Origin of the sequence: Rhodococcus sp. 06-221-2 (assembly GCF_002258365.1) — a bacterium.
GTDB classification, from domain to species: domain Bacteria; phylum Actinomycetota; class Actinomycetes; order Mycobacteriales; family Mycobacteriaceae; genus Rhodococcoides; species Rhodococcoides fascians.
Map to the genome: position 1 here is coordinate 110,512 of NZ_NOYJ01000038.1, position 56,890 is coordinate 167,401.

Genomic DNA, 56,890 nt, shown 5'->3' on the forward strand with positions numbered 1-56,890 from the left:
GAGCTCCTGCCGGACGGACGGCCGGATGCGCTGGGAGCCAGCACGTTCGGGCTGGGGACTGTCATCGCGCATGCTCTCGGCGCCGGCTCTGTTTCAGGTGCGCGGCGTATCGTCGTCGGGCTCGGGGGCAGCGCATCCACCGACGGAGGGGCCGGAATGCTCACTGCACTCGGTGCGCGGATCCTCGATGCCGACGGCAATGACGTCGCGCTCGGCGGTGGTCCACTGCGCGGTGCAGTTCACCTCGATCTGAGCGGCTTGTTGCCTTCGGCTCGGAATGCAGTGTTCGAGTTGGCGTGCGATGTCGACAACCCGTTGCTCGGCCGGACCGGAGCGGCGGCGGTATACGGCCCGCAGAAGGGTGCCGGACCGCAGGAGTTGCTGTACCTCGAACACGGAATGCGGCAGTGGGCACATCTGGTGCGCAACGCAATCGGCCGGGATGTCAGTGGGCTCGCCGGCACCGGCGCAGCAGGTGGTACTGCGTTCGGTGCCATGGCTGTACTCGGTGCGGTTGCCAAGCCAGGGATTGAGACGGTGCTCGAGCTGATCGACTTCGGCAGCGCTCTGGCGTCGGCCGATCTGGTCGTCACCGGCGAGGGCTCGCTGGACGAGCAGAGCCTCTACGGCAAGGCACCCATCGGAGTCGCGCACGCGGCGCGCGAAGCGGGTGTTCCGGTGATCACCGTCGCCGGGCGCAGCGTCATCGACCTGGACCGGCTGCGCAGCCACGGGATCGTGGCCTCCTACGCATTGTCCGATCTCGAGCGGAACCCTCGAATCTCCATGCGCGACGCGGCCACGCTGCTCCACGAGGTAGGGAAAACGATAGCCACCACACACATTTCGGAAGGAATATCATGAGTACCACTCATTTTACCTCGCTGACCGATCTCGCGTCGCGCGCACTCGGCGGCAGCGTCTCGGCGGCGAACGACGAACTGTTCGCGCAGCGCGAGAACCTGATCAAGCCCGACGCCCCGCTGTTCGATCCGGCGGACTTCGGCCACAAGGGAAAGGTGTACGACGGGTGGGAAACTCGGCGTCGCCGTGACGAGGGCAGCCACGACTGGGCGATCGTACGGCTCGGTGCGCCGGGAATCGTCCACGGTGTAGTCGTAGACACCGCACACTTCACCGGAAACTACCCGCCGTTCGTCTCCGTCGAAGCCGCGTCGATCGAGGGTTACCCGTCCATCGACGATGTCCTGAAGACGGAGTGGCACACCATCGTCGACAAGTCTGCGGCAGTGGGGGACACAGCCAATACCTACGAGGTAGCCGATCGGCACCGGTGGACGCATGTGCGTCTGTCGATCTATCCCGACGGCGGTGTGGCCCGGTTCCGTGTGCACGGTGAGGTTGTGCAGGATCCGCGCTTCCTCGGCGGCACCATCGATCTGCTCGCCGCCGAGAACGGTGCCAGGCTCACCGACTGCTCCGATGCCTTCTACTCTTCCCCCGCCAACATCATCCTGCCCGGGCGGGCACGCAACATGGGTGAGGGCTGGGAGAACTCCCGCCGGCGTGGCGGCGGCAACGACTTCGCAGTGTTCGAGCTTGCGGCAGCTGGCGCTCCACGTTTCGTCGAGGTCGACACCAGCTACTACGTCGGCAACGCCCCGGGCTGGGTTCGGCTCAGCGCCATCGATTCTCGTCGCCGACACACCTCCGACCCGACGGCGTGGACCGAGATCCTTGCGCGCACCGCGGTCCAACCGGACACGCGTCACCGCTTCCTGCTCAACGCGACCGAGGCCTACACACACCTGCGGCTCGACGTGTATCCCGACGGCGGCTTGTCCCGATTGCGACTGTTCGGCGAACTGGACGCCGATGCCCTCGACGCGGCAGATGTCGCATGGAAATCCGCCGAGCTCCAGAGTGCCTCCAGTGCAGTCTGATCTGGTCATTCGGGCTGCCCGCGCGGTGATCGATGGGCGTGAGGTGGCGGCGACTGTGTCTGTCTCGAACGGCCGGATCGTCGCAATCGACTCCCTGGATGCCGGCGTATCTGCGACGACGGTGGTCGAGCTCGGACCGGACGAGGTGTTGCTGCCCGGGCTGGTCGACACCCATGTGCACGTCAACGATCCGGGTCGAACCGAATGGGAAGGCTTCGCCAGCGCAACTCGAGCTGCGGCCGCGGGAGGGATCACGACCATCGTCGACATGCCGCTCAACAGCATTCCGCCGACGGTCGACGTCGAGGCGTTGGAGATCAAGCGCCGGGTGGCGGTCGAGAAGTCGGTCGTCAACGTCGGATTCTGGGGTGGGGCAGTTCCCGGAAACGTCGAGCAGCTGCGACCGCTGCACGACGCAGGAGTCTTCGGTTTCAAGTGCTTCCTGTTGGCGTCGGGCGTGGACGAGTTTCCGCCGCTGACGCTGCCGGAACTGGAGAAGGCGCTGATCGAGATCGCGTCGTTCGACGGGCTGATGATCGTGCATGCCGAGAACGCCGAGGTGATAGCCGAGGCTCCGGCGGCAGTGGGCCGTGAGTACTCGGGATTCCTCGAATCGCGTCCTCGGGCGGCCGAGAACCGGGCCATCGAGCAGGTGATCGAGCTATCCCGTCAGACAGGGTGTCGGGTCCACATTCTGCACTTGTCGAGCGCGGATGCCCTGCCGATGATTGCGGCGGCGAAGCGGGACGGCGTGCGGGTGACCGTCGAAACTTGTCCGCACTACCTGTGTTTCGACGCCGAGGGCGTGCCGGCGGGCGCGACTCAGTTCAAGTGCTGCCCGCCGATCCGCGAGGCCGGTAATCGCGAGGCGTTGTGGCAGGGTCTGCACGACGGCACGATCGACACCATCGTCACCGACCACTCCCCCTGCACGCCCGACCTCAAGCGATTCGACACCGGTGACTTCGGCGATGCCTGGGGTGGGATTGCGTCGTTGCAGGTCTCGCTTGCTGCGGTGTGGACCGAGGCGCGTGCCCGTGGGTTCGCGCTGACCGACATCGTGCGGTGGATGGCCACGAACACCGCCGATCAGGTGGGCATGACTGATCGCGGACGCATCGAGGTCGGTTGCGCTGCAGACCTTGTGGTGTTCGCGCCCGACGAGACGTTCACCGTCGACGTGGATCGGCTGTACCACCGCAACCCGGTGAGTGCCTACGATCGGCTGGGATTGTCGGGTGTGGTGCGACGGTCGTGGATCGCAGGTTCGGAATTTTCGACGGGTAGATTGCTGTCGCGATAGACCTCTCTTCTTGGTGTGACCCGTTCAAAATGGTGGCGGACCTTCGCCATTTGGGTCCGGCACCGGCTCCGGCTCGAGATTGTCGGGTGGGTCGGGGTAGGCGATGATGCCGGATCGTCTGGGTTTGGTGGGGATACAGGGCCGGAGGTCGTTGCCGAGGATAGGTACGTCTGTTCCTTTGGCGGGCAGGGTGATTCGGGTGGTCTTCGATGTCGACGGTGATCATCGTCAACGGCACCTGACGATCCGGCAATACGGTCTCGGTCTCGGTCTTCGGGCAGCCTGGGCGTTGGCACAGGCATGTCAGCCTGGGTTCTCCGTGCATTCGCGCCATGAAGGCATCACACAGTCGTTCCTGCTTACCGCGCGGATCTTTCGGGCAGACCGTGTCGGCCATTTCCTCCAGGAGCTGCCATGCGGCTGCGGCTTCGGGGGCGGTCAATTCTGCTCGGATGCGGGCCAATTCGCCGGCGGGACTATAGGTGACGGTGCGGAATCGTTTGGCGAATTCGCGTAGTGCTGCTGCTTCCTCGGGTGCGACGCGCAGCAGGATGTCCCAGATCTCTTTCTCCAGTGGACCCGGTGACGACCGTCGGGCCGCTTCGACAATCTCGTCCTCGACGGACTTGACGATGTCGTCGGAGAAGTTGTCGAGGATCCGGCACACCGTGCGTACGCGGGCAAGGTCGATGTCGCCGGCTTCGAATGCTTTTTTCAGCAGAGGAAGCCGGGTGTGCAGTGCGACGCCGACGGACACGTACGCTTCGGCGACGGTGGCGGAGCAGCTCAACGCGAGTGCCATTTCGGTGCGTCCGTACCGGCTGTACTGCCGGTGCTTCGCATCCTGGGCGATGCAGGTGAGGTGGAAGTCGTAGCAGGCAGAGATCTTTCGGGCCGCATGCCGATTCTCTTCCCGCGCGGCGGCCGTCAACGCCTCCAGCGACACGGTCGGTACTGCACCCATTTTTCACCCCCCGGTGAGCAACAATTCAGAACATGCGTTCGAACTGGGGAAAGCGTATCTCGACCTACCGACAAGAAACGGATTTGCCCAACTCGAGCCTGTGAGCAGGCACTCTGTTCGGTCCGGGTGGAGTGCGTGGAGTGTGATGTGGGCCTAAGCGTATTTCGCAGTCTCGGCGTCGTGGTGGATCGGGCCGGCGGTGTGCGTCAATGGCAGCGCACTACCCCCGCGTCTGGCCGCGACGAATTCCGCCGCGATGGCCAGCGCAGTTTCCTCGGGCGTTCGGGCTCCCAGGTCCAAGCCGATCGGCGACTTCAAGCGTGCGAGCTCCTGCTCGGTCAATCCGACGTCACGCAATCGGGCCGCGCGATCGTCGTGAGTCCTGCGAGATCCCATAGCCCCTACGAATGCGACGGGCAGCCTCAAAGCCACCTCCAGCAACGGCACATCGAACTTGGCGTCGTGAGTGAGTACGCAGATCACCGTGCGGGCATCGACAGTCGTACGAGCCGAGTAGCTGTGCGGCCATTCGGTGACCACCTCGTCGGCATCGGGAAATCGTGCAGCAGTGGCGAATACGGGTCGAGCATCACAGACCGTGACGTGGTATCCGAGAAACTTTCCGACACGCGCCAGCGATGCGGCGTAATCGATGGCTCCGAAGATCAGCAGCCGCGGGGCGGTGGCGTAGGACTGCACGAACACGTCGAGATCCGGCCGGCACCGCACCGAGCGAATGCCGGTACCCCCGGAGTCCAGCATCGCCAACGCCTCGCCGACAACAACTGCATCGACGTCCGATAAACCGGTAGTGCCCATGGTTGCCGAGGACGAGACCGCAAGCGACTGCCCGGCCCCGGCGAGCATCGTCACCGTCGCCACTGCAGTGTCCGACGCAATGGCTGCCAACACTGCTCGAGGAGGCCCGAGGCGAACGAACACCTCGATCTCACCTCCACAAGTCAGCCCGACCGCAAAAGCGTCGACGTCGCTGTAGCCGAACGACTCTCGCTTGGACTCGCCGGTTTCGAGAACCTCTCGGCACAGCTCGTACACCGCGCCTTCGACGCAGCCACCGGAGACACTGCCGACTGCCTCGCCGTCGGCGCACACCGCCATCGCGGCACCCGGAAGCCGAGGGGCACTTCCGGATACCGAGATGACGGTCGCCACCGCGTAAGGAATACCTGCGTGGTCCCAGGCGGTCAGACGATCGACGATCTCTTTCACGTTACGAGATTCCCAACGCTTCTTCGATGGGGTGCAGGGCGAAGTAGATCAGGAAGATCCCCGACATCAGATACAGCAACCAATGCGTCTCGCGTGCTTTGCCTTTGGCGAGCCGGACGACGGTGTACGAGATGACGCCAGCGGCAACTCCCACGGTGATCGAGTACGTGAAGGGCATCAGCACGATCGTCAGGAAGGCAGGAATCGCGATATCGGTGTTCTGCCAATCGATCTTGCGGACGTGCGTCATCATCAGTGCACCGACCAGAACCAGAGCAGGAGCGGCTGCACCCACCGGTACGACCCCCGCCAGTGGCGTGAAGAAGATCAAGCTCGTCAACATGCCACCGGTCACGATACTGGCGAGACCGGTTCTCGCACCCTCGGTCACACCGGCCGCGGATTCCACCACGGCGGTGTTCGCCGAACCATTGATCGCACCGCCGACGATGGCTCCGATGCCGTCGACGGTCAGAATGCGGCTCAACCCTGGCATCTTGCCCTGCTTGTCGACCAGGCCCGCCTCTTCCCCGACTCCGAGGATCGTGCCCATGGCGTCGAAGAATCCGGAGAGTACGAGCGTGAACAGGACGACCGAGGCCGTCACGACACCTGCTCGGGCGAACCCGCCGAACAGGTCGACGTTGAACAACAGATCGAATTGTGGTGTGGCGACGATGGAATCGGGCACCTTGGGCACCACCGGCCCCCACGCCTTCGGATCGATGTCGAAGACGGCATTGAGTACGATCGCCAGATTGGTGGCGACGAAGATCCCGATCAGCATCGCACCGGGCACTCGGCGGACGAACAACATGATCATCAGGATCAGACCGACGCAGAACACGAACACGGGCCACCCGGCCAACTTGCCGAACGTGCCGAGAGTGACTGCAGTGGAGGCGGTTTCGTGATGACCGACGAAACCGGCGTCGACCAATCCGATAAGGGCGATGAACGCACCGATGCCGACCCCGATCGCCTGCTTGAGCACCAGGGGAATTGCGTCCATGATGAGCTGCCGGACCCCGGTGAGTGCGAAGACGACGATGACCACGCCTTCGAGCACGACGAGACCCATCGCCTGCGGCCACGTCATGTACGGCGCAGCCTGGAACACCACGATGGGTGTCACACCGAGTCCGGCCGCCATCGCGAGGGGCGCGTTACCGACAACTCCCATCAGGATCGTCGTCAGGCCGGCGGACAGAGCGACCATGGTCGACAGTTGTGCCGCATCGAGCGTCGCACCCGTGACGTCACGGGCATCGCCGATGATCAACGGAATGAGAACGATCAGGTACGCCATGGCCACGAATGTGGTCACCCCACCGCGGATCTCGCGCGAGATGGTGGAGCCACGACCCGTGATGTCGAAGAACTTGTCGATCTGGGATCGACCTCGTCCGCTCCGACGGGTGCTGGGTATGTGTACATCGGTCATGATCGGCCCTCCCAGGGCGTGATCAACCTTGCCGGGCGTCGGGCCGGGCCGACGTGCCGGGGGAGTTGGCGTCGGTGCGGTTGTGCCCTGGAAGGTTTCGTCGAATGAATCAGGGGTTGATGATGTGTTCGGGTCGAACAGGAACGCGCGTCAACGCGAGCCCGGTGGCGTTTCGGATGGCAGCGACGACGGCCGGCGTCGACGAGAGGGTGGGTGGCTCGCCCGCACCGCGAAGACCGTACGGTGCCAATGGATCCGGATTCTCGAGGATGTCCAGCTTCATGGGCGGCATGTCGAGAATCGTCGGGATGAGGTAGTCGGTGAACGACGGGTTCTTCACCAAACCGTCGACGACGACGATCTCCTCCATCACCGCAAGACCGAGCCCCTGGGCTGTGCCGCCGTGGATCTGGCCTTCGAGCGAGAGTCGGTTGAGGATCTTGCCGACGTCCTGGACGGCGGCCATCTCGACCACCTTCACGAGCCCGAGATCGACGTCGACGTCCACCACGGCGCGATGGACACACAGGGCGAGCTGGGTGTGGCTCGCGCCCTGCCCGGTCACCGGATCCATTCCGCTGGTGGGGCGATGGTGGAATTCGCGCGTCTGCTCGATGACGCGGTCGCCGAGTACATCCTCGATCGTCGCCAGCACGCCGTCGGTGGCCGAGACGATCTTTCCGCCGTCGAGGCTCAGGTCGGCCACTGCGCGCCCGAGGTACAGGCCGGCAAGGACGAACACCGCCTCGCGGACGGCCTCGCACGCGGTCTTGACGGCACCGCCGGTCATGTACGACTGGCGCGATGCCGAGGATGATCCCGCGTTGCCGACCTTGGTGTCGGCCGGGTGGATGACGACCTTCGTGACGCCGAGTTCGGTGCGCGCGATCTGCGCTTCCAGCGTCACGAGTCCCTGACCCACCTCCGCGGCAGCGGTGTGCACCAATGCTGTTGCCTCACCGCCGATCACCTCCAGTCGAACGCGGGCGGTGGAGTAGTCGTCGTAGTTCTCGGAGAAGCAGATGTTCTTGATCCCGACGCCGTATCCGATCCCGCGTACGACGCCTTCGCCGTGGGTGGTCTGCGATGCCCCACCCGGCAGATTACGGATGTCCGACGCGTCCAGTGGCTCGGGCAGTTCCATGGCCTCGGCTCGGGCGAGCATCTCGGCCAGCGGCGCGGGCGCTTCGATGACCTGACCGGTCGCCAGGATCGAGCCCTGGCTGACGGCGTTGATCTGGCGGATTGCGACCGGTCCGATGCCGCAGGCTTCGCCGAGCTTGTCCATCATCGACTCGTAGGCGAAACATGCTTGTACTGCGCCGAATCCACGCATCGCCCCGCACGGTGGATTGTTCGTGTACACCCCGTACGCGTCGATCTCGATGTTGGGGATGACGTACGGCCCGACGCCGAGCGAGGCCGCATTGCCGACGACGTTCAGGGTGGCCGAGGTGTACGCGCCGCCGTCGAGGATGATCTCGACGTCTGCGAACACCAGCTTGCCGTCGCTGGTCGCACCGTACTCGTAGTGCATCTGCGCCGGGTGGCGGTGCACGTGACCGAAGAACGACTCGTAGCGGTTGTAGACGATCTTGACGGGCTTGCCGGTGTGCATGGCGAGCATCGCCGCGTGGATCTGCATCGACAGGTCCTCGCGCCCGCCGAATGCTCCGCCGACACCGGCGAGCGTCATCCTGATCTTTTCCTCGGGCAGTCCGAGGCACGGGCCGATCTGGGCGAGGTCGTTGTGCATCCACTGGGTCGCGACGTACAGATCGATTCCGCCGTCCTCGGCCGGAACAGCCAGTCCCGATTCGGGTCCGAGGAAAGCCTGATCCTGGATCCCGACGGCGAAGTCGCTGCTGACGATCACATCCGCGCGGGCACGGGCGGCGGCGACGTTGCCGACGCGCACCGGCTGATGGCGCGCGACTCCGCCGCGTTCCTGCACCTTCGGGTAGTCCGGATCCAGAGCGGCGCGTCGAGCGTCGGTCAGGGGCTCGAGCACGTCGTAGACCACGACGATCTTTTCCATTGCGCGCCGGGCATTTTCGGGATGATCGGCCGCGATCAGAGCAATGGGCTCACCCTCGTGCCGTACCTCGTCGAAGGCCAGTACCGGCTGGTCCCACGTGTGGTCGAGTCCGAAGCACTTGCGTCCCGGTACGTCGTCGTGGGTGAGCACCGCCTCGACGCCGGGCGTTGCCAACGCCTTCGAGATGTCGACCGAAACGATCTTCGCACGCGGATGCGGGCTGCGAAGCGTTGCGCCCCAGAGCATGCCGTCGATGAACAGATCCGAGGAATATGCGAACTCGCCCTTGACCTTCAACGTTCCGTCGGGCCGGAGCGGGCTGTCGCCTACACGACCGCGGCCCGGGGCGGGGATATCGGCGGGTACATGCCGGGGTGTAGTGGTCGGGGCGCTCACAGCACGTCCTCCGCGAGTTTCATGAGGCGACGGTGCGCATCGGCTCCGGCACGGCCAATTTCGTCCTGCGGGGCGCTGGTCAGGACGTCGTTCTCGACGATCGTTCGACCGCCCACCATCAAGCGAGCCAGCGGTGGTGTCTGCCCGTAGGCGAACGCGACGACAGGGTCGTCCACGGCCGAGTAGAAACCATCGGTGCGCCAGATCGCGATGTCGGCCAGCTTGCCGACCTCGAGCGAACCGATCTCGCTCTGCCGTCCCAGTACCGTTGCGCCGCCCAGGGTTCCGATCTCGAGTGCCTGACGCGCGGTCAGTGCTGTCGGACCGTACTTGGCTCGCTGCATGTACATCGCCTGGCGGACCTCGCCGGCAAGCGGCACCATCTCGGCCGAAGCGGAACCGTCGACACCGAGGCCGACGGGTGCGCCGGCCGCGAGCAGGTCCGAGGTCCGCGCGATGCCTGCGCCCAGACGTGCATTGGAACTTGGGCAGTGCGCAGTGCCGGTGCCGGTGGCCGCCATCTTCGCGATGTCGGAGTCGTGCAGGTGCACCGCGTGGGCGAACCACACGTCGTCACCGAGCCAGCCGACCTGCTCCATGTATTCGACCGGGGTGCAGTTCATCTGGGCCAGGCAGTGCTCCTCCTCGTCGAGGGTCTCGGCCAAGTGAGTATGCAGCCGAACACCTTTCGCGCGAGCGAGCCCGGCGGACTCGACAAGTAGCTCTTTGCTGATGGAGAACGGCGAACACGGGGCGACCGCGATGCGAAGCATCGAACCGAAGGAGGCATCGTGATAGGTGTCGATGGCGTCGGAGGTAGCGGTGAGGATGTCGTCGAGCGACTCGACCACCTCGTCCGGCGGCAATCCGCCGTCGGACACACCCCGGTCCATCGAGCCGCGGCACGGTTGGAACCGCACACCGATGCGCTGGGCCGCGTCGATCTCGGCGGCGAACAGGTCGCCTCGTCCCTTGGGGAAGATGTAGTGATGATCGGTACTGGTGGTGCACCCCGATTTCGCGAGCCATCCCAGCCCGGCGGCGGCAGCACCACCGACCACCTCGGCGTCCATCTTGGACCATGGCTTGTAGAGTGCGACAAGCCATTCGAAGAGTGTGTTGTCCTTGGCCAGGCCCTGGGACGCCCACTGGTAGAGATGGTGGTGAGTGTTCACCAGGCCGGGGGTGACGAGGCAGCCGGAGGCGTCGATCGTCTCGGCCCCGGGGATGATCGGTGCAGCGCCCGATCCGATGGCGCTGATCGTGGTGCCCTCGACGACGAGGTAGCCGTTCGGGATTTCGTCACCGACGATGGGTGCGATGTACGCACCCGAGATGACAGTGGTCATTTTGCCTCGGCCTTTCGTGTCGCAGCGAGCCGAACTGCATCCAGAATCTTCTCGTATCCCGTACAGCGGCAGAGGTTTCCGGCGAGAGACTCACGAATCTCGACGTCCGACGGGTTGGGAACACGCTCGATGAGATCGTGCGCCTGGACTATGAGTCCGGGGGTGCAGAAGCCGCACTGGACGGCTCCGCACTCGACGAACGCCTCCTGCATCGGGTCCAGCTTGTCGCCGTCGGCGAGGCCTTCGACGGTACGGATCTCGCGGCCGTCGACCTGTCCGGCGGCCACCAGGCAGGCGCACGCCGGGATACCGTCGAGATAGACCGTGCACGAACCGCATTCCCCTTGTTCGCACGCGTTCTTCGATCCGGGCAGTCCCATGCGCTCGCGCAGTAGGTACAGCAGACTTTCGCCCTCCCAGACGTCGTCGGCTTCCATGTCTTTTCCGTTGATGGTGCAGTTGACTCGCATGTTCAGGCCACCTTCCGTGCGGCTGTCAGGTCTCGCCATGCCCAGCCCAGCGTTCGCCGGGCCATCACGGACAGGGCGTGCTTGCGGTAATCGGCTGTGCCACGTACGTCGTCGATGGGACTTGCTGCCGCACTGACCAACCGACCGAACTCCTCCGATACCCGAGGATCGAGGGCACCGTCCCACTCGAGTTCGGCCGCGAGGTAGTTCTCGGCATCGTAAGCCCGCCGCGGCGTCGGCGCAGCGGAGCCGAGACCGGTGCCGACGCGGCCGTCCTGTGGAAACAGTGCGATGGAGAACGAGCACACGGCGATGACCATCGCGTTACGGGTGCCGATCTTCGAGAAGTATTGCGGCCCAGCGGCCGGCGCAACGTGAAAGGCTCGGATCAACTCGTCCGGCTCGCACGAATTGCGCTTGACGCCGACGTAGAACTCGGTGGCAGGGATCATCCGCACCCCGCGCTCGGCCGATTCCACTTCCACGGTCGCGCCGGCAGCGAGCAGGGGCGCGTGCAGATCGCCTGCCGGTGACGCGCCCCCGAGATTGCCGCCCACAGTGCCGCGATTGCGGATCTGCGGCGAACCGACGGTGCGGGAGGCCTGGGCGATGCCGGGAAGCCGGTCGCCGAGCTCGGCGATGATGCGGACGTAGGGCACGCCTGCCCCGACGCGCAGGGTGCCGTCGGCGAGCTCTTCCCATTCGGTGAGTTCGGTGATCGGGTTCAGGTCGAGCAATCCGCCCGGCCGGTGCAGGTCGAAGTTCATCTCGACCATGACGTCGGTGCCGCCCTGAATAGGGACGACGTCGACGTCGTCGGCTTTGGCGGCCAACGCGTCGCTCCAGGTCTGTGGTCGTAGAAATTCCATCGTGCTGCTCTCCGCTCACGTGTCTTTCGGTCGTGTTCACCCAGTACAGCCGCCGGAGGTGCTGCGAACGAGGGACAGGAACGACGAAGTATGACGACGATCACAGTGCTACTTTTGGAGGATCCTACGAAGAGCGAGGTCGATGTCACCGTGCGGTTGCGTGATCTGGCCGACTTGCCCGACCTGATGCTCCAGCCGATCGTCACACCGGATCATTTCGACCCGACGATCCGGTGGGTCGTCACCACCGACATGCTCGATCCGAGTCGGTACCTCAACGGCGGAGAACTGGTGCTGACCGGGTTGATGTGGCGGACCGGGCCCGCGGATTCGCAGACCTTCGTCCGGGCGGTCTCCAAGGCGGGTGTGTCGGCACTGGCGGCCTCCGACGGCGGTGTCGTTCCCGACGACTTGGTCGCCGCATGCCGCGAGCACGGACTGCCGCTGTTCCGGGTCCCGGCCGACATCGCGTTCGCGACGGTCACCGAGAGCGTTGTCCGGCAGCTGTCCACGGCACGAGCATCGGATCTGAGCCTCGTGCTGGATCGACATCGTCGCCTGGTGGCGAGCGCCGGGCCCGGCGGAGGCCTCGGTCCGCTGCTGGACATGGTGAGTTCGGATCTGGGCATGAAGTGCTGGGTCGTCACGTCGTCGGGACGCGTCCTCGCCGGATCGGACGGCCCACCCGACACCGAGGCGCTCGCGCAGGAGTTCATGACTGCCGCTCGGCTACCGAAATTCAGCCGAGAGCATCGTGTGTCGATCTTTCCGGTCGACGGGGAGGCGTCACCTCGGGTGGTGGACTGGTTCGTCGCCTTCGAAAGTGATTGGCAGACATGGGATGCGCCGAGAATTTCGCTGGCCGGGCAGCTGGCGTCGATCGTCGCGGTCGAACGCAGCCGGGCCGACGACCGCCGCACCGGTTCGGCCATCCTGGCGCAGGAGTTCGTCAAATCGATCGTCGGTGGCGCGTTGCCCACCGACATCGTGGCACAGATGGGCGTCATCGGTCTCGACGTCGAATCTCGTTATGCTGCAATCGCTGCCGCAACATCGGGAGAGACGGTTCGGCTGGGTGAGCTGCGACCGCTGCTCGGCGAAATCGTGGCTCCGCTCGACATCACCGTCGCCACTGTCGACGGTGAGGCGATCGCGCTGATCGACGCCGCAGCCGACCGGACCGAAGCGGTCAGGGCGGCGGTCCGTGCTCTGATGCCAGGGTTGGCTGGAAGCGGAATCTCGATCGGGGTCAGTGCTCCCGCCGCGCCCGGTGATCTGCGGAGCGCGATCGAAGAGGCGCGCTACGGCCGCCGCCTCGCCGAGCGTCGGGGCGGCGACTGCGCCGTCGTCGGGCACGACGAACTCGCTACGCTGACAATACTTCTCGCCAACGTCCCCGACGATGTTCGACGCATGTTCACCGCTCGGCTGCTCGCCCCGCTCACCGAGTACGACGCCCAACACCACACCGATCTCATCGCCACGCTGTCGGTGTATCTCGACACCAACGGTGCGTGGACACGGTGCGCCGAGCACCTGCACATGCACGTCAACTCGGTCCGTTACAGAATTGCGCGCATCGAGGAACTCACCGGACGGGACCTGTCGCGCCTCGAGGACCGGATCGAGTTCTATCTGGCACTGCGATTGAGATGAGTCTGCGACGCGCTCGCGGAGCGGGTCTAGGGTGACGGTATGGCTCTCATTGCACAGTTGGATCTGACGTTCAAGCCCGAATCCCTTGCCGAAGCACGGGCGCTGCTGCGGACCGTTCTCGCGGACACCCGCGCCTTCGAGGGGTGCCTCGGCGTCGAGGTGTGGGTCGACGAAGAGAACGAAGCGCACGTCGTCGCGCACGAGACGTGGGAATCGGCGGAGGCCGACGCGAAGTACCGCGAGTTCCGCGCCGGACCGGGCAAGATCGTCGAATTGCCGCCGCTGCTCGCCGCAGCACCGTCGTTGACTAAATTCACCGTCGATTCCTCGGTGTAGCGGATTCGTCGATCCGGCCACCGGCCACGGTGGCCGGTTGTGGTCGACCGGTGAGGAACCCCTGCACCATGTCGGCACCGAGATCGACCGCCACCCGCAATTCCGCGTCGGTCTCGACACCCTCCATGATCACGCCGGCACCGATCTGTCGGGCGAAGTCGATGATCGCCGTGGCCGCGGCGCGACGGAACGAGTCCCGGTCGATTCCGTGCACGAGTGCGTAATCGATTTTGAGGGTGTCGGGCCTGAGCTCGACGATGTGGCGCATACCGGCGAATCCGGCTCCGACGTCGTCGATGGAGATTTGAACCCCCGCGTCGCGCAGCTTCTCGATGGCGCGGGTCACCGCACGGTAGTCGTCGACACGTTCGTGCTCGGTGATCTCGAGGTGGAAGGTTCGGGTTGCCAGATGCGGACGCAACCGGTCGAGTAGGTCGGTCGTGCGGATGGTGTCGGCCGACGCATTGAGCGACACGAACGGCCCCGGTGGCAGCAGATGAACATCCGCTAGTGCCCGTTCCAGTGCGGCGCGTTCGAGCCGTGGACCGACGCCGGCCTCGGCTGCGTCGCGGTACCACGACAGGGGCGATCCGTGGCCGAACGGGAACCGCGACAGTGCCTCGTAGCCGACGGTCGAACCGGTGACCGTGTCGCAGATGGGCTGAAAAAAGATGTCGGGACCGCCGGATTCGATGAGCGCATCGATTCTCTGCCTGGCCTGTTCGCGGGCGTCCGCTGCGGACAGTCCCGTCTCCGGAAACTTTCCCGAGGTCCGTGCTTTGAAGCGATACATCTCGATGTCGGCGAGAGCGATCAACCGTCGGACCAGTACGTGTAGGCCGGTGTCGGCGGGTGGCGTCTCCACGGCCGAGCCCACACTGGTGGTGAACGGCGGGCCGTCGAACGATTCCTCCAGCGATGCGCGAATCCTGTTGTCCGATTCGGCGATCGACTCTCTGGTTCCGACGCTGACGACCACGAACTCGTCGCCGCCGAGTCGTGCGACCGCGGACTTGTCTCCCACCGCACAGGACAGGCGACGGGCGACCTCGACGAGCACTGCGTCACCGGAGGGATGGCCGAACCTGTCGTTGATGTGCTTGAACCGATCGATGTCGAGGACGGTCACTCCGACCGCTTGCTGTGCGCGATCCTCTGCCGGGGACAGGCGCAACGAGTCGACGGTATCGAGTAGCCCACGTCGGTTCCACAGGCCGGTCAACGGATCTCGCAATGCCCTCGCCGCGCTCGTTCGCAGCTGACCGATGTACGACTTGATCATGAAGGGTGCGGCGTAGAGGGACCCGATGGTGACCATCCGAGAAGTGGTGGACCATGGATCGGCGCCCTCCGAGACAGCCAGAGCGGCGAGGCCAGCGAGGGTGAGTGCGCCGATTGCCAAGTGAATCAACATGACACGGTGCGAGCTCGCGACGACGATGAACGCTGCGACGATCGAGAACATCGCGCAGCCGGGCATCGCGTCGAAGTGGGTTTGGAAGGCGAACAGAACGGTCACGATGCCGACGTCGGCGTAGAGGATGTAGACGATCGCCATCCTCGGGGACGCCCACGGCCGGAGGTACCAGGCAATCGCCACCGGCACCGTGGTGACGGACGCCAGGAGCACGGCGATCGACATGGGGTCGGAGAACTGACCGGCGGGGACCATCAGGGCCCCGGCGAGGCCGAATGTGAGCGTCATTCCGCTGATGAACAGCCGCACCCATCGTTCCTCCGCGGTGGGTGCGAAGTCTCCCGGTTCGGAAATGGTGACGCCCTCCGTAGAACCAGCCACTAACCTGCGTGAACGCTAGCACCCACAACTGGTGCCGTAGTGGGGATGCAGCCGTTCAGACCATGTCGTGCTTGGTGAGCCAGCGCAACGTCGGCCAGCCGAGAAACACCGGTAACCAGCAGGTCAGTACGCGGTAGAGCAGCACGGACGGGACTGCGATGGAGGCGGGGAGACCGAACGCGGCAAGCCCACCGATGAGGGCTGCTTCCACGGCCCCCACACCGCCCGGCGTCGGGGCGGCCGAGGCCAATGTTCCACCGATCATTGTCACCACTGTCACCGTCACGAACGTCGTTCCGCCGCCGAACGCCTCGACACTCGCCCACAGGGCGAGCGCAGCACCCAAAGTGGTTGCGGCGCAACCCAAGATGATGATCGAGAACCGTTTCGGGTCGCGGGCGAGTTCGCCGAGCTCGGTGAGCACTTCGGCAACCTGGGGCCGGACGGCCACTTTCAGCCACAGTCGCAGCTTGGGCACGAACATGAAGGTCCCGACGACTCCGAATGCGACGCCGGCGATGAGGTACAGCACGGTGTTGCCCGGCACCATGTTGGACAGCCCCGACGACGTTCCGGCGACGACGCTGAAGAAGATCAACAGGCTGACATGGGTGATCACCTGAACCGACTGTTGCAGTGCCACAGCGGCCGTCGCGCGGACGGTACCCAATCCACCCTTCTGCAGAAAGCGAACGCTCAGGGCCAGGCCACCGACGCCCGCAGGTGTCGTGGTCGCGGCAAAAGTATTCGCTACCTGCATGATCGTCAGATTCCTGAAGCTGACCTTGCCGAATGCGCAGGCCCACAAGGCGGCGCCCGCACCGATGTAGGTCAGTGCGGAAACGGCTAGACCGAGCAGTGCCCACCACCAGTCGACCGAGCCCAATTCGACGACGAACGCGGGAACTGCACTGATGAACGGGTATGCGACGTAGACCAATCCGATCAGCAACACGAGCGAGATGATCTGGTTGCGGCTGAATCGAGTCACCTGCTCGGCCTCGATCCTCGCGGCACCGGTCTGATCGAGGACTTCGAGCCGGACGGACTTCATCGTCTTTCCTGCATCGGCAACCGACTGACGCACCCGAAGGGGGATGGCGGACTTGGTCAATCGACCGGACGCCGCGATCACGACGTCGATTCCCAGTACCTCGACGGCCGTAGCCACGGCGCGATGGGAGCCGAAAAGGTCTGCGGTGGTGAGTAACAGCTGTGCGACGTCGGATTGCATCTGGGCGTCCGACGCGCCGAGTTCTGCGTGCCCGAACCCGCAGAACAGTGCCGCGCCGTTGTGGAGCCGCAGTTCACCCCGATGCAGGTCACCGTGCGAGATCTGGTTCTCGTGCAACGTGTTCAGAGCCGACCAGAGAGCTCTGAGCGCGGCATCGTCGAGCTCGGCCTCGATGGGGTCGCCGATGGGCTGGCTGTGCGCGTACAACGTCCAGCCGCGGTCGAGTGCTGCTACCGCCAACGGGTCGCTGCCTGCGGCGTTCATACTCTTGATGGCCAGGCCCATCAATGCGCGATGCTCGACGGCGCGGCGCATGGACGCGTGCAACGGCGCTGTCTCGCTGCCGCGCCGGGTGATCCATCGCCAGAACTGGCGCAGCGCACCGCCACTGCGCTGGTTCTGCCCGTAGAGCTCGACCACCACATCGGCGTCCGGGGTGTGTGCGTTCAACACCAACGGGCCCGGGCCCGCAGGGCGCACGACGGTGAAGCTGCGGACGTCGACGCCCCGGCTGCGGAACAGGCGCACGGCCGCGTCGAGTGGAACCTCCAGTGCCGGGGTGCCGACCAGCAGCACGATGATCGCACCGACGAGCCAACCGACGGCCAGCCCGAGCAGCGAACGGGCCGGGACCACCGTGGACACCACCAGGTGTATCGGTACGAAGGCGAGCAACAGTGCCCACCATGCTCGACGCCACCGCGCGGGCAGGCCCGGGCCCGACACCGTGAGCGCCGCGGCGAGCATGGCGATCCAGCGTGAATCGTCGAGGAATTGCGACAGGAACGTGTCGAGTCGCTCGGGCACGTCCAGGTCCCACGTCGGAGTCGAGATGCCGGTACCGGTGATGGACAGAGCCAGCGCGGCGATCAGAGCTGCTGCGGCATACCCGGCCAACAGTTTCCATTTGCGCCCGGCGATCAGCCCGATCAACACTCCGAACGGGAGGGCGAGGATCGCGACGCCGTAGACGATGTAGACGGCGTTGGACTGATCGGGGCTGAGCACGCCGACGATGTTGGACACCGATTGTTCGAGTGCGTCCCACTGATTTCGGGTGATGAGCGAGCCGGCGATGACCAAGCTCAAGAACACCGAGGCGGCAACGACCCGAATGATGTCACTGGTTCTTCTCACCAGCGGCTGCAGCAGGTTTCCCGCTACGGGAACGTCCCGCCCATCCACGCGCATGGGCTCAACTTACCGTGCGGTACGCCGACGGAGTTCGTTGCGCACGGCGGGCCATTCGGATTCGATGATCGAGAACACGACGGTGTCGCGCAGTGAACCGTCGGCCATGCGTTGGTGATTGCGCAGAATGCCGTCCTGCTTGGCTCCGAGTTTCGCGATGGCTGTCCGCGATTGGAGGTTCATCCAGTGGGTGCGGAATTCCACCGCGATACAACCGAGTTCCTCGAAAGCGTGCGTCAGCAACAGCAGTTTGCTCGACGCGTTGGTACCGGTTCCGTGGGCGGAGCGCGCATTCCAGGTGTACCCGATCTCGACGCGACGGTTGTTCGCATCGACGTTGCAGAAGGTCGTCGCGCCGAGAATCTGCCCGGTATCGTTGCGCCGCAAAGTGAATGGAAGCATGGTTCCCGCGTCGAGCAGTCCGAGCCGGCGATCGATCTCTGCGGCCATGTCTTCCGGTTTCGGAACGCTCGTGTACCAGAGATTCCAGAGCTCGCCGTCGCGGGCGGCATCGCACAGCCCCTCGAGGTGATCGCGGCTCAGCGGCTCGAGGGTCACGAGGTCGTCAGTGAGGGTCACCGGTTGCAGAAAGGACATTGGCCGACGATACGTCCCGGCGTGGTGTTCGCAACAGCGAGAAGATCACCGCCGCGGTCACGACGAGAGCTACGACGACGATCGACACGACCTCGGTGTAGGCGTGCGCGTAGGCGTCGGCAAACCCGGGGCGTCCGGCTGCCGCGGCATCGGCGTCCGCTCGGTCGGGTAGCTCGCCGCGGACCAGGACGGTCAACAACCAGGCATATCCGGCCACCATCAGGGCCTCGCTGCCGATGCGAAACAGGTTCAGCACGCCCGCCGCGGTACCGCTGCTGTGCGGCGGCACCGCAGCCAGTGCCTCGCCGTCCACCAAGCCGATCGGGAGTCCGAATCCGAGCCCCAACGCGATCATCGGGACCACGACGGCACCGAGCGGGACACCTGGTTGCAGCGCCAACATGCCCAGATTGCCGAGGACGAGGCAGCCGAGGCTGACCAGCACGACCCGAGTGGGGGTGATGGCGTCGAACATGCGGCTCAGGCGGGCAACGGTCAGCGGAGCGAGTAGAACGGGGACGGTCATGGCCAGCATGAACACTCCGGCAAGCCCCGGCGTCAGCGACGCGACAGCGCTCAGCGCAGCGGGCAGATACGTGAGCAGCGTGACGAATCCGATGGCCCCGGCCACCGGAACGAGGCACAGGGCCAGGAATCTCCGGTTGCGCAGTAGCGAGAAATCGAGCAGGCGGTGCGCCGTCGATTCGGTTCGCAGCGCCGGCAGAGCGACAGTTCCGATGGCCGCCGCAGCCAGGACGATCGCCTGGGCGGCGAACACGCCCCGCCAGTCGAACGCCGCGACGAGCAGCCCGGAGATGGTGGGCCCGAGTGCCAGACCGAGACCGTTCACGGTGCCGAACAGTGCGAACGCGGTTGCTCTGGCCGCGCCGTGGAAGTGAAGCGAGAGAATGGAAGTGGAGCCCACCAGAACCGCTGCGGCTCCGATGCCCGCGAACACCCGCGCGACATCGAGTAGGTACAACGACGGCGCGACGGCGCTGACCGCACTCGCGACGGCCGTCAACACCACCCCGATGCGGAACGACGTGCGGTGACCGATTCGATCCGACACCGCGCCCCAGACGACGGTGAACAGCGCGAACGCGATGTTGAAGCCGTTGACGACCCACTGCAGAGGCGTCGGGTCGGTGCCGAGGTCGCCGGCGATGACCGGAAGGGCGAGTGCAGTACCCGAGATGGACATCGGTACGACGAATTGAGCCGCGAGTACGACCGGTAGCACTGCCTTCATGTGTCCCCCTGAAACGTAGGTACGATGGTTGTCGTACTAGACCAGGTTTCAAGGTACGGCGCAAGTCGTACCTTGTAGGAGGAGCGCATGGCGGACAAGGACGGGCATCCCGAGCCCGAGGAAATGCAACTGGGTGCGGTGATGTCCGCGTTGGCCGATCCGTTGCGTCGCCAGGTGGTCACCGAACTCGTCGGCGACGACGACGGAGCCGAGCGGACGTGTATGTCGTTCGAGCTCGGTGTCACCAAATCGACTCTGACGCACCATTTTCGAGTGCTACGCGAGGCAGGCCTGGTGTTTCAGGTCGATCGCGGAAACAGTCGCAAAGTGACGCTGCGTCGCCACGAGCTCGAAGAGCGATTCCCCGGTCTGCTCGATCTGATCGCCAACGAAAACCGGTAGCCCCGCGCCCTCTTCGCGTCCTACGGTGAGCGGCATGCACTTCGCGATGATCGGCACGACGGCACCGAGTCACATCTACCCCTCGCTCGCCGTCGTCGCCGAATTGGTCCGACGCGGGCATCGCGTCACCTATGCCGTCGGCGAGTCGTTGCGGCACCTGGTCGAACCCGCTGGAGTGGAGGTGGTGGCGTTCCCGTCGATACTTCCCGACGGGGAGGGCTCCTGGCCGGACGACCCGGCGTCGGCGATGCAGGTGTTCCTCGACGAAGCGATCGCGTCCTTTCCGGTGCTCACCGCGTTCTACGACGACGATCAGCCGGATGTGATCCTCTACGACATCGGCGGCCTGACCGCCCCGATCCTCGGCGCCCGGTACGGCGTGACGGCCGTGCAGCTCTCCCCCACGTACGTCGCCTGGGACGGCTACGTCGAGGATCTCGGTGACGGGATGACCTCTGTCCGCGAGTCGACAACCGGCGTTGCGTATCGCGATACCTATGCGACCTGGTTGCGAGAGAACGACATCGACGCCGACCCGTGGGACTGGATCACGTACCCGGAGCACTGCCTGTCGTTGATCCCGAAAGTGATGCAGCCGAACGCCGATCGAGTCCCCAGCTCGGTGCAGTTCGTCGGCCCGTGTCTCGATCCGGTGCGACTGCACGACCGATCGTGGTCCGCGCCCGAGGGGCCCGTTCTCTACGTATCGTTCGGCACCGGGTACAACGAACGCCCCGACTTCTACCGGCTGTGCATCGAGACGTTCGCGAACACGGACTGGCACGTGGTGATCTCCATCGGCCGTCGCGTCGACCCCGCCGTACTTGGGGATCTATCCGCGAATGTCGAGGTCCACGAACATGTTCCGCAGCTCGCGGTGCTCGACGCCGCCACCGTGTTCGTCACCCACGCCGGAATGGGTGGGTGCACCGAAGCCCTGTGGTTCGGCGTACCGACAGTTGCCCTACCGCAGGCGGTCGACCAATTCGGCAACGCGGCGATGCTCACCGAACTCGGGGTGGGAGTGCACGTCGACTTCGACGGGGTGACGGCGACAGGACTGCGCCACGCCGTCGAACAAGCCCGGGGACTCGCGCCGCGCGCACGCGAGATCAGCGCCGAGGTACGTGCGCACGGCGGCGTCGACCAGGCCGCGAATGCGATCGAAGCATTCGGCGTCGATGCCGGCGGAGCGGCTACGTAGCCAGCGTCGCCAATTCCTCGAACGTCTCGGCGTACGTGTCGCGGACCTGATCCCAGGAAGCCGTCATGTCCACACTCTCCGGACCGGCGATCGGCAGCGCATAGCCGTACTGCGAGCGCGGCACCGGGCTACCGGGCAGAACGAGTACCTGCGTGAATGCCGCAGAATCGGGGTTGAACGTCAGAGTGTGCGAGGCGACGTTGCGTCCCCAATCCTCCGACGGCCACGACAGGAAGATCACGTGCCGAGGACTCTCGGCGGGGTCGGTGTACGAGACGTAGCTGCCGTAATGGTCTTCTCCCGGAGACATGATCTTGTACGCGCCGTTGTCGGTGTAGATCAACAACGCCTCGGCGAACGGCTTCTGATCGAACAGTGCGGTGTACCTCAGCGCCTGAACGAACACGGGCCGGCCCAACGGAATCGAGATTGCATCCTGCTGTGTAGTCACGAGAATCAAAGGTACCGATTCAGTCCTCGAGAACGCTGACGCTCACGCCGTAGGGCAGGAAACGAACCCGTCGACGCGGGTCGGTGTTGTCCTTGTGTGCCCGCAACGCATCGAGTTCGGTGGCGTAGAGCTGATCGATCTGCGCCGAGCCGGCATCGTCGACGCTGTAGATCGCCCAGACGCCATCACCCTTCTGGCCTGTGGTTTCCGGCTCCGGCGGGGCTTTGGGTGCTCCCGTGTTGGCGAACAGCGAACCGACGACCTCGCGCAGGCCCTCGGTTGCTTCACGCGCGAACTTGTCGAAGTCGTCGGATCCGAATCCGAAGGGTCCCTGGTTGGCCATGGCGCTACCTCCTGAGTGAAACTCCAGTATGCGCGTTTTCTCCGAATGGGCGAGCAGCTACTGCTGCAGTCGGGCCCCGATGGTGTTGTGCAGAGCCCGCAGTGAGTTCTGGCCGAGCGAGACCGTCTGAGATTCGATGTGTCGCAACAGGTGGGTGTCGTTCAAAACCTTCTCGCTCGATTGGATCAGCACCGTGCCGGCACCGGTGAAATCGAACTGCCGCTCTTCGCCGCTATTGGCCCCGAGGAATCCGCGCGCGGCGCCGAGGAAGTTCTGCATCCAGGCGGCATCGAAGTGATGCGAGGGTGACGGGCAATCTGCCCATCCGACAAGCGCTTCCGGGTCGATGCGTAGTGGCGGCTCGGCGAACATGACCGTGCCGTTGGACGAGGCGAGGAACTTGCCGGTACCGAGCAGGGTCAGGAAGCCGGGCACGATGGACTGCTTGAGGTCCAGAGTCGGCTCGAAGGCCAGCAGATTCGCGGCTCGGATCGTCAGGTTGCCGTCGTCGAGGTCGTAGCTGTTGATGTTGAAGCCGCGATCCCCGAGGATCAGCTTGCCCTGCCCCTGCGCCAGCACCCAGTCGTTCGAGTACAGCGGCGACGAGAACCGCGCCGCCACGATGGCGGGCATGGACGTCTGCCCGAGCGGTTCGAAGCGAACATTGCCGTAGTACGCGATCATCGCGCCCTTCGACGTGAACCACGGCTGACCTGCGAGTTCGACGCAGAACGCGTAATCGTTGCCGGGCACGTTGTCGTTGACCGGCAGGGTGTACGGGGTGTGAATCTCCAAACTCATTGCCGCTCCCTAGAACTTCTGCTCGGACGCCTGCACCCACACGGTGCCCATACCGGTCATCTTCAACTGAATCGCCTCGCCGGTGCCCTTGCCGACGGCGTCACGCCAACCGACGTTGGCGGAGATGTCGACGTTGATGTTGCCGATGTGGCATACGTACGCCTGCGGATCGACCACGACCATGGGGTTGTTGGGCCCGACCTGCAGCGGAGTCGCGCCGCCGTGCGACAGGACCGCGACGCTGCCCTGCCCGGTGAGTTGCGTCGTGAACAGACCCTGCCCGGTCATGGCACCGCGCACTGCTCCGCGGACGCCGCCCTGGGAGGTGAGGGCAACGATGGAACTCTGCAGGTAGCCGTCGTGCACCAGGAGTCGGTCGGCCTCCACGGTGAGCATGGACGAGCCGTCGAGGTGAATCACTTCGACGTACAGCCCGGCGTGGCCGTAGAAGACCTCGCCCTGACCCTCGGCGGCCATCATCGCCACGTGCTCGCCTGCCATCATGCGGCCGGCCATCCCCGCGACGCCGCTCATGCCGGGCATGGCACCCGCGCCGCCGCCCATGGAATGCGGGACGAACCGGACGTCGCCGGTGTAGTAGAGCATCGATCCGCGCCGAGCCAGCACACTCTGATTCGGTGCCAGAACGGATTTGACGACTTTGCTGTTGACGAGTTCGAGTGGCACGTCAGCGCTCCTCGGGTTGAATGTAGACGACGCCCTGGCCGTCGAAGCGGAGGGAGAACGCCTCGCCGCTGCCGCCGCCGATGGCGGAGCGCCACGTGACGTCGGTGACGAAGCTCTGGTTGAGCTGTCCGCGATGGGCGACGAAGGCGTCGGGGTCGACGACGAGCGGATACTGCGGATCGACGGCGAGTGCGATGATCGGCCCACCCTTCGACAGCAGCGCCACCGTCCCGGAGCCGCTCACGACGGTGGTGAACAGTCCCTGCCCCGACGTCGCACCACGAAGGCCGGAGAACTTCACGTCCGTCTTCAATTGACCTGTGAGAGCAAGCAATTGAGACGATTCGACGTGCAGGTTGTCGCCTTGCACCTCGACGAGAGTGATGTCCTGGGCGTCGACCGCGAAGTACACGGTGCCTTTGCCGGACACGTCCATAAGGGACAACGACTCGCCGGTCACTTTCTGTTTGAGCGCGGCGCGAAAACCGCCGCCACCGCCCATGCCTGCGCTCTTGAAGGCGACATCGCCTTCGTAGGCAACCATCGAACCCGAGATCGCGCGCAGAGAGTCACCGGTCAGGTCTGCGACCAAGACACGGTGCCCGTTCATCCTCAGCTGAGCCACGGGGGAACTATGCCACCGCTCGCACCCCCGCGGCTACTGCTGGAGAAAATCTAGACGAGCGGCTTCAGAGCCTTGCCCGCCAATTCGACGGCACCGGGCTGGTGTCCGTTGGTGATCAGGTTGATGATGACGCCGTCGATGCCTTGATCGAGGACGCGCTTCTGCACCTGCTCGGCGACATCGTCGGGCGTTCCGCAGAAGTGGCGGTCGGTGGCCTTCGCTGCGTCCTCCTCGGAGAGATTCGTCAGATCGAGGCCCTGCTTCAGCACGAACTCCCGCTGCAACTCCTTGGCCTTGTCACCGTCCTCGTCGATGATGACGAAGGCGAGGAAGCTCGTCTCGAGATCCTTCGGATCGCGGTCGACTTCCTCGCAACGGGCCTGAACGGCTGCCATCTTGCGGGGCAGTTCGTTTGCGTCGCAGATGATGTTGAGGTGATCGGCGAACTGTGCGGCCAGGCCGAAGGTCTTCTTCTCGCCGCCACCGCCCAACATGATCGGCAGATCATCGCGGATGCGGGGCTCGTTCATCGCGTTCTCGACCTGGTACCACAGGCCGTCGAACGTGGGACGCTGACCGCGCAGCATGGGTTCGATGATCTGCAGGGCCTCGTCGAGGCGCTCGAATCGGTCGGTGAACGTACCGAATTCGAGTCCGAAGCTCTGGTGCTCGAGTTCGTACCAGCCGGCACCGATACCGAGAATGGCCCGGCCGCCGCTGACGACGTCGAGGGTGGTGACGGTCTTGGCCAGGATCGCCGGGTTGCGATACGTGTTGCCGGTGACCAAGGCGGAGAGTTGGATGGTGTCGGTGGCCGTCGCGAGCGCCGACAGGGCGGAGTAGGCCTCGAGCATCGGCTCGTCGGGCTTTCCGATTCCGGGGAGTTGGTAGAAGTGATCCATCACGAACGCAGTGTCGAACCCGGCCGCTTCGGCCTCGCGCGCCTGCGCGATGACCTGGGGAAAGAGTTCCGCGACCGAACCGTCGTAGCTGAAGTTGGGCATCTGGTAACCGAGGCGAATAGTCACGGCTGCCACGCTACTCGGATATCGGCCCGCAGCACGTGGGACAGCGCGATAATTCGTCCATGACCACCATCGATCTGGCCCGATCGCCGTTCTCCGGATTCGCCGTCGACGACCTGCCGGCAGCTCGCACGTTCTACGCGGACACCCTCGGTCTCGAGGTGACCGAGAACGAGATGGGGATGCTCGAACTCCACCTCGGAGCGGCGACGGTACTCATCTATCCTCGTCCCGGTCACGTGCCGGCGCAGTACACCATCCTCAATTTCCCGGTGACCGACATCGAGGCCGCAGTCGATGCATTGATCGCCAAAGGGGTGGTGTTCCAACAGTATCCGGACATGGGCACCGACGAGAAGGGGATCTTTCGGCACGGCGGACCGCTCATCGCCTGGTTCACCGATCCGGCGGGCAACGTGTTGTCGGTGCTGCAGGACTGAACTCGACCGCTCAGGCAGCCGGGGTTCCTTCCGCCAAAGCCGTTGTCGCGGAACGTCGTACGCCCTGAGGATCGACCCACTCGACGACGGCGACATCACCGGGGTGACGTCCGATGAGGGCCTGGGCAAGATCCGACGACGAACCGACACCGGCACCGTCGAAGGCGACGATCACATCGTCGCCGGACAGTCCGATTGCCGAGGCCGGAGAATCGGTAGCCACCGTCACCACCTCGGCACCCATCGCCGGCTTGTTGTCGAACACGGACACATCTCGCACCGACACCCCGAAATACGGAGTCGGGCCCACATGAACCGTCCCGCCGGACTGCCCCGCGACGACCTGGTCGAGCACGGCAGCAGCCTCCGAGATGGGAACCGCATACGCCTCGGGTGCCTGCGGAGGCCTGCTCTCGGAGCCGGTGCGCGCCTCGTCCGACAGCCCCGCTGTATTGACGCCCACCACGCGACCCCAGGCATCGAACAGTGGGCCACCCGAATCACCCGCTCGCACATCGGCATCGACTCGAATCATCCGATCCAGAGTGTTCCGCGAACCGTCCACCGAACTACGGGTACGCACCTGCTGATCCAGAGCCGTCACCGCACCCGGGGCAGGCACCAGAACACCTGCGCCAGCAGCATTCCCGACGGCAGTGACCGCATCCCCCACCTCGGGAGGTGAGTCCGGAGCGAACTCGACCACCGGCAGGTCGGCCGCGGAAAGCAACTGCATGACCGCCAGGTCACGAGATTTGTCGTAACCGAGCACGGTGGCGTCGTAGATCAGTCCGTTGCCCATGTGCACGGCGCTGATCTCGGTCGCGTTTTCGACGACGTGGAAGTTGGTGAGCACCAGGCCGTCCGGGGCGACGACGAAGCCGGTACCTGCGACGCCGGAGTAGCCGGCCGTGGCGGAGATCGTGACGACGGTGGGGTTCACTCGCGCCGAGAGGTCCTCGAGAGTGAGCGGTGGCGGCTCGACGACGGGGACGGACGTGACCGCGGGGGCCTGCAGCTGGACGTCGGTGCCGACAATCCCGGGACTCAGCATTCCGGGACTCAGCACTCCGGGACTCAGCGGCGTGGCGAGGAACCAGACACCGGCGGCGACCAGCGTCAGTACCCACGCTCGCCCACCCGACTGCATGAAGATCGATTATGGTCCGATGCCGAGCACCGTGCCAGTCAGTCTGCGATCACGGCTCGGGGAACGTCGGCGCGCAGTGTGAAGTCGGTGACGAATTCGCCGTCCTCGGGGCCGTATCGATTCTTGATGTCGTAGCTCTCGACGTCGAACGCGTCGAGTGACGGCGAATGGGTGGTGACGGCCATCGAGCCACCGTCGACGTCGAACTGGAGCAGGCGTTGGAAGCCGGTGCTGCGTTCGCCGTCGACCTCGAAGTACTGATAATCGGCCAGCAGCTGCACGACGGAGCGGTCGGTCTCTCCCACGTGCTCGTCCACGACCGCGACCTGGCCGTCGACGTGCCCGGACAGGACGAGGAAGACGGTCTCGTGTGGAACGACCAGTCGATTCCAGATCTGCTGGCCGGAGCTCGACCCGATGTCGCCGAACCCCATCAGTTTCTTCTCGCCGAGTTCGTCGAGGTAGTAGTGCGTGCCGATGACGACATTGCGGTCGGGGTTCTCGTCGAGAACTCGTTCGGCCCACTGCATGACCTTTTCCGGCGGGTTGTAGCCGATGTACAGCATCAAGAATTTGGCACCCGCGATGTCGACAAGGTCGTAGTGCGCCGAATTGTCCTCGTCGGTGAACGAACCGCCCCAATAGGGTTGATCCCGATAACGCTGAGGGCCGAAGTACTCGTTGTAGAGCGCGTGGTTCTTCTCGTGCTCCCCAGGGACCAATTTGCCCGCGACGTTCCAGATGTTGTCGTGGTTACCGGGCAGAACGCCGTGGGCGATGCCGGCATCCTCGAGGATCTGCATCGATTCGCTGGCGGCCTCGAACTCCTTGCGCGCCTGAGTATCCGGCCGCCCCGGGCTGATCCAGCTCTGAATCAGGTCGCCGGTGTGCATGCTGTAGTCGATCTTCAGCTCGTCGGCGTTGTCGGCGGTCCACTGCGTCATCTCCGAATACACACCGGGATCGTCGCGGGCTATGTACTGCGTGTCCGTGATGTGCTGGAGCGCGAAATCGTACGTGCTCGGATCGGCGAAGCTGCTGTCGGGGCGCGCGTTGGTTTCGGCGAAAGAACGATCTGCACGCGGGTTGTCGATGACCAGTACTTCGACAGAGCCTCTGTCGGTGGAGATCTCGGCACTCAATTCCACCGAACCGCCGGGCGCAACCGGGTCGGCCGTGGCAATGGCCGGACCCCACGTGTTGCCCGACTCGTCCCACACATGCAACGCCAGATCGTTGGTGTTCACCGATCTGCCGGACCACGTCAGCGTCGCCGTGTCCGTACCCGGCGCGAACGTCGCGGTGTAGCGGAGGTAGGGATATTCGTCCCACCCCGAGGTTCGCATCTCCGTCGTCGACGACTCGACCCCGACCTCGCGAGTCGGCGGATCCGGCGCGTCTGCGACACCCGCGACCATGGACGTGGTGATCGCCGCGGGCACCGTCGTCAAACCGATCCCCGGTACCGCAGCCGCCTGACGAGGCGTCGGCTGGTCGCGGCGCTCGGCAGCCGCATCGGCACCGGTGAGGGCGAGCAGCACACAGGTCAGCGCCAGGGAGCCGAATGCCGATGGGCGCTTCATGCCATCGAGGTTACCGATACCAGCGCCAGAGCCGCGGAAACCGCAGGGCTGCCCGGCTACAGTCGGCTCATGTCCGCGCAGCATCGCCCTCGGGTTCTGATCGGTATCTCCGGCTGGACGTACGCGCCGTGGCGAGGGGATTTCTATCCGAGCGGTCTCGCGCATCGCAAGGAGCTCGGGTACGCGTCCGAGCACCTGACGTCGATCGAGATCAACGGCACGTTCTATGCGATGCAGAAGCCGTCGAGCTTCACCAAGTGGCATGACGAAACTCCGGATGACTTCGTGTTCTCCATCAAGGGTGGGCGGTACGTCACGCACATCAAGCGGCTCGTCGGCGTCGAGTCGGCATTGGCGAACTTCTTCGCCACCGGGGTCCTCACCCTCGGTGACAAGCTGGGGCCATTCTTGTGGCAGCTCCCGCCCAATCTCGAGTTCGACGCGCAGAAGATGACGGACTTCTGCGCCCTGTTGCCCAGAACTGTTTCTGCTGCAGTGACTCTGGCGGAGTCGCGGGACGACAAACTGGCCGAGGATCGAGTGCTGTTGCCGGCTGCGTCGTCTCGGCCACTGCGGCACTGTATCGAAGCCAGGCATGCAAGCTTCGCCTCCGACGAGGCAGTGGAACTGTTGCGCGAGAACGATATTGCGATCGTGGTTGCCGACACCGCCGGAAAGTACCCGTACATCGACACCCCCACAGCGGATTTCATGTATGCCCGACTGCACGGAGACGAAGAGTTGTACGCCAGCGGCTACACCGACGACGCTCTCGATCGATGGGCCACCAAGATCTCCGAGTGGACGTCGGCGGGCCGGGACGTCTTCGTGTACTTCGACAACGACATCAAGGGCTACGCACCCTTCGACGCCATGAAACTCATCGAGCGCGTCGGTAGCTGAGTATTCGTCTCTCTAGGATCGAAGCTAGAGGAGCGAATACTCGTGTAGCTACTGACTCGATGCAGGTAGAGCCTCTGCGACACGTGAAAGGCTGCGCGCCGCCGCGAGAATCGTCTCCACCTTGTCCGTCAAGGCGTCGCCCTCGAATGTCTCCACGCGGCCACCGACGCTGATCGACGCGACGACCACCCCGTCGCGTCCGAGAATCGGTGCGCCCACCGCCGCGACGCCGGCCAGGTAGTCGGAGTTGCTCAGCGCGTATCCCTGCGTTCGGATCCGGTCGAGATGATCCATCAACTGGCCGGGTGACGTCAGTGTTCGGCTCGTGTATGCAGCAAGCTCTCCGCCGAGCCAGCGGTCGCGAATGCGAGCGGAGAACGCGAGCATCGCCATCGGCCCGGCCGTGGCGTGATACGGAAGAACGGATCCAATCGAAATGCCAGCTACCACAAGGGGATTGCTGCCCTCGTGGCGGTCGATGCACACCGCGCCCTCGTCAGCGGGAACCATCAGATAGGCGGTGTCGCCGAACTTTTGGGCGATGTCCGACAGATACGGCTGGGCGGCACCGCGGATGTCGAGCTGTGTCAACGCGGACGATCCGATCTCGAACACCGGCATGGCGATCCGGTACGAACCCTCCGCTGTTCTGTCCACCCAGCCGGCATGGATCAACGTCGTCATCAGGCGATGCACGGTCGTCTTGTTCATTCGACTCGCCGTCGTCAGGTCGTTGAGCGTCCACACAGGATGCGTCGTGTCGAAATGGTCGAGCAGAGCGCATGCCTTCACGACGGCACCGACGATGTCGCGGCCGGCCTGGGCGTCGGACTCGGTGGGAACTGCCACGAGTTGTTCCTTCCGGTCGGGTGGAGCGTCGTCGCCATCCTACGAACCGACGCGCGATGCGCTATCGATCCACGGGTATTGACTTGTGATCCGAGCCACTCTAAATTCGGAAGGCGTTCCGCAATACGAAACGGAGAGTGCTCGTGACGATGACTTTGAGAGGCCTGACCGAACAAGGCCTGGTGTATGCGCCCGGCGTCTGGGACGGGTTGACGGCCAAGCTGGCCGAGCAGGCGGGCTTCTCGGCGCTGTGCGCGTCCGGCTTCGCCGTATCGGCTGCGCTCGGACTGCCCGACGCCGAGCTGTACACCATGACCGAGAACCTGCAGGCCGTCCGGACCATTCGCGAGGCATCGTCTCTGCCCCTCGTCGCGGACATCGACACGGGCTACGGAAACGCCGTCAACGCCGCGCGCACCGCGACGCGGTTCGCCGAGGCCGGCGTCCAGGGTGTGTTCATGGAGGACCAGCTGTCGCCGAAGAAATGCCCGATCTGCGTCGGCGAGCCGGTGGACTTGATCTCCGTCGAGGAGGCGTCGGGCAAGGTTCGGGCGGTGCGTGATTCCATGCCGGACGACGTTCTGCTCATCGCACGCACCGACGCACGTGGCGACGAGGCGATCATGCGCGCACAGGCCTACGTCGACGCCGGAGCCGACATGATCATGCCGGTGACGAAGACGTTCGAGACCGTCGAGCAGTGGGAGAACTGTCACCGAGCGGTCGGGGTTCCGCTGATGGCCACGCTCACCGCGTCGACCTGGACCGAGCGGGAGTTCACTCCGGAGGTTCTGGCACAGATCGGAGTGCGGCTGGCCCTGCTGCCCACTCAGGTGCTGATGGCCGCAACCGGTGCCGCACGCGAGACTCTGCGTCGCCTGGCCGCAGGCGAAGCTCCCGCCGACGTCAGTGCCGACGCGCTGCAGCACCACGAGTTCGTGGACCTCATCGGTTTTCCCGAAGTCGAAGCGCAGCAGCGTAAGTACCTTCCTGCAGAGGCGAACCGATGACATCGGCCGCGTTCACGATGGTCGAGAAGATCCTCGGTCGGACCTGTGGCGGTGACCCAGTGCGTGCCGGTGAGAACCATGCGGTACGACCGGCGCGGATGATCGCGTACGACTTTCCCGGGTACACCGATGTGATGTTCCGGCAGATGCGCGACGACTTCGGTATCACCTCACTCGAGGACCCGTCTCGGTACGTCGTCTTCATCGATCACATGTTGACCAAGCGCAACGACCGGGAACAAGAAGTACACCAGGTCACCCGAGAGTGGTGCGAGTACTACGGAATCGAGCTGCACGAGGGCCGCGGCATCGGGCACCAACTCACCGCCGAACTCGGCCTGGCCATCCCCGGTGACTTCCTCGTCCACTTCGACGGCCACATCAGCGGAATCGGGGCGTTCGGTGCGTTGGGCTGGGGTATCCGCCGAGATCTGATCGAGGCATGGGTGACCGGCCAACTCTACGTGGATATCCCAGCGACGACGCGGTTCGACCTGTACGGAGAATTCGCGCCGGGAGTGGACAGTCGCGATCTGGTGCACACCATCATCGACCTCGTCGGGGCCGACGGGTGCGCACACCAGGTGATGGAATTCGGTGGCCCCGGTGCCCGGTCGATGAAAATCGATCACCGGCAGGGATTGTGCGGCATGGCGATGTTCACCGGAGCCGTGTCCGCGATATTCGAACCGGACGAAACCTCACTCGCCTACGCCAACGATGTTGCGCGACAGTCGTTCACGCCGGTCCACCCAGACTCCGATGCGACCTACGCAGCTCGGCACACCATCGACCTCGCCCAGATCGTGCCGCAGGTCGTGCAGCCCGGCTCGGCGCGTGCAGCCAACACCCACACTGCAGCCGAACTCGCCGGCACTCCGATCACCAAGGCGTTCATCGGATCATGTGCCAGTGGACGAATCGAGGATCTGCGGGCCGCGGCACTCGTGCTCGACGGACGCACCGTGGCTCCCGGTGTGGAGCTCAATGTCGTGCCCACGTCGCAGAAGGTGCACGATCAGGCAGAGCGAGAGGGGCTGCTCGACGTACTGCGCGCGGCTGGTGCGCACATTGCAGTGTCGAGCTGCGACTTCTGTTTCGGCTATCAGAAGCCGTTGGCGGCGGGCGAGAATTGCATATCGACCGGCGTGCTCAACATCTCCGGCCGGATGGGTAGCTCGGACGCCAACATCTACATGGGTTCTCCGTACACCGTCGCCGCCAGCGCGCTGGCCGGCACGATCCAGCAGGTGGGCTCGTGAGCGCCTACCCACCCCCGCCCGACGTCATCTCCGGCCGAGTCGCCTGGGTCTTCGGCGACGACTTCGACATCGATCTCGTTGTCGGCGTTGCGAATATCAAGTCGTACGATCCCGAGCATCTGAGGTCGGTCTGCATGACCGCATACGATCCGGGTTTCGTCGATCGCGTTCGGCCGGGCGACATCATCGTCGGCGGCCGGAACTTCGGCTACGGCCACCCGCACTATCCGCCGATGGTGGCTCTGCGCAACGCCGGTATCCAGGCCATCGTGGCCGAGTCGTTCTCGCCGGGATTCTGGCGCGGAGAGACATTCAACGGAGTACCCCTCATCACCATTCCGGATGTCTCCGGCGCGGTCGTCACCGGTGATGCCGTCGAACTCGATTGGCGACGAGCAGCATTGACCACTGCCGATGGGCGATCCCTGGTAGGTAGTGCGCCCAGCCCTCGTACTGTCGCAGTCATCGAGGCCGGCGGATCGTACGAACTACTTCTGGCCGAACACCGAAGCAAGCAACCACTCACAGGACAGGGAACAGCGCGATGACGAACGTCGACCAGCCTTCTACGGTCACCAGCGCACCGAAAGCCGACACCACCACCGCGCGCCGTGCCGCGCTCGCCGGTGGCGTCGGCACGCTCATCGAGTACTACGACTTCGCCGTCTACGGATTTCTCGCCGTAGTCATTGCGCCACTGTTCTTTCCGTCCACCAGCCCCGGCGTGTCCATCCTCGCGACCCTGGCGGTATTCGGAGTCGCATACGTCGCACGTCCGCTCGGCGGAATCTTCTTCGGACGCCTCGGCGACAGAAAGGGTCGTCGACAGGCTCTGGTCGTGACGGTGGTCTGCATGGGCATCGCGTGCGGAGTTCTGGGAATGCTGCCCACACATTCGAGTGTGGGCGTATTGGCACCGATTCTGCTCGTCATCATCCGACTGGCCCAAGGATTTTCCGCGGGAGGTGAAATCGGCGGTGCAGCAACCTATATCGCAGAGTCGGCACCGCCGAACCGTCGCGGCTTCTTCGGATCGTTCACGCCGATCGGTTCCACCCTCGGATTCGCGGTCGCCGCAGCCGTGGTCGGTGTGGTCGCCCTCGTCACCACCGACGACCAGATGTCGTCGTGGGGCTGGCGCATTCCGTTCCTGCTTGCACTTCCCCTCGCTCTGGTCTGTCTGCGAGTGCGGCTGAAGCTCGAAGACAGCCCGGAGTTCGAGGAAATGGCGGCGAAGAACGAGGTTGCGAAGAGCCCGTTGAGCGATGTCGTGAAGAAGCAGCCGTGGTCGGTGCTACGTGTCGTCGGAATTGCGATCGCGATGAACGGATCCGGTTACATCGGTCTGACGTACTTCAGCGTGTACCTGATCAACGACCTCGGATTCTCCAAGGACTCGGTCTACTGGACATCGGCGATCGCAATTGCGTTGGCCTGTGCCACCTTCCCGCTGAGCGGCATGCTCACCGACAGATTCGGGCGTAAACCGGTACTGCTCAGCGGCTACGCTGCGTATGTCGTCATTGCGTTGCCGGTGTTCATGATCCTCGGCGCGACGTCGTCGATCATCGTGGTGGGCTGTGTGTACTTCGTCTACATGGTTCTCAACGGAGTCGTGCAGGTACCCGCGTTCCCACTGTTCACCGAGCTTTTTCCGCGGGCGGTTCGATACACCGGAGTGTCGTTGGGCTTCAACATCGGGACCATCGCCGCAGGCGGAACTGCACCGTACGTCGCCGCTCAACTGGTGGAGTCGACCGGCAACGCCATGTCACCCGCCTACTGGGTCATGGGTGTCTGCGTGATCGGCGTACTCACGGTGCTGACCATCAAGGAAACCGGACGCGAGAAACTCCCGGTGTAGTGCGTCGTAGATGCCGGCCGTAGTTCGAGACTCGTCCCACCACGTGCACTCGGCGTGGTGGGGCGTCCCGCGTGTGTGCGGTCGAGGACGCAGCCGACCGGGGTGACAAACGCGAGCGCACTTGCCAGATGCGCGCAGAATAGCGACGTGATCGGTGTCTAATTTGTGCGCGTTTGGCAAACGCGCGCGCGTTTGCGGAAATGGGGGCCGCTACCCCAGTATTCCGCACTCTTGCATCGAAGCTAGATATCGATAGAGAGCGCTACGGAGCGCAGAGTCGACGCACGGCGGCTTCGATTTTCGACGCCCGACGCTGAATTTCGGCGTCGTCGGCAGGCTCGCAGTGCAGGCTCGGCGCGGTCATCCACGCCGAGGTGATGCCGAACATCATGGTGATCAGATCCTCGACGGTGAAGGCGTCGGAGATCAGTCCGTCTCGCTGGGCGTCGGCCATGGCCCTGTGGCGCTCGGCGATGACCGAGTGGATGTCGTCGGTGCCCGAGGTCGCCATACCGCCCTGCAGCTGGGTCCACAGCAGGAGTCGGTGCTCCTCGGGATGCGCAGCGAGGTGCAGGTATTCGCGCGCTGCGTACCCGCCGAGGTCGTCGACGGCGAAGGGTACTTCGTCGATGAACCGCGCGAACCCGTCCTCGACGACGGCCCGGAACAGGGCTTCTTTGTCGCCGAAGTAGGCGTACAGACGTTCCTTGCTGGCCTTGGCCGCGGCCGCGATCCGATCGACGCGGGCCCCGGCCAGCCCGTGTACCGAGAACTCGTCCCGGGCGGCGACGACGATGCGGGCGCGGGTCGCACTGGCGTCAGGTTTCATGGCGGTCACCATACCCCCAACCAACTAGTTCGTTTGACTATTGGTTCTGGGTCGCCTACCTTTTTGCTCGGGACATTTTTCGTGCCCAGAATCAACGAGTACGAGTGGGGTAGAAACATGTCGCAGCTCTCCGAGCGCGAAGCGCCGGATCTGAATCCGAACTACGAGCGCCGATGGCTGGTGCTGTGCATCGTCGCCATCACGCAGCTCACGATCGTGCTCGACGGCACGATCGTCAACATTGCGCTGCCGCAGGCTCAGCTGGACCTGGGCATCAGCGACAGCAGCCGCGCCTGGGTCATCACCGCCTACGCGTTGTCGTTCGGCGCACTGCTGCTGCTCGGCGGACGCATCGCCGACTACTGGGGACGCAAGCGCTCGTTCATCGTCGGCATGGCAGGCTTCGCCGTTGCCTCCGCTATCGGCGGACTCGCTCAGGAAGGCTGGCAGCTGTTCATCGCGCGCGCCGGCCAGGGTGTGTTCGCTGCACTGCTCGCCCCGGCAGCACTGGCCATCCTGACGGTGACGTTCACCGACACCAAGGAACGCGCCAAAGCGTTCGGCGTCTTCGGTGCCATTGCCGGTGGCGGCGCAGCGGTCGGCCTACTCCTCGGCGGAGTGCTCACCGAATACGCGAACTGGCGCTGGTGCCTGCTGGTCAACATCCCGGTCGCAGTGTTCGCCATCGCCGCAGCGGTGCCGCTGGTGAAGGAGAGCAAGGCTCACGGAGACACCCGCTACGACCTGCCCGGCGCGATCCTCGTCGCTCTCGGTCTGGCATCGCTGGTCTACGGCTTCACCGAGGCCGAAGACGGCTGGGCGACGGTACCCACCATCTCGTTCATCGCGCTCGGCCTCGCTCTGCTGGCCGCGTTCGTCGTCGTCGAGTCCAAGTCCGCCAACCCACTGCTGCCGTTGAGTGTGTTGCTCGACCGTGACCGCGGTGCCGCGTACATCGGCTCGGCCGTCATCGGCGCTGCCCTGCTCGGTGGCACGTTGTACCTCACGTTCTACTTCCAGATCGTGCTGGAGATGAGCCCGGTGATCGCCGGCGTCGCGTCGCTCCCGATGACCGGCGGCATTTTGATCACGGCCGCGCTCGCTTCTGCACTCGTGCCGAAGATCGGACCCAAGCCGCTGATGGCCGTAGGTCCGGTCGTCTCCGCAGTCGGCCTGCTGCTGCTGACCCAGATCGGCGTCGACACCTCGTACTTCACGCACGTCCTGCCGGGCGTCGTACTTCTCGGCCTCGGCCTCGGTCTGCTGATGGTTCCGATGCAGAACGTCGCACTGATCGGCGTTCCCGATCACGACGCAGGTGCCGCATCGGCGCTGATCAACGCCACCCTGCAGGTCGGTGGTGCACTCGGTGCTGCGGTGTTCACCACCGTCTACACCTCGTCCAAGACCTCGTACCTGGCCGAGAATCCGGCACCGACTCCGCCCGCGGGAGTTCCCGCGGAAGCTCTCGCCGGCCAGGAAGTGCCCAGCGACGAGATGTTGGCCGCGCTGCCGGAGCCGATCCGCAACTTCGTGCTCGCGACCATCGACCACGCGTTCTCGGCCGAGGTCTCCGGCTACGCCTGGGCATTCGGTACCGCCGCGATCCTCGTAGCGCTGGTGAGCCCGGTCGTGTTGCTGCTCGTCCGCGCGAAGAAAGACGACCTGCCCGTCGGCGACACCCCGGTACATATCGGATAACGCAGGCACGAACCGACAACCCCGCTGCTCAGCCGTCGAGCAGCGGGGTTGACGTTCTTCGAAGGCATCGTCAGTCCGGGTCGATTGCTTCGGCCTGCGCGGTGAGCAACATGTGCAGCAGCTCGGGAGGCAATGCCATCGGAGGCATCGCGCCGAGAGTGATGGAGTTGTCGGAATCGCCGTTCAGTTCCTCCACCTCGTCGTGCAGGCTTTCCATCTTCTCGTCCAGCGTGTTGGCCGTCTCGGCGGCCTCGGTCAATTCCGCCAACAGGGTGGGCGGAATCTGGCCGCGGTACTTGTAGAAGATCTTGTGCTCGAGGCTCGCCCAGAAATCCATGGCAATCGTGCGGATCTGGAGTTCGACCAAGACCGGTTGGACGCGATCGGACATGAACACCGGAATTTCGACGATGAGGTGCAAACTCTTGTAGCCGTTGGCTTTCGGGTTCGCGATGTAATCCTTGACCTCGACGACTCGAACGTCGGTCTGACTACTGAGCATGTCCGCGATGCGGTAGGTGTCGGAGATGAAGCTGCACGTGATGCGGACACCTGCGACGTCGAAGATGTTCTCGCGAATGGCGTCGAGCGTCAGTGCGCACTTCTTGCGCTGAGCCTTGTCGACGATGCTCTCGGGCGTCTTGAGTCGCGACGAGACATGCTCGATGGGGCTGTAGCGGTGGATGTGAGTGAATTCCTGCTTCAGGATGTTGATCTTGGTGATCAGTTCGTCGATTCCGAACTTGTAACTCATCATGAAGCGGGTGAAATCGTGCCTCAGCTGCACCAGGTCGACGACGGCGTCACTGTTGCTCATGCCCCCGATTGTCCACGATCGCCGGACGTGACCGCGCCGCGCGAGAATCGAAGCTGGCGTCGCTGCACGTGGCACCGAGTTCTGGGGTGAACCGCACGAGATTGCACCTCTGGCACTGATGGGTACGGTGATGCCCCCGCTCACACGAGCAAGCACGCGAACCCACCAGTACCGAACCGGCGACAAGCGGATGGCCGTTGGTGCAGTGAGTAGGTGCTCGTTCTGCCCACCGATCGCCGACGCGGTAGAGCGAGCCGGCAACCGGGTCGGTGTCGCGCTCGTCGGATGCCACCGCGCGCAACCGCCTTCGACACTGTCTACCGCCCGATATGGACCGCCCGAAGTGGCTCCGCTGGCCGCATCGCCAACTCCGGGGGCCCGCTCAGACTAACAGAAATCGAACGTATGTTCTAACGTGGATGTCAAAACCACGTCTTGCGGCCACCGACTGCGCGCCCCATCGAACCGAGCAACGTCAGAACCGCGCCGACGACCACCAGAATGATGCCGATAGTCGTCAAAATTGAAATGCCGGCGAAATAGCCGATGAGGGCGAGGATGATTCCGAGAACGATCATGACTACTCCTGGTGCCAAAGTGAGCCCACTATCGACGAATTGTCGATGGGACCGAACCTACTCGGGCGCGTGGACGATTGCTCACAATTGTCGCTATTTTCCGGCATCCACTTTCGCCGCGAGGAAAGCCTCCGGATCGATCAGATCCGCCTGCCCCACGATCGATCCCAGATCCGCGATGCGCTCGATCCCGGTGAGCACCATCTCCTCCTCGACGGTGCCCTCGGCGTAGCCGTAGTAGCAGGTCGACGTGGTGTGGTTGTGGTCCTTGTCGATGCGGTTGGCGCGGCCCTCGATCTGCCTGATGTCGATGGGTGTCCACCGAGGATCGTGAATCAGCGTCACGCGCGGTGCGAGTGTGGAGACCGTCCCCTCCGGGAGCAGTAACTCGTTGGTGTGCAGGTTGATCGCGCTCGTGGTGGTCGAGACGATGACCGACGCGTCGCCGGTCTGAAAACTGCGGATCGACGCCTCCTGCTCGGGACTGCTCATGCTCCCGTCGACCACGGCGACCTCGAGCCCCTCGTCTCGAAGTGTCTGGGCCAGAGCAGCGACCGACTCGCGGTAGAACATCGAGACGAACACCTGATTGCCTGCCTTGACCCACGTCCGGACTTGATCCGCAGACGCGGGAATGCGCAGGTACGAGCACTTCTGGCGAAAACGCAGCGTCGCCGCACGAGTACTCGGATTCTTCTGCAGCACTCGCTTTCCGCCGACGGCCTTCCAGATCGGCAGGCCGACTTCCTTGCGGTAGTCCACCCACGCCGAGTTGTACAGCCGCTTCTGCGCGGCCGTGAGTTCCTGGCCGAGGGGCTCCCTCGGAGTCGGTGGGGACGGCCGCGAAATAGACCACGGCACAGCGCCTCCCGACAACCAGCCGTGCACCGACGCGATGTCGCGGGCTCGCGTCGTCGCGTCCTCGGGCTCCCACCGCCACGTGGTCAACCCCGTCGTCGCCTTCCCTGCCTTGACGGCGAACCCGGACTCGATGAGGAACTCCGCCCACTTCATCGTCACGGCATACCCGAGATACTCGTCGTCGCCGAGGATCTCGACGCCGCGGCTGCGTTCGACGGCGCGGGCCATGTACGCGAAATGCAGCGGCTGATAGCCGGGAGTGGCAGACATCCACACCACGGATCGAGCCGCCTCCTGATACCGCCAGAGGATCTGCGACTGCTGCGACTCGATGTTCATCAACGCATGCGACTCGTCGGCGATCACCACGTCGATGTCGAACCGCAGCTCTCCCAGCGAGATGGTCCGCTTGTTCTGCGTCCGTTTACGTTTGCCCAGATCGGTCTCGGGGGGAACCGACAGCAGTTTCTTGGTGGACTGATAGGTGATCAGCAACCAACGCTTGCGGTCGGACGGTTCGATATCGGCCTCGCTGTCTGCAATGGTGCGACGCCACCCCGGCAGCGCACCCTTGGGTGCCACCACCAGAACCGTGCCGATCTCGGCGGCCGACATCTGCCGCACGGCCTCGCACACGGCCAACGTCTTACCCAGACCTGTCGAATCCATCTGCGCGAAGTATGGGAAGCCGGCGTCGAGCGCGGCCAGATGGCGTCGGACCGATTCGAGTTGGGTGTCGCGAGGCTGCATCGCCCGTTCGCGCACCTCTTCGTCGCGCCAACTGTCGTTCGCGTCGTCCTCGAGCCACCGCTGCAGGCTGTACGGCATCGATTCGTACGGCTGCAGGTACTCGGGCAGTTCGGTTCCGTAATACGCGAACACGCGCGGTCCGGGGTACCAGCGCGCTCCCGCTGCGCCCGCCGCGGACCGATCCTCGAACGGCACGTCCAACACCCACACGCGCTCGCCGGGATCGGGCACCCGAAGATCGGGGGCGGCGGACTTGCGGGGCGAGGTCTTGCGCGGGGCTGCTCTCTTGCGAGGTGCGGCCTTCTTCGGGGCAGCTTTCTTCGCCGCAGGCTCACCGTTTCTCGCAGCCGCGAACTTTCGCGCAGCGCTGCTCTGCCCGGCCTTGACGGTGCGGGCAGTGGTGGATCGGGCAGTGCGTTTACGAGGTGGCATCGGATCCAGTCTGTCGTACGGTGTGCACGAACACCGTAAAGGAGCCCTGTGACATACCCGAACGACCCGCGCGCCGTAGTTCTCGTCCACGACCGGGACCCGTCCCTGGCGCGTCGCGATATCGGCACCCTCGCCGCCGAATTGCGTACCAGGGGTTTCCTGTTGGACGTGCACTCCTTCGACCACAGTCCCGACGTCGCACCACCGGCCCTGTCCGACGCGCAGTTGGTCGTGGTCATGGGCTCACCCGACGCCGCGTACGACGACACGCTGACATGGCTCGCGCCGGAGATCGCGTACGTGCAGCAGGCGATCGATGCGCAGGTCCCGGTTCTGGGTGTGTGCTTCGGCGGCCAGTTGCTTGCTCGCGTGCTCGGCGGATCCGTCCGCAAGTCCGAGTACCCCGAGTACGGATTCGTCGACGTCGAGACGTCCGATCCCGAGCTCGTCGCCTCGGGCCCGTGGATGGAATTCCACGGCGACACGTTCGTCGCGCCGCCGGAGGCCACGGTCATCGCCCGCAACGCGGCTGCGCAGCAGGCCTTCGTCTGCGGCCCGCACCTCGGGTTGCAGTTCCACCCCGAGATCGACCTCGATACCTACGATGCATGGGCGGCCGCGTGGGAGCGCGACGGCGTCGAACATGCGGTGGACGTGCACCAGATCAGGCAAGACATTGCCGACTCCGAAGCTGCAGCTCGCAAGCGGTGCTCGGCGCTGCTGGACGCATTTCTCGCCCGATCCTCGGCGGTGCCCCGGTAGGGTCGAACGATGACCGAGGCCAGGCCCAGCAACTTCAGCGATCACCAACTCGGCATCTACACCGCCGGAATGTTCGCTCAGCAGACACCGTCGATCACCACCAACCTGGCGAGGCTGGAGGACCAGGCTGCCGAGAAGCTCTCGCCTGAGGCGCTCGGCTACATCGTCGCCAGCGCGGGCAGTGGCTCGACGGCGCGTGCGAACCGGGCCGCCTTCGACAGGTGGGCCATCACGCCGCGGATGCTGCGCAGCTCGGCCTCGCGTGATCATGCGTGCACCGTGCTCGGCACCGACATGCCTGCACCGCTGCTGATCGCTCCGGTGGGTATTCAGACTCTCGCCCATCCCGACGGTGAACTCGCGACGGTTCGCGCGGCTGCGGAACTCGGTGTGCCGTACATACATTCGACGCAGGCATCGCATTCCTTCGAGCAGATCGCCGAGGCGGGCGGAGATGCGCCACGCTGGTATCAGTTGTACTGGCCGACGGACGAATCGGTACTGCTGAGCTTCCTGCAGCGTGCGAAGGACACCGGATTCACCACGTTGGTGCTGACGCTCGACACGACGTTGCTGGGCTGGCGGCCCGCCGATCTCGACCGCGGGTACCTTCCGTTCTTGGCCAACCTCGGAATCGAGAACTATCTGAGCGATCCGGCGTTCCAAGCCGGACTCGCTCAGCCCGTCGAGGAGAATCCTGTTGCCGCCGCCATGCATTGGGCGCAGATGTTCCCCAATCCCGGCCTGTCGTGGAGGAACCTCGCGTTCCTGCGCGAGCACTGGGACGGTCCCATCGTGCTCAAGGGCATCTGCACCGTCGGCGACGCCCGAGAGGCGGCCGCCCACGGAGTCGACGGCATCGTGGTCTCCAACCACGGTGGACGTCAGATCGACGGTGCCAGGCCGTCTCTCGACGCATTGCCGTCCATCGTCGAGGCTGTGGGCGACGAACTGACGATCCTGTTCGACTCCGGTGTGCGCACCGGTGCCGACATGGCCAAGGCGCTGGCGCTCGGTGCCGATGCGGTTCTTCTCGGCCGCCCGTTCCTCTACGGTCTCGCCCTCGGCGGGCAGGAGGGTGTTGCGCACGTATTGCGTTGCCTGCTGGCCGAATTCGACTTGGTGACCAGCCTGTCCGGCCATACCGGCGCGGGCGAGCTCGGTCGCGACTCGATCGAGGCGTCCTGATGGAGTGGACGAAGCACGCCATCTGGTGGCACCTGTACCCGCTCGGCTTCACCGGCGCTCCGGTGCACGGATGGGACGGTGAATCCCAATCGGATCTGCACCGGCTGAACAGAATCGAGAAGTGGCTCGACTACGCCCTCCAGCTCGGTGCGTCGGGCATCGCCCTCGGTCCGATCTTCGAGTCGGAGAAGCACGGCTACGACACTGTCGACTACTACCACGTCGACGGTCGGCTCGGCACCGACGAGGATATCGATTCGCTGATCGCTGCGGCGCATTCCCGCGGTCTGAAAGTGATGTTCGACGGCGTCTTCAACCATGTGGCGCAGAGCTTTCCGAAGTTCCGTGAGGCCCTGGCCGAGGGCCCGGATTCCGAGGCCGCGGAGTGGTTCCACCTCGACTGGTCCGGCGACGAGCCGACGCATCGCAACTTCGAGGGCCACGACGAACTGGTCGCGCTCAACCACGAGAGCCCGCACGTGCAGCAGTACGTGGTGGACGTGCTGTCGCACTGGCTCGAACGCGGCGTCGACGCCTGGCGGCTCGACGCGGCCTACGCGGTACCGCCACGCTTCTGGGCCGCGGTGCTGCCGAAGGTTCGCGAGAAGCATTCGGACGCATACTTTCTGGGCGAGGTCATCCACGGTGACTACGACCGGATCGTCTCGGCCTCCACGTTGGACTCGGTGACGCAGTACGAACTGTGGAAGGCGATCTGGAGTGGGCTGAGCGAGAAGAATTTCTTCGAGCTCTCGCATGCCCTCGAGCGCCACAACGGTTGGCTCGACGCCTTCGTGCCCGCCACGTTCGTCGGCAACCATGACGTCAATCGCATCGCCAGCGTCATCGAGGACGAGCGACATCTGCTGCACGCGTTGGTGGTTCTGTTCACCGTGGGCGGTATGCCGATGATCTACTACGGCGACGAGCAGGCATTCCGCGGTATCAAGGAAGATCGCGTCGGCGGTGATGACGAGGTGCGTCCCGAATACCCGGACACTTCCGAGGATCTCGCCCCGTACGGCTGGCCCGTCTACCGAGTGCATCAGGAGCTGATCGCAGTTCGGCGTCGCAATCCGTGGTTGTACTCCGCACGCACCGAGACACTCGAGCTCACCAACACCGCGCTGCTCTACCGCGTGTACGCGGACGACAATTCCATGACGGTGGCGCTCAACCTCGGCGACGAGGCCATCGACTACCCGGCCCGGGGCAGCGAAGTACTGGCCGGTGAGGCGCACCTGAACGACGGACGGGTAAGCGTTCCTCCCCACGGCTGGGCTGTCATCGGCTGATCGCTGCATACGGTTGTGTTCGGCTGTCTACGTCGAGCGCAAGAAAGCAGTAGAGAGACCTACAGGTACAGTCGACCGCGACACGGGGTGCCCGTCAGGGCTGAGATCACACCCGTCGAACCTGATCTGGTTAGGACCAGCGAAGGGAATGTCGTGACGTTTCGGTATTTCCTGTCCCTCGCGGCGGTCCCGACCTCGAACGAGAGGCGATGCACGTGAAGATCGACGAGCAGACAGTGTTGATCACCGGCGGCGGCCGCGGACTGGGAGCAGCGATTGCCGCGGCGTTCGCCGGTGAGGGCGCGCGTGTGGTGATCGACTACCGCACCAGCAAAGAGGCAGCGGAGGCGTTGGCGGACAGGCTCGGCGACCGTGCATTTGCTGTTCAGGGCGACGTGACCGACGAGAGCGCGGTGGCCTCGGTGTTCGACTCGGCCCGTGCGCATTTCGGCACTCCGATCACCACAGTCGTCAACAACGCATTGGCCGACTTCTCCTTCGACGGAGATGCCCGCCCCAAGGCCGACACCATCACCTGGGATCGGTTCGACGCTCAGCTACGAGGCAGCGTTCGCGCGGCACTGCTCACCACGCAGGCGGCCCTGCCGGGAATGCGTGAGGCGGGCTTCGGCCGAATCATCAACGTGGGCACCAATTTGTTCCAGAATCCGGTGGTGCCGTACCACGACTACACCGCCTCCAAGGCCGCACTGCTCTCGCTGACCCGCACTCTGTCGGCGGACCTCGGCGTAGACAACATCACCGTCAACATGGTCTCGGGTGGACTGCTGCGCACCACCGACGCCAGTGCCGCCACCCCGGCCGCGGTGTTCGACTTCATCGCGGCCTCGACCCCGCTGCAACGCGTCACCACCCCCGAGGAATTCGCCGACGCTCTGCTGTTCTTCGCTTCGCCGTGGGCGCGGTCGGTGACCGGTCAGAATCTGGTGGTCGACGGCGGCCTGGTCAAGGACTGACATGCACCTCAACGCGTTTCTCTACGGCTGCGGCCACCACAGCGCCGCGTGGCGTCATCCCGATTCGCGCGTGGAGGACCTGGGCGATATCTCGTACTACGAGGAACTTGCGCAGCTGGCCGAACGGGGAAAGTTCGACGCGGTGTTCTTTGCCGACGGGCATTCCGTTCGCGACCCGGCCGGCGCAGGAACCTGGTTTCTCGAACCGATCACGGCGCTGTCGGCCATGGCCAGAGCGACCACCCACATCGGTCTGGTCACGACTGTGTCGTCGACGTTCTACACACCGTTCCATGCCGCGCGCATGCTGGCGTCGTTGGACCACATCAGCGGCGGACGGGCCGGCTGGAACGTCGTCACGTCCATGTTCGACGCCGAGGCGCGTAATCACGGAATGGACGCCATCCCGGCTCGCGAGGAGCGCTATGCCCGCGCCGAAGAGTTCGTCGATACTGCACTGGCGCTGTGGGATTCGTGGGACGCCGACGCGTTGACGCTCGATCGAAGCGGACACTACGCGGACCCGGCCAAGGTGCATGCCATCGATCACGACGGCAAACATTTTCGGGTCGACGGTCCGTTGACGGTGCCGCGTTCACCGCAGGGTCGGCCGGTTCTGTTCCAGGCCGGGGCGTCGGGTCCGGGCCGCGACCTGGCGGCGAAGTACGCCGAGGCGATCTATGCCGTCGCCTACGATCTCGTTGCCGCGCAGGGCTATTACGACGACGTGAAGGCGAGAATCGATCGAGCCGGTCGTGACAGTGCGGCAGTGGGCATCATGCCGGGTTTGGTGACGTACATCGGATCGACGATGGAGGAGGCTCACCGGAAGAAGGCCGAACTGGACGTCTTGCTGCCGACGGAACAATCCTTGGCGATGCTCTCGACGTTCACCGGGCAGGATTGTGCTGCTTGGGAACTCGATGAACCGGTACCGACTCTGCCACCTGCGGCCGAGTTCACGGGACCGCAGGGTCGGTACGAGACCATCCTGCGCATCATCGAGAAGGATCGCCCCACCGTGCGTCAGTTGCTGGGCACCCTTGCGGCCGGCGGTGGGCATGCCACGATGATCGGCACGCCGGATTCCATTGCCGACGAGATGGAATCGTGGATCGGCCGCGGTGCCGATGGATTCAACCTGATGTGCCCGCGCTACCCGGACTCACTCGCGGACTTCGTCGAACACGTGGTCCCGATCCTGCAGCAGCGCGGCCTCTTTCGATCCGAATACACGTCGTCGACGCTGCGCGGTCACCTGTCCAGCTGAGCGGTTTGTCCGAAGACCCCACGATCGACGAACGCCACGAGGGCGTCGAGACCGCCCTCGGGCGAGCCCTGCCACAGCCGCGCGAAATTCTCCGCCGCACCGCCGATCAGCATCGCGGTGGTGGCAGGAGGTGCCGGAAGCTCGACTCCTGCTTTCTCGAATGCGCTGAGGCGTTCGACCCAGGGCTCGAATTGGACCTGCGTGAATCGCTGCATCCGTTCGGCGAACTCGGGACTCACCAGTGCGGCGTCTCGAAGCGCATCGATCACAACCCGGTGCCGTGTCAGCAACTGCCAGAAGACCTCCAGATGCGGACGCATGGTGGGGTGATCGCGAGCGGACGGATCCTGCGCCGCGACGATGACGTCGGCGTCTTCACCGATCTGTTCGGCGAGGGCCAACAGCAGCCCGTCCTTTCCCGAGTAGTGGTTGTAGAACGACCCTGCGGCCCGGCCTGCTTCCCGGGTGATGTCGACGATCTTGGTGTTGAGGTATCCGGACCGGGCGAAGACGGCGCGGGCGGCATTTTCCAGCTCGATGCGAGTCTGCTCGGCCTGGTGAGCGCGACCAGTGGTTGCCACCGCTGTTCCCCTTCCTGTTGACACCTCAGCAGTCAGGCTACACACTGAATCAGGATTCAGTGAATGACCATTCGTCGAAAGGCCGGACATGAAGGCAGCAGTTCTGACCGAGTTCGGGGTGCCGACGTACACGGACCACGGCAACCCAGCACCTGCGGAGGGTTCGGAGGTGATCGACGTGGCGGCTGCAACGCTCAATGCCGTCGACATCGTCATTGCCGCCGGTACCCACTACCTCAGTCCGCGGTCGCTGCCGACGGTCATCGGCATCGAAGGCGCGGGTACCACGCAGGACGGACGCCGCGTCTACTTCTCACCGGCGCTCTCGCCCCACGGTTCGATGGCTGAGCAGACTTTGGTGCCGACGGCCTCGCTCATCGAACTACCCGACGGGCTGGATTTCTCGACCGCCGCGACACTGGGTAACGCAGGTCTGGCCGCCCTGATGCCGCTGACCCATGGGGCTCGAATGACGCCGGGGGAGAACGTCGTGATCCTCGGTGGCACCGGGGTGGTCGGGCGCCTCGCCGTACAGGCGGCGCGATTGCTCGGCGCAGGCTCGATCACGGTCGTCGGACGTGACGAGCACGCCCTCGAATCCACCCGTGAACTCGGGGCCACGGCCACGGTTGCCATCGGCGACAACAGTGTCGATGAGCTGAGCTCTGCTATTCGGCGGGCATCCTCCGGCGTTGATGTCGTTGTCGACTATGCCTGGGGCACAGTCGCTCTCGCGGCACTGCAAGCCGGCAACCGCCTCGTTCGTCTGGTGCAGATCGGTGACCGAGCCGGGGCCGACATCACCGTGCCGGCGCAGCTCCTGCGATCACTCGGGGCGAGCATCGTCGGCTTTATGCCGATGCACTACGGACCCGACGCAACCTCGCAGGCGTATCGCACCCTCACCGACTGGGCCGTCACCGGGCAGATCGCTGTGGAATACGAGAATGTGCCACTGGCCGAGGTCGCGGGTGCATGGGAGCGAGCCCCACGCACCCGTCACAAGCTGGTACTGGTCCCCTGACCCATCAGCCCATCAGCCCATCAGCCCATCAGCCCATCAGCCCATCAGTTCAGCGAATCGATAAATTCCTTTGTCAGTCTGGCGATGTCGTCGGCATGGGAAATCGGCGACCAATGCCCCGCTGGAATGTCGTTGCGAGTCAGGTTCTTCACCCACTTGCCGGTGTCGTCGTAGTGGTACGGACGCACCGCGACGTCCTCGGTATTGACGATGAGGTGAACGGGGATGTCGATGTAGCGATCCCGCGGATTTGTCAGCAGCGGAATGATGTTGGCGCGGTACAGGTTGGTGCCGTTGGTTGCGTCCGACCACAGTGTGGGGTTCTGGGTGACGAGCTTCGGATCGACGCCCGAGAACTCCTGGAGGAATGCCGGCCAGCCCTTGGCGAACTGTCGCTTGATGCGCAGCGTCGAGAGTCCGGGGATGTGGAAGGTGACGGTGTACCAGGACGCTCGGGTCTGGGCGAGAACCTGCTTGATGCCGGCAAGAGTGGGACGACGCAGCCGCGACTGCGACCACTTCCCGAGGTGATCGAGGTTAGGTCCCGAAATCGATGTGTACGAACGGATTCGATCCTTCGCCTGGGGCTGGGCTGCGGCCTCCCAGACCTCGACGGCACCCCAGTCGTGTGCGAGCACGTGAACGGGAGCGTCGGGGCTGACCGCATCTGCCACGGCATAGAAGTCCGCCGCCAGCCGGGCCAACTTGTACGCCGACTGCTCGACCGGCACCGTGCTCTCGCCGGCTCCGCGCGAGTCGTAGCTGATCACCCGAAAACGGTCTTCGAGTTGCGGCACGATGTGGCTCCACAGTTCGTGAGTATCGGGCCACCCGTGAACGAGGACGATGGGTTCGCCGTCGGGGTTTCCGCTCTCGAACACCGCCAGCCGAATGCCTTCGTTGACGACCGTCGTACGAACTGCGTTGCTGCTCACTGTCTTTCCGTTCTATAGATCGAGTACGAGACGGGCGCTTCGAGCGCGCGAGACGCAGATGAGCATGTGATCGCGCTGCTCCTCCGGGGTCAATCGCGATTCCAGGTGTTCGGGCTCCCCGGCGAGCACACGCACCTTGCAGGTGCCGCAGAAGCCCTGCTGGCACGAGTACGCGATATTGGGCTTCTGCTGCTTGACGGCCGTGAGCACGGAGGCGTCGGCGGCGACGTCGAGCACGGCTCCACTGCTGATCAGCTGCACCTCGAACGGTGTGCCGTCGAGGATCGGCGGCGGGCCGAAACGTTCGAAATGCAATGCGGTGGCCGGGCATCGGCGGAAGTCGCGGCGGACGGCGTCGAGCATGGGGGTAGGACCGCAGCAGTAGACGGCACCGCCTGCGGGTGCTCGCTCGAGCAATTCACCCTCGGTGGGGTACCCGTGCACGTCGTCGGTCCGGACGAACACGCGATCCGATTCCCAGCTCTCGATCTCGTCGAGAAAAGGCATCGTGTCCCGGGAGCGACCGCAGTACACGAACTGCCAATCCATCCCGAGAATCCGTGCGGCACGGACCATCGCGATGATGGGGGTGATGCCGATGCCGCCGGCGACGAACAGCGCGCTGCCCTCGGCGACGAAGGGAAAGCCGTTCCGTGGGCCACGTACGGTGACCTCGGTGCCGGGCTCGAGTGCGTGCATCTCGATGGATCCACCTGCGCCGGTGGGGATTCGGCGCACGGCGATACGGTAGCAACTACGGTCGGACGGATCGCCGCACAGCGAGTACTGCCGACGGCGACCCGACGGCAGATGTAGATCGAGGTGGCAGCCGGGATGCCAGGTCGGCAGCTGCTCCCCCGTCGGCGAGGCGAGGGTCAGAGCGGCGACGTTCTCGTCCTCGGCGATGATCTCGCGGTCGACGACCACCAACCGCAGCGCGGAATCGGGATTGTGGCCGGCTACCGCGTCGTCGTACTCCTTGCCGGCAGTCGCATGCATGTAGCCGTTGAGGAACGTTCCGAGCATCTGCATCGAGCGATCGGCGCGGGGGCGTCCGCGCAGATCCGGTGGCGCGTCCTTGGGTAACAGCCGCGGAACGCGACGCGTCGAGAGCTTCACCGCGCCGCAGCCTGCGCGGCCGGGGACGATGCCAGGTAGCGCACGGCCTGAGCTGTCGAGCCTTCCTGGCTCGGGTGATACGACTTCTTCAGGTAGCGAGACATACTGCGGCCGACGTGCGTCAGCGCCGGCAGAGTGCCGCGGCGAACCGACTTGCGCCACAAGGCAGAACGGGGCTTGCGGACCGACTTCGGGGCACTCTGCAGCTCGGGGTCGTTCTTCATCAGGAAGATGATGCCGCGCATCCAGATGTAGCCCATCAACGGAACGACCACGACGAACGTGCGCAGGCGACGTACCTCGCGCTTGTCGAAGTAACGAAGGGTGTCGTACGCGACCGAGCGGTGTTCCACTTCCTCGGCACCGTGCCACCGCAGCAGATCGAGCATCGTCGGATGGATTCCGGCGCGGTCGAGACCGTCGGCATTGAGTACCCAATCACCGAGGAACGCCGTCACGTGCTCGATGGCCGCGATGAGGGCCAGCCGCTCGACGAGGTTGTTCTTCGATCGCAGACTCGTCACCGAATCCGATCCGAGGACCTTGCCGAAGGCCCATTCCATCTGATCGGTGAACGGAGTGGGGTCGAGTCCGTTGTTCTGCAGATGCACGAGGACGCCGGTATGAGCCTCGGCGTGCACGGCTTCCTGCCCGATGAAGCCGATGACGTCGTCGCGCAGCTTCTCGTCGTCGATGTAGGGCAGGGCCTCTTTGAACGTGTCGACGAACCAGTGCTCGCCGGCCGGGAGTAGTAGATGCAGCACGTTGAGGACGTGCGTGGTGTACGGATCGCCGGGCACCCAGTGCATCGGCAGATCGCTCCAGTCGAACTTGACGTTCCTGGCCTGAAGCATCACTTCGCCTGGGTCCGATGCGACGGCGTTTCGCTCGTTCATCGAGTCGACCTCCTCCACGTCCACGATGTGGCCGATGCCACAGTGCGCGACTTAGTATAAACATCGGTTACAGGTAAAAGGAACCATGTCGGTAGACAGTGAGAGACTTGTGCGATGACCGACCCCTCCCCAGCGGCTGTTCCCCCGAGCAGCGTGCCCGTGGCCTGGCCCACCGAGTGGCCCGTCGATGTGCGTCGAATCGCGGACGCCTCAGTCGATGCCCTTGCTGCTGTCGTGGCGCAGGATCCGATCGCGTTCGACGAGGCCGTCGAACTGTTGGACCGCTCGGACGCGGCCAAGGCCGGGAACGTGCATGCGGAGATGGTACGGAGTTTGCTCGAAGAGGTATACAGCGATGGCTTGACCGGGGAGAACGTCCAGGAAGTACTCGGCCGGACCGTCCGCGGAGCCGAGTGGCTTCCGAGCTTGGACATCGCCGGATTCGTCGAAGTGCTCACCGGCGCGCTGGGTGTGACGGACGTCGACGAACAATCACGTTCGAGGCCGCGGCCTGCGCACGCCCTGCTGGTGGTGGCGGATCTGCTCGCAGTTCGGCGAAGCCGCGCCGAGACGTATGTGCGCCGCGCACTCGCCGAGATTCACCGCGCGCAGACGGTGGAGATGCCCTAGCAAGATATTCCCCTCTCTTGTGCCGATACTAGAGAGGCGAAGATTGCGCTACCGACACCGACGACGAACTCGACGTTATGGACACATTCCGACGGATTTTCGTCCCCAACTTCGAGTTCGCGGCGTCGGCTGCAGCTACCGATGCAGGATGTTTGCCCCGGCGACCACGGCTCTGATGGACGACAGGGTTGCGTCGAGCTCGATGGACATCGACCATTCGCGGCGACCGTCGTGCTCGGCCAGGACGAAGGTGGCGGTCTCGTCGCCGATGCGCTGCTGGTGGAACGAGAGGATCTCGATGCGGAATCCGGCGTCGTGGAGCATCGACGTCAACGCCTCGATCGGTCCGTATGTTGTTGCGGCACAAGCGAAGATGGTGTCACCGATGCCGAAGGTGGCGTCGAACGACATCTTGCCCCCGGTGGCCCCAGTGCCGGACCAGGAGCCCAGCCGGAGAGGCCCGGTGGTGGGCGAGAAGCGGTCGACGAAGGCCGTCCACGACAGGTGTTGCCCGGAAATCTCGTCGCGCATCGTGCGCGGCAGGGCGCAGCCGAAGCGGGCATGGAACGGATCTGTGGCGAAAGTCGAAGCAAGTGAATTCATGAAGGTGGTCTTCCGAATGTGAAGGGAGGACCGAGAGAGCACGACGACCCGCAGCGAGGGGTCGGTCCGAATCAGACCCCGCTACGGCGGCGTACTACGAGAATGCGCTTCACGGAGCCGACAGTAGCCTCGGCCTCGGGCGTCCCGCAAGTATCGAACGAATACGGATCTCTAGGACACGAGCTAGATGTCCGCATATATCGCACGATTCGTTGTAACTTTGGCCCCATGGACCCCGTGCGTAACCCTTACGCTCCCGGCGCAGGCCAGCGCCCACCCGAGCTCGCCGGTCGAAAGAAGCAGCTCGACGCCTTCGACGTCGTGCTCGAACGCATCACCCGCGGCAGACCGGAACGCAGTGTCGTTCTCACTGGGCTGCGCGGCGTCGGCAAGACGGTGCTGCTCAACCACCTCCGATCCGCGGCCATCGCGCGCGGCTGGGGCACCGGCAAGATCGAGGCTCGCCCCGACCAGGAACTGCGCCGGCCCCTGTCGTCGGCGCTGCACATGGCGGTACGCGGCATTGCGGCCTCGCATCGAGACCCCGAACGCGTCGACGAGTTTCTCGGCGTCCTCAAGGCCTTCGCGCTGCGCGCCACCGCGGACAAGGGGATGCGCGAACGGTGGCAACCGGGCATCGACGTCCCCGCGAAGACCGGCCGCGCCGACTCCGGCGACATCGAGATCGACCTCGTCGAACTGCTGCTCGACGCTTCCGCTCTGGCCGGGGACGTGGGTGTGGGTATCGCCATCTTCATCGACGAGATGCAGGACCTCGGTCCCGCAGATATCTCCGCACTGTGCGCGGCCTGCCACGAACTCAGTCAGGACACCGCGCCGCTGATCATCGTCGGGGCCGGGCTACCGCACCTACCGGCTGTGTTGTCGGCATCCAAGAGTTACTCCGAGCGCCTGTTCAGCTACCACCGAATCGGCAGGCTCGAGCGAGCCGCAGCAGATCTCGCGTTGATCGCGCCGGCCGACCGCGAGGATGTCGAATTCACCCCCGAGGCACTCGACGCGCTCTACGCAGCCGCCGATGGCTACCCCTACTTCGTGCAGGCCTACGGCAAAGCGACCTGGGATCTCGCCGCCGACAGCCCGATTTCCGCCGAGGACGTGCGTGTTGCCGCTCCGACGGCTGAGGAGGAACTGGCCGTCGGATTCTTCGGTTCGCGCTACGAACGCGCGACGCCCGCCGAACGCGAATACATGCGCGCGATGGCCGAACTGTCGGTGGACGACGGTTCGGTGCCGACCTCGGCCGTGGCCACCGAGCTCAAACGCAAGCCGGCATCGCTGTCGCCTGCCCGCGACGGCTTGATCAAGAAGGGCCTGATCTACTCGGCCGAGCGCGGCACGATCGCGTTCACGGTGCCGCATTTCGGGCGCTACCTGAGAGCGCAAACCGACGAGCCCGCCGCGGTCTGAGGCGTCGACCCTACGACTGCGCTCGCGCCCCGGTCAGCTTCTCGAGGCGGCGGACCGCTGTGCGATCGGCGCGGTCGACGTTGACGAGGCTCGGGTCGCCGTCGTAGAAGTCCATCAGGCGCTGATCCATCACCTTGCGCCACAAGGGCGGAACCATCGCGCAGAAGATCATCACCGCGTATCCGGCCGGGAGTTGCGGGGACTCGTCGACGGTTCGTAGTGCTTGGTAGCGGCGCACCGGATTGGCGTGATGGTCGCTGTGACGTTGCAGGTGGTAGAGAAACAGGTTGCTCCACAGGTGATCGCTGTTCCAGCTGTCCCGGTGCGAGGGTTTGGCGTAGCGCCCGTCCGGACGCTTGGTGCGCATCAGGCCGTAGTGCTCGAGGTAGTTCGCTGCCTCGTACAGGACGATGGCGATGGCGGCTTGAATCAGTAGGTACGGCAACACGATCCAACCGAACACTGCGATCAGTGCCCCGAACAGAACGATGCTCATCGCGGCCGCATTGAAAAGGTTGTTGCGCAGCGTCCACAGTGACGAGCCCGACCGTTCGAGTCGACGGGTTTCGAGATCCCAGGCCGAATGCAGACCGTGGATCATCGTGCGTGGCAGAAACTTCCAGAACGATTCACCGAATTTCGCCGACGCCGGATCCTCGGGGGTGGCGACGCGCAGATGGTGGCCGTGGTTGTGCTCGACGTAGAAGTGGCCGTACAGCGTCTGCGCCAGAGTGACTTTGGAGAGCCACCGCTCGACGTTCTCGCGCTTGTGCCCCAGTTCGTGCGCGGCATTGATGCCGACGCCGCCGACGACGCCCACAGTGACGGCCAGGCCGATCCTCTCCGGTGTGCCGAGTGGGCCGTGGGCCCACAGGTAACACGCGGCCACCAGGCCGGCGTATTGCAGCGGCAGGAAGAGGTAGACGCACCACCGGTAGTACTTGTCCTTGTCGAGTGCTGCGAGAGCCTCGTCGGGTGGATTGCTGCGATCGACGCCCGCGAACTTGTCGACCAAGGGCAGCGCGATGCCCATGATCATCAGCCCGAGTGCCCAGAATGCGCCGGGTCCGAGGAGGGACACCAAGCCCCACGCCAGGAACGGGCTCAGCGGAATCGTCAGGCCGAGCGGCCAGAGATAACGCTTGGGATCGCGCCACGTCGGCGAGCCCCCTGCGGCGTCCTTGTCGGGCATGCGTGAACTCACTCCTGATCTTCGAGGCTGCCCACGCGGTACGAGGGGGTGCGGTGGTGGTCTGTCACAAGTACATCGCCACGCCTCTGAGGATAGTTACCTAGACGAATCTGTGGGGTTCGAGCGATGGGCCGTCGAAGGCGTCGCGGTCCTTGTACGGTGACCGAATGCAGCATGTCGAGTCGTCGTTCGCCGGGGTACACGGAACTCGCATCGTCTACGACGTCTGGACCCCGGACGCCGCCGCCGATAATTCCCCTACCGGCGTTCTGGTGCTGGCCCACGGCCTGGCCGAGCACGCAGGACGGTACCGACACGTGATCGAGCGGCTCGGCTCGCTCGGCCTCGTCGTCTACGCACCCGACCACCGCGGGCACGGGCGATCCGGCGGCAAGCGAGTCTCTTTGGCGAAATGGTCGGACTTCACCGACGACCTGCACACACTGTTCTCGATCGCGGCTGAGGAGCACCCCGGCAGCCGCACCTTCCTCCTCGGACACAGCATGGGCGGTGCCATCGCACTGTCCTACGCCCTCGACCATCAGGGTGATCTGGACGCACTGATGCTGTCCGGGCCTGCGGTCAACCCGTCCGTGGGCCAGCCGAAAGCGTTGGTCGCGGTGGGTGCAGTACTCGGCAGGTTCCTGCCGTCGCTGCCGGTGCTGAAACTCGACCCCAACGACGTCTCCCGCGACAAGGCCGTCGTCGACGCCTATGTCGCCGATCCGCTGGGCTATCACGGCAGCGTCACGGCCGGGCTCGCGGCAGCACTGTTGCAGGAGAGTCGTACGTATCCCGCCAGATTGCCGTCGCTGACCATTCCGGTGTTGCTGCAGCACGGAACCGCGGACCGGTTGGCCGACGTCTCGGGCAGCGAGCTGATCGCCGAACTGGCGGGATCCGAGGACCTGACCTTGAAAACCTACGACGGGCTGTTCCACGAAGTCTTCAACGAGCCGGAGCAGGAACGCGTGCTCGACGACCTGATCACGTGGTTACGGCCGCGGGTCGGCGGCGGGGCTGTAAGTTCCTGACGGGTCCAGCGGAAGAACGGGGTTACGACCATGGCCAGACGAGCGCTCGTATTGGGCGGCGGCGGTGTAGCGGGCATTGCGTGGCAGACAGGCGTCCTTCTGGGACTGGCCGAGGCCGGGGCCGATGTCAGCGACGCCGAGATGTTGCTCGGAACGTCGGCCGGTTCTTCGGTGGCCGCTCAGATCTCGAGCGGCACCCCGGTATCGGAGTTCTTCGAGCGTCAGGCGGACGAGTCCAAGCAGGACAACGAGCCACACGCCGAGGCCACCATCGACGAGCTCGTCACCATGTTGGCCCGAGCAGCCCAGAACTCGGACGGCAGTGCGCTGGACACCCGCAGACGTATCGGTGCCGAAGCTCTGGCGACAGCGACGATCAGCGAACGGGAACGACGAGCCATCATCGCCCGTCGACTGACGACGCACTCGTGGCCCGACCGCGATCTGCGGATCGTCACCGTGGACGCCCTGACGGGACGTCATCGAGTACTGGACCGGGGATCGGGCGTCGAGCTCATCGATGCCGTGGCCGCGAGTTGCGCGATCCCGGGCATGTGGCCGCCGGTGACGATCGGCGATCACCGCTACGTCGACGGCGGTATCCGTGCGAGCGAGAACGCCGATCTGGCGGTGGGTTTCGAGAAGGTGCTGGTGCTCAAGGTCGGCGCACTCGACCTGGAAGGCGACCCCTTCGAGGTCGAACGGGGAAAATTGGTCAAGGGCGGCTCGAAGGTGGAAGTGATCGTTCCCGACGCGGCTTCGTCGGCTGCGATCGGACCCGACCCCACCGACATCGCCGTGCGCGCAGCGGCGGCAACAGCGGGCCGGGCGCAGGGCACCGCCATCGCCGAGCGTATCGCCGAATTCTGGGTGGGCTGAGACCCGCGAACGGGACTCAGCCGAACAGGGCCGCGCCGTTGCTCCAGCACACGGCGCGAACCCACTCGTCGCCGAGTCCGAGACGGCTCACCGCCTGCAGCGCGTCCAGGTAGGGGTACGGGATGTTCGGGAAGTCGCTCCCGAACAGAATGCGATCCTGCAGGTCCAACAGCCGCGGCATCTCGTGCCGGGGAAACGGCGCAGCGGCTTCGGAGAAATCCGTGAAGGCCATGGTGGTGTCCAGGCGTACGTTCTCGTATCGATCGGCCAGATCGAGAAAGTCGATGTACTCGGGCATGCCCATGTGCGCGACGATCAGCGGTAGCGCCGGAAACCGCTGCAGCAGAGCGGCGATCGGCTCGGGACCGGTATACGAGCCGGGTGCCGGTCCGGAGCCGCAGTGGATGACCACCGGAATCTGGGCATCCGAAATGGTGCCCCAGACGCCGTCGAGCAGTGGGTCGTTGGGCGAGTAG

At 64.7% G+C, this 56,890-nt stretch carries 54 protein-coding genes, 1 pseudogene and 1 riboswitch (2 of these 56 running past the window's edge); of the genes and pseudogenes, 24 read left to right on the forward strand and 31 right to left on the reverse strand.

Annotated elements, in window-relative coordinates:
• The 3 genes in view from CH281_RS26100 to allB are tightly spaced (each overlapping or abutting the next) and all read left to right on the forward strand, a layout consistent with a single transcriptional unit that may run on beyond the window.
• On the forward strand, positions 1-864 hold the 3' portion of the coding sequence (locus tag CH281_RS26100) for a glycerate kinase (protein WP_094695892.1). It extends 282 nt beyond the left edge of the window; the window shows 864 of its 1,146 coding nt (coding positions 283-1,146); its start codon lies off the left edge, out of view; its stop codon occupies positions 862-864.
• Positions 861-1,904: an allantoicase gene (alc, locus tag CH281_RS26105; RefSeq protein WP_032392552.1), complete on the forward strand. Its 1,044-nt coding sequence runs from the start codon at positions 861-863 to the stop codon at positions 1,902-1,904. Before CH281_RS26100 ends, alc begins: the two co-directional genes overlap by 4 nt.
• Positions 1,855-3,207: an allantoinase AllB gene (gene allB / locus CH281_RS26110; RefSeq protein ID WP_094695893.1), complete on the forward strand. Its 1,353-nt coding sequence runs from the start codon at positions 1,855-1,857 to the stop codon at positions 3,205-3,207. The genes alc and allB overlap by 50 nt, the downstream gene beginning before the upstream one ends.
• A gap of 265 nt (positions 3,208-3,472) precedes the next feature.
• On the opposite strand, the pseudogene CH281_RS27455 reads toward allB, so the two are convergent.
• The 7 genes and pseudogenes from CH281_RS27455 to CH281_RS26145 all read right to left on the reverse strand — a co-directional run.
• Positions 3,473-4,171 (reverse strand): annotated as a pseudogene (locus CH281_RS27455) (DUF222 domain-containing protein); the annotation flags it as partial.
• Between the two features lie 153 nt (positions 4,172-4,324).
• Positions 4,325-5,401 (reverse strand): XdhC family protein, encoded by a 1,077-nt coding sequence (locus tag CH281_RS26120; RefSeq protein WP_218829797.1) that lies wholly within the window; start codon positions 5,399-5,401, stop codon positions 4,325-4,327.
• A gap of 1 nt (position 5,402) precedes the next feature.
• A complete protein-coding gene (locus tag CH281_RS26125; RefSeq protein WP_094695895.1) occupies positions 5,403-6,845 on the reverse strand; it encodes an NCS2 family permease in 1,443 nt (480 codons plus the stop codon).
• Between the two features lie 109 nt (positions 6,846-6,954).
• Positions 6,955-9,279 carry a molybdopterin cofactor-binding domain-containing protein gene (locus CH281_RS26130; protein WP_256984036.1) on the reverse strand — a complete coding sequence of 775 codons (2,325 nt, stop codon included), beginning with the start codon at positions 9,277-9,279 and terminating at the stop codon, positions 6,955-6,957.
• Positions 9,276-10,628: an 8-oxoguanine deaminase gene (locus CH281_RS26135; RefSeq protein ID WP_094695896.1), complete on the reverse strand. Its 1,353-nt coding sequence runs from the start codon at positions 10,626-10,628 to the stop codon at positions 9,276-9,278. Before CH281_RS26135 ends, CH281_RS26130 begins: the two co-directional genes overlap by 4 nt.
• Positions 10,625-11,098, reverse strand: a complete 474-nt coding sequence (locus tag CH281_RS26140) for a (2Fe-2S)-binding protein (protein WP_057474516.1) — start codon at positions 11,096-11,098, stop codon at positions 10,625-10,627. The genes CH281_RS26135 and CH281_RS26140 overlap by 4 nt, the downstream gene beginning before the upstream one ends.
• Before the next feature lie 2 nt (positions 11,099-11,100).
• Positions 11,101-11,967, reverse strand: coding sequence for an FAD binding domain-containing protein (locus tag CH281_RS26145; protein WP_032385149.1), 867 nt, complete (start codon positions 11,965-11,967; stop codon positions 11,101-11,103).
• A 90-nt stretch (positions 11,968-12,057) separates the two neighbouring features.
• Between CH281_RS26145 and CH281_RS26150 the strand changes: the two genes are divergently transcribed.
• Positions 12,058-13,623: a PucR family transcriptional regulator gene (locus tag CH281_RS26150; protein WP_082519374.1), complete on the forward strand. Its 1,566-nt coding sequence runs from the start codon at positions 12,058-12,060 to the stop codon at positions 13,621-13,623.
• Positions 13,624-13,662: 39 nt separating this feature from the next.
• Positions 13,663-13,959: a putative quinol monooxygenase gene (locus CH281_RS26155; RefSeq protein ID WP_027495153.1), complete on the forward strand. Its 297-nt coding sequence runs from the start codon at positions 13,663-13,665 to the stop codon at positions 13,957-13,959.
• On the opposite strand, the gene CH281_RS26160 is transcribed toward CH281_RS26155, so the two are convergent.
• The 4 genes from CH281_RS26160 to CH281_RS26175 are packed head-to-tail and all read right to left on the reverse strand — an operon-like array spanning position 13,937 to position 20,031.
• Positions 13,937-15,757, reverse strand: coding sequence for a bifunctional diguanylate cyclase/phosphodiesterase (locus CH281_RS26160; protein WP_256984037.1), 1,821 nt, complete (start codon positions 15,755-15,757; stop codon positions 13,937-13,939). The genes CH281_RS26155 and CH281_RS26160 overlap by 23 nt on opposite strands.
• A 55-nt stretch (positions 15,758-15,812) precedes the next feature.
• Entirely contained in the window at positions 15,813-18,182 is a 2,370-nt protein-coding gene (locus CH281_RS26165) for a lysylphosphatidylglycerol synthase transmembrane domain-containing protein (RefSeq protein ID WP_032367732.1), read from the reverse strand.
• Between the two features lie 9 nt (positions 18,183-18,191).
• A complete protein-coding gene (locus CH281_RS26170; protein ID WP_032367733.1) occupies positions 18,192-18,779 on the reverse strand; it encodes a GNAT family N-acetyltransferase in 588 nt (195 codons plus the stop codon).
• On the reverse strand, positions 18,748-20,031 hold the full coding sequence (locus tag CH281_RS26175; RefSeq protein WP_094695897.1) for an MFS transporter: 1,284 nt from the start codon (positions 20,029-20,031) through the stop codon (positions 18,748-18,750). Before CH281_RS26175 ends, CH281_RS26170 begins: the two co-directional genes overlap by 32 nt.
• An 87-nt stretch (positions 20,032-20,118) precedes the next feature.
• Between CH281_RS26175 and CH281_RS26180 the strand changes: the two genes are divergently transcribed.
• Both CH281_RS26180 and CH281_RS26185 read left to right on the forward strand, forming a co-directional pair.
• A complete protein-coding gene (locus tag CH281_RS26180; protein ID WP_027495157.1) occupies positions 20,119-20,433 on the forward strand; it encodes an ArsR/SmtB family transcription factor in 315 nt (104 codons plus the stop codon).
• Between the two features lie 34 nt (positions 20,434-20,467).
• Entirely contained in the window at positions 20,468-21,637 is a 1,170-nt protein-coding gene (locus CH281_RS26185; protein WP_032373622.1) for a macrolide family glycosyltransferase, read from the forward strand.
• Here the strand turns inward: CH281_RS26185 and CH281_RS26190 are convergent.
• From CH281_RS26190 to CH281_RS26215, 6 genes are all read right to left on the reverse strand, one after another.
• The gene (locus tag CH281_RS26190) at positions 21,630-22,088 is read right to left on the reverse strand and encodes a hypothetical protein (RefSeq protein WP_032373489.1); all 459 of its coding nucleotides are present in this window, start codon (positions 22,086-22,088) and stop codon (positions 21,630-21,632) included. The genes CH281_RS26185 and CH281_RS26190 overlap by 8 nt on opposite strands.
• A gap of 19 nt (positions 22,089-22,107) precedes the next feature.
• Positions 22,108-22,431, reverse strand: coding sequence for a hypothetical protein (locus tag CH281_RS26195; protein WP_032369979.1), 324 nt, complete (start codon positions 22,429-22,431; stop codon positions 22,108-22,110).
• Between the two features lie 57 nt (positions 22,432-22,488).
• Entirely contained in the window at positions 22,489-23,232 is a 744-nt protein-coding gene (locus CH281_RS26200) for an AIM24 family protein (protein WP_032367735.1), read from the reverse strand.
• A gap of 9 nt (positions 23,233-23,241) precedes the next feature.
• A complete protein-coding gene (locus tag CH281_RS26205) occupies positions 23,242-23,919 on the reverse strand; it encodes an AIM24 family protein (protein WP_094695898.1) in 678 nt (225 codons plus the stop codon).
• 1 nt (position 23,920) lies between these two features.
• Positions 23,921-24,529 (reverse strand): AIM24 family protein, encoded by a 609-nt coding sequence (locus CH281_RS26210; RefSeq protein ID WP_032400991.1) that lies wholly within the window; start codon positions 24,527-24,529, stop codon positions 23,921-23,923.
• A gap of 65 nt (positions 24,530-24,594) precedes the next feature.
• Positions 24,595-25,572 carry an LLM class F420-dependent oxidoreductase gene (locus tag CH281_RS26215; protein ID WP_032368006.1) on the reverse strand — a complete coding sequence of 326 codons (978 nt, stop codon included), beginning with the start codon at positions 25,570-25,572 and terminating at the stop codon, positions 24,595-24,597.
• 59 nt (positions 25,573-25,631) lie between these two features.
• On the opposite strand from CH281_RS26215, the gene CH281_RS26220 reads away from it, so the two are divergent.
• Entirely contained in the window at positions 25,632-26,009 is a 378-nt protein-coding gene (locus tag CH281_RS26220; protein WP_032400992.1) for a VOC family protein, read from the forward strand.
• 10 nt (positions 26,010-26,019) lie between these two features.
• Here the strand turns inward: CH281_RS26220 and CH281_RS26225 are convergent, their stop codons facing one another.
• Together CH281_RS26225 and CH281_RS26230 are read right to left on the reverse strand one after the other, a co-directional pair.
• Positions 26,020-27,159 (reverse strand): S1C family serine protease, encoded by a 1,140-nt coding sequence (locus tag CH281_RS26225; RefSeq protein ID WP_052061628.1) that lies wholly within the window; start codon positions 27,157-27,159, stop codon positions 26,020-26,022.
• A 38-nt stretch (positions 27,160-27,197) separates the two neighbouring features.
• Positions 27,198-28,742, reverse strand: coding sequence for a metallophosphoesterase (locus CH281_RS26230; RefSeq protein ID WP_094695899.1), 1,545 nt, complete (start codon positions 28,740-28,742; stop codon positions 27,198-27,200).
• Between the two features lie 69 nt (positions 28,743-28,811).
• Between CH281_RS26230 and CH281_RS26235 the strand changes: the two genes are divergently transcribed.
• A complete protein-coding gene (locus tag CH281_RS26235) occupies positions 28,812-29,645 on the forward strand; it encodes a DUF72 domain-containing protein (protein ID WP_032367739.1) in 834 nt (277 codons plus the stop codon).
• A 48-nt stretch (positions 29,646-29,693) separates the two neighbouring features.
• Here CH281_RS26235 and CH281_RS26240 read toward each other — a convergent pair whose 3' ends face one another.
• Complete coding sequence (locus CH281_RS26240) at positions 29,694-30,494, reverse strand: IclR family transcriptional regulator (RefSeq protein ID WP_094695900.1); 801 nt, start codon at positions 30,492-30,494, stop codon at positions 29,694-29,696.
• A gap of 149 nt (positions 30,495-30,643) precedes the next feature.
• Between CH281_RS26240 and CH281_RS26245 the strand changes: the two genes are divergently transcribed.
• The 4 genes from CH281_RS26245 to CH281_RS26260 are packed head-to-tail and all read left to right on the forward strand — an operon-like array spanning position 30,644 to position 34,630.
• Positions 30,644-31,504, forward strand: coding sequence for an isocitrate lyase/PEP mutase family protein (locus CH281_RS26245; RefSeq protein ID WP_027495170.1), 861 nt, complete (start codon positions 30,644-30,646; stop codon positions 31,502-31,504).
• Positions 31,501-32,766 (forward strand): 3-isopropylmalate dehydratase large subunit, encoded by a 1,266-nt coding sequence (locus tag CH281_RS26250; protein ID WP_371828224.1) that lies wholly within the window; start codon positions 31,501-31,503, stop codon positions 32,764-32,766. Before CH281_RS26245 ends, CH281_RS26250 begins: the two co-directional genes overlap by 4 nt.
• Positions 32,763-33,314, forward strand: a complete 552-nt coding sequence (locus tag CH281_RS26255) for a 3-isopropylmalate dehydratase (RefSeq protein WP_094695901.1) — start codon at positions 32,763-32,765, stop codon at positions 33,312-33,314. Before CH281_RS26250 ends, CH281_RS26255 begins: the two co-directional genes overlap by 4 nt.
• Positions 33,311-34,630: an MFS transporter gene (locus CH281_RS26260; RefSeq protein ID WP_094695902.1), complete on the forward strand. Its 1,320-nt coding sequence runs from the start codon at positions 33,311-33,313 to the stop codon at positions 34,628-34,630. Before CH281_RS26255 ends, CH281_RS26260 begins: the two co-directional genes overlap by 4 nt.
• A gap of 262 nt (positions 34,631-34,892) precedes the next feature.
• Here CH281_RS26260 and CH281_RS26265 read toward each other — a convergent pair whose 3' ends face one another.
• Positions 34,893-35,459: a TetR family transcriptional regulator gene (locus CH281_RS26265; protein ID WP_027495174.1), complete on the reverse strand. Its 567-nt coding sequence runs from the start codon at positions 35,457-35,459 to the stop codon at positions 34,893-34,895.
• Between the two features lie 81 nt (positions 35,460-35,540).
• Here CH281_RS26265 and CH281_RS26270 point away from each other — a divergent pair, with 81 nt between their 5' ends.
• Positions 35,541-37,160 carry an MFS transporter gene (locus CH281_RS26270; protein WP_230591034.1) on the forward strand — a complete coding sequence of 540 codons (1,620 nt, stop codon included), beginning with the start codon at positions 35,541-35,543 and terminating at the stop codon, positions 37,158-37,160.
• Positions 37,161-37,230: 70 nt separating this feature from the next.
• Here the strand turns inward: CH281_RS26270 and CH281_RS26275 are convergent, their stop codons facing one another.
• The 3 genes from CH281_RS26275 to CH281_RS26290 form a co-directional block, all read right to left on the reverse strand.
• On the reverse strand, positions 37,231-37,977 hold the full coding sequence (locus tag CH281_RS26275) for a GTP pyrophosphokinase (RefSeq protein WP_032373497.1): 747 nt from the start codon (positions 37,975-37,977) through the stop codon (positions 37,231-37,233).
• A 422-nt stretch (positions 37,978-38,399) separates the two neighbouring features.
• On the reverse strand, positions 38,400-38,555 hold the full coding sequence (locus CH281_RS27090) for a DUF6131 family protein (protein ID WP_094611554.1): 156 nt from the start codon (positions 38,553-38,555) through the stop codon (positions 38,400-38,402).
• 93 nt (positions 38,556-38,648) lie between these two features.
• On the reverse strand, positions 38,649-40,598 hold the full coding sequence (locus CH281_RS26290) for a helicase-related protein (protein WP_256984038.1): 1,950 nt from the start codon (positions 40,596-40,598) through the stop codon (positions 38,649-38,651).
• Positions 40,599-40,646: 48 nt separating this feature from the next.
• Between CH281_RS26290 and CH281_RS26295 the strand changes: the two genes are divergently transcribed.
• From CH281_RS26295 to CH281_RS26315, 5 genes are all read left to right on the forward strand, one after another.
• Complete coding sequence (locus CH281_RS26295) at positions 40,647-41,360, forward strand: type 1 glutamine amidotransferase (RefSeq protein WP_094695903.1); 714 nt, start codon at positions 40,647-40,649, stop codon at positions 41,358-41,360.
• 9 nt (positions 41,361-41,369) lie between these two features.
• Positions 41,370-42,548, forward strand: a complete 1,179-nt coding sequence (locus CH281_RS26300; RefSeq protein WP_094695904.1) for an alpha-hydroxy-acid oxidizing protein — start codon at positions 41,370-41,372, stop codon at positions 42,546-42,548.
• Positions 42,548-43,843 (forward strand): alpha-amylase family glycosyl hydrolase, encoded by a 1,296-nt coding sequence (locus tag CH281_RS26305; RefSeq protein WP_094695905.1) that lies wholly within the window; start codon positions 42,548-42,550, stop codon positions 43,841-43,843. The genes CH281_RS26300 and CH281_RS26305 overlap by 1 nt, the downstream gene beginning before the upstream one ends.
• A 73-nt stretch (positions 43,844-43,916) precedes the next feature.
• Positions 43,917-44,009: riboswitch (TPP riboswitch) on the forward strand.
• A gap of 43 nt (positions 44,010-44,052) precedes the next feature.
• On the forward strand, positions 44,053-44,820 hold the full coding sequence (locus CH281_RS26310) for a 3-oxoacyl-ACP reductase (RefSeq protein ID WP_032407870.1): 768 nt from the start codon (positions 44,053-44,055) through the stop codon (positions 44,818-44,820).
• A 1-nt stretch (position 44,821) separates the two neighbouring features.
• Positions 44,822-46,090 carry an LLM class flavin-dependent oxidoreductase gene (locus tag CH281_RS26315; RefSeq protein ID WP_094695906.1) on the forward strand — a complete coding sequence of 423 codons (1,269 nt, stop codon included), beginning with the start codon at positions 44,822-44,824 and terminating at the stop codon, positions 46,088-46,090.
• On the opposite strand, the gene CH281_RS26320 is transcribed toward CH281_RS26315, so the two are convergent.
• Entirely contained in the window at positions 46,075-46,671 is a 597-nt protein-coding gene (locus CH281_RS26320; RefSeq protein ID WP_057474502.1) for a TetR/AcrR family transcriptional regulator, read from the reverse strand. The two genes, CH281_RS26315 and CH281_RS26320, sit on opposite strands and share 16 nt — an antisense overlap.
• 88 nt (positions 46,672-46,759) lie before the next feature.
• On the opposite strand from CH281_RS26320, the gene CH281_RS26325 reads away from it, so the two are divergent.
• Positions 46,760-47,695 (forward strand): quinone oxidoreductase family protein, encoded by a 936-nt coding sequence (locus CH281_RS26325; RefSeq protein WP_057474501.1) that lies wholly within the window; start codon positions 46,760-46,762, stop codon positions 47,693-47,695.
• Between the two features lie 44 nt (positions 47,696-47,739).
• Here CH281_RS26325 and CH281_RS26330 read toward each other — a convergent pair whose 3' ends face one another.
• The 3 genes from CH281_RS26330 to CH281_RS26340 all read right to left on the reverse strand — a co-directional run bounded on the left by CH281_RS26330 (position 47,740) and on the right by CH281_RS26340 (position 50,645).
• Positions 47,740-48,630 (reverse strand): alpha/beta fold hydrolase, encoded by an 891-nt coding sequence (locus CH281_RS26330; protein ID WP_094695907.1) that lies wholly within the window; start codon positions 48,628-48,630, stop codon positions 47,740-47,742.
• Positions 48,631-48,642: 12 nt separating this feature from the next.
• Positions 48,643-49,662: a PDR/VanB family oxidoreductase gene (locus tag CH281_RS26335; RefSeq protein ID WP_230592086.1), complete on the reverse strand. Its 1,020-nt coding sequence runs from the start codon at positions 49,660-49,662 to the stop codon at positions 48,643-48,645.
• A gap of 83 nt (positions 49,663-49,745) precedes the next feature.
• Complete coding sequence (locus CH281_RS26340) at positions 49,746-50,645, reverse strand: metal-dependent hydrolase (protein WP_027495186.1); 900 nt, start codon at positions 50,643-50,645, stop codon at positions 49,746-49,748.
• A gap of 114 nt (positions 50,646-50,759) precedes the next feature.
• On the opposite strand from CH281_RS26340, the gene CH281_RS26345 reads away from it, so the two are divergent.
• A complete protein-coding gene (locus tag CH281_RS26345) occupies positions 50,760-51,275 on the forward strand; it encodes a hypothetical protein (RefSeq protein WP_094695909.1) in 516 nt (171 codons plus the stop codon).
• A gap of 135 nt (positions 51,276-51,410) precedes the next feature.
• Here the strand turns inward: CH281_RS26345 and CH281_RS26350 are convergent, their stop codons facing one another.
• A complete protein-coding gene (locus CH281_RS26350; RefSeq protein WP_094695910.1) occupies positions 51,411-51,878 on the reverse strand; it encodes a 2-isopropylmalate synthase in 468 nt (155 codons plus the stop codon).
• A gap of 228 nt (positions 51,879-52,106) precedes the next feature.
• On the opposite strand from CH281_RS26350, the gene CH281_RS26355 reads away from it, so the two are divergent.
• On the forward strand, positions 52,107-53,309 hold the full coding sequence (locus CH281_RS26355) for an ATP-binding protein (protein ID WP_032367752.1): 1,203 nt from the start codon (positions 52,107-52,109) through the stop codon (positions 53,307-53,309).
• Between the two features lie 10 nt (positions 53,310-53,319).
• Here the strand turns inward: CH281_RS26355 and CH281_RS26360 are convergent, their stop codons facing one another.
• A complete protein-coding gene (locus CH281_RS26360; RefSeq protein ID WP_094695911.1) occupies positions 53,320-54,501 on the reverse strand; it encodes an alkane 1-monooxygenase in 1,182 nt (393 codons plus the stop codon).
• Positions 54,502-54,668: 167 nt separating this feature from the next.
• On the opposite strand from CH281_RS26360, the gene CH281_RS26365 reads away from it, so the two are divergent.
• Both CH281_RS26365 and CH281_RS26370 read left to right on the forward strand, forming a co-directional pair.
• Positions 54,669-55,535: an alpha/beta hydrolase gene (locus CH281_RS26365; RefSeq protein ID WP_027495190.1), complete on the forward strand. Its 867-nt coding sequence runs from the start codon at positions 54,669-54,671 to the stop codon at positions 55,533-55,535.
• A gap of 30 nt (positions 55,536-55,565) precedes the next feature.
• The gene (locus tag CH281_RS26370) at positions 55,566-56,414 is read left to right on the forward strand and encodes a patatin-like phospholipase family protein (RefSeq protein WP_027495191.1); all 849 of its coding nucleotides are present in this window, start codon (positions 55,566-55,568) and stop codon (positions 56,412-56,414) included.
• A 16-nt stretch (positions 56,415-56,430) separates the two neighbouring features.
• Here CH281_RS26370 and CH281_RS26375 read toward each other — a convergent pair whose 3' ends face one another.
• A protein-coding gene (locus CH281_RS26375) for an amidohydrolase family protein (protein WP_094695912.1) crosses the window boundary here: on the reverse strand, positions 56,431-56,890 show its 3' portion. Its footprint extends 449 nt past the window's final position; the window shows 460 of its 909 coding nt (coding positions 450-909); its start codon lies off the right edge, out of view — the gene reads right to left on this strand; the stop codon is at positions 56,431-56,433.

What these genes read in the sequence shown, in the direction of transcription:
- alc (WP_032392552.1), top strand. Translation starts at nt 861, where the DNA reads ATGAGTACCACTCATTTTACCTCGCTGACCGATCTCGCGTCGCGCGCA.
- allB (WP_094695893.1), top strand. Translation starts at nt 1,855, where the DNA reads ATGTCGCATGGAAATCCGCCGAGCTCCAGAGTGCCTCCAGTGCAGTCT.
- CH281_RS26125 (WP_094695895.1), bottom strand. Translation starts at nt 6,845, where the DNA reads ATGACCGATGTACACATACCCAGCACCCGTCGGAGCGGACGAGGTCGA.
- CH281_RS26135 (WP_094695896.1), bottom strand. Translation starts at nt 10,628, where the DNA reads ATGACCACTGTCATCTCGGGTGCGTACATCGCACCCATCGTCGGTGAC.
- CH281_RS26140 (WP_057474516.1), bottom strand. Translation starts at nt 11,098, where the DNA reads ATGCGAGTCAACTGCACCATCAACGGAAAAGACATGGAAGCCGACGAC.
- CH281_RS26145 (WP_032385149.1), bottom strand. Translation starts at nt 11,967, where the DNA reads ATGGAATTTCTACGACCACAGACCTGGAGCGACGCGTTGGCCGCCAAA.
- CH281_RS26150 (WP_082519374.1), top strand. Translation starts at nt 12,058, where the DNA reads ATGACGACGATCACAGTGCTACTTTTGGAGGATCCTACGAAGAGCGAG.
- CH281_RS26155 (WP_027495153.1), top strand. Translation starts at nt 13,663, where the DNA reads ATGGCTCTCATTGCACAGTTGGATCTGACGTTCAAGCCCGAATCCCTT.
- CH281_RS26165 (WP_032367732.1), bottom strand. Translation starts at nt 18,182, where the DNA reads ATGCGCGTGGATGGGCGGGACGTTCCCGTAGCGGGAAACCTGCTGCAG.
- CH281_RS26170 (WP_032367733.1), bottom strand. Translation starts at nt 18,779, where the DNA reads ATGTCCTTTCTGCAACCGGTGACCCTCACTGACGACCTCGTGACCCTC.
- CH281_RS26175 (WP_094695897.1), bottom strand. Translation starts at nt 20,031, where the DNA reads ATGAAGGCAGTGCTACCGGTCGTACTCGCGGCTCAATTCGTCGTACCG.
- CH281_RS26180 (WP_027495157.1), top strand. Translation starts at nt 20,119, where the DNA reads ATGGCGGACAAGGACGGGCATCCCGAGCCCGAGGAAATGCAACTGGGT.
- CH281_RS26185 (WP_032373622.1), top strand. Translation starts at nt 20,468, where the DNA reads ATGCACTTCGCGATGATCGGCACGACGGCACCGAGTCACATCTACCCC.
- CH281_RS26195 (WP_032369979.1), bottom strand. Translation starts at nt 22,431, where the DNA reads ATGGCCAACCAGGGACCCTTCGGATTCGGATCCGACGACTTCGACAAG.
- CH281_RS26200 (WP_032367735.1), bottom strand. Translation starts at nt 23,232, where the DNA reads ATGAGTTTGGAGATTCACACCCCGTACACCCTGCCGGTCAACGACAAC.
- CH281_RS26210 (WP_032400991.1), bottom strand. Translation starts at nt 24,529, where the DNA reads ATGAACGGGCACCGTGTCTTGGTCGCAGACCTGACCGGTGACTCTCTG.
- CH281_RS26220 (WP_032400992.1), top strand. Translation starts at nt 25,632, where the DNA reads ATGACCACCATCGATCTGGCCCGATCGCCGTTCTCCGGATTCGCCGTC.
- CH281_RS26225 (WP_052061628.1), bottom strand. Translation starts at nt 27,159, where the DNA reads ATGCAGTCGGGTGGGCGAGCGTGGGTACTGACGCTGGTCGCCGCCGGT.
- CH281_RS26230 (WP_094695899.1), bottom strand. Translation starts at nt 28,742, where the DNA reads ATGAAGCGCCCATCGGCATTCGGCTCCCTGGCGCTGACCTGTGTGCTG.
- CH281_RS26235 (WP_032367739.1), top strand. Translation starts at nt 28,812, where the DNA reads ATGTCCGCGCAGCATCGCCCTCGGGTTCTGATCGGTATCTCCGGCTGG.
- CH281_RS26245 (WP_027495170.1), top strand. Translation starts at nt 30,644, where the DNA reads ATGACTTTGAGAGGCCTGACCGAACAAGGCCTGGTGTATGCGCCCGGC.
- CH281_RS26250 (WP_371828224.1), top strand. Translation starts at nt 31,501, where the DNA reads ATGACATCGGCCGCGTTCACGATGGTCGAGAAGATCCTCGGTCGGACC.
- CH281_RS26260 (WP_094695902.1), top strand. Translation starts at nt 33,311, where the DNA reads ATGACGAACGTCGACCAGCCTTCTACGGTCACCAGCGCACCGAAAGCC.
- CH281_RS26265 (WP_027495174.1), bottom strand. Translation starts at nt 35,459, where the DNA reads ATGAAACCTGACGCCAGTGCGACCCGCGCCCGCATCGTCGTCGCCGCC.
- CH281_RS26275 (WP_032373497.1), bottom strand. Translation starts at nt 37,977, where the DNA reads ATGAGCAACAGTGACGCCGTCGTCGACCTGGTGCAGCTGAGGCACGAT.
- CH281_RS27090 (WP_094611554.1), bottom strand. Translation starts at nt 38,555, where the DNA reads ATGATCGTTCTCGGAATCATCCTCGCCCTCATCGGCTATTTCGCCGGC.
- CH281_RS26290 (WP_256984038.1), bottom strand. Translation starts at nt 40,598, where the DNA reads ATGCCACCTCGTAAACGCACTGCCCGATCCACCACTGCCCGCACCGTC.
- CH281_RS26300 (WP_094695904.1), top strand. Translation starts at nt 41,370, where the DNA reads ATGACCGAGGCCAGGCCCAGCAACTTCAGCGATCACCAACTCGGCATC.
- CH281_RS26305 (WP_094695905.1), top strand. Translation starts at nt 42,548, where the DNA reads ATGGAGTGGACGAAGCACGCCATCTGGTGGCACCTGTACCCGCTCGGC.
- CH281_RS26310 (WP_032407870.1), top strand. Translation starts at nt 44,053, where the DNA reads ATGCACGTGAAGATCGACGAGCAGACAGTGTTGATCACCGGCGGCGGC.
- CH281_RS26315 (WP_094695906.1), top strand. Translation starts at nt 44,822, where the DNA reads ATGCACCTCAACGCGTTTCTCTACGGCTGCGGCCACCACAGCGCCGCG.
- CH281_RS26325 (WP_057474501.1), top strand. Translation starts at nt 46,760, where the DNA reads ATGAAGGCAGCAGTTCTGACCGAGTTCGGGGTGCCGACGTACACGGAC.
- CH281_RS26335 (WP_230592086.1), bottom strand. Translation starts at nt 49,662, where the DNA reads ATGCAGATGCTCGGAACGTTCCTCAACGGCTACATGCATGCGACTGCC.
- CH281_RS26340 (WP_027495186.1), bottom strand. Translation starts at nt 50,645, where the DNA reads ATGAACGAGCGAAACGCCGTCGCATCGGACCCAGGCGAAGTGATGCTT.
- CH281_RS26345 (WP_094695909.1), top strand. Translation starts at nt 50,760, where the DNA reads ATGACCGACCCCTCCCCAGCGGCTGTTCCCCCGAGCAGCGTGCCCGTG.
- CH281_RS26350 (WP_094695910.1), bottom strand. Translation starts at nt 51,878, where the DNA reads ATGAATTCACTTGCTTCGACTTTCGCCACAGATCCGTTCCATGCCCGC.
- CH281_RS26355 (WP_032367752.1), top strand. Translation starts at nt 52,107, where the DNA reads ATGGACCCCGTGCGTAACCCTTACGCTCCCGGCGCAGGCCAGCGCCCA.
- CH281_RS26360 (WP_094695911.1), bottom strand. Translation starts at nt 54,501, where the DNA reads ATGCCCGACAAGGACGCCGCAGGGGGCTCGCCGACGTGGCGCGATCCC.
- CH281_RS26365 (WP_027495190.1), top strand. Translation starts at nt 54,669, where the DNA reads ATGCAGCATGTCGAGTCGTCGTTCGCCGGGGTACACGGAACTCGCATC.
- CH281_RS26370 (WP_027495191.1), top strand. Translation starts at nt 55,566, where the DNA reads ATGGCCAGACGAGCGCTCGTATTGGGCGGCGGCGGTGTAGCGGGCATT.